The 56,776-nt window shown below is 61.2% G+C and carries 50 protein-coding genes (2 of these 50 only partly in view); 16 read left to right on the forward strand and 34 right to left on the reverse strand.

What is annotated here, in order from left to right; genetic code table 11:
• Window positions 1-614 carry the 5' portion of an oligogalacturonate-specific porin KdgM family protein gene (locus OCT39_RS04225; protein WP_263586450.1) on the reverse strand. Its footprint begins 136 nt before the window's first position, so the window shows 614 of its 750 coding nt (coding positions 1-614); the start codon lies at window positions 612-614; the stop codon falls past the left edge of the window.
• A 249-nt stretch (window positions 615-863) separates the two neighbouring features.
• Here OCT39_RS04225 and kdgR point away from each other — a divergent pair, with 249 nt between their 5' ends.
• Window positions 864-1,661, forward strand: coding sequence for a DNA-binding transcriptional regulator KdgR (gene kdgR, locus OCT39_RS04230; protein ID WP_263586451.1), 798 nt, complete (start codon window positions 864-866; stop codon window positions 1,659-1,661).
• 56 nt (window positions 1,662-1,717) lie between these two features.
• Here kdgR and kduD read toward each other — a convergent pair whose 3' ends face one another.
• From kduD to OCT39_RS04245, 3 genes are all read right to left on the reverse strand, one after another.
• The gene (gene kduD / locus OCT39_RS04235; protein ID WP_263586452.1) at window positions 1,718-2,479 is read right to left on the reverse strand and encodes a 2-dehydro-3-deoxy-D-gluconate 5-dehydrogenase KduD; all 762 of its coding nucleotides are present in this window, start codon (window positions 2,477-2,479) and stop codon (window positions 1,718-1,720) included.
• A gap of 14 nt (window positions 2,480-2,493) precedes the next feature.
• Window positions 2,494-3,330, reverse strand: coding sequence for a 5-dehydro-4-deoxy-D-glucuronate isomerase (gene kduI, locus OCT39_RS04240; protein WP_263586453.1), 837 nt, complete (start codon window positions 3,328-3,330; stop codon window positions 2,494-2,496).
• Between the two features lie 179 nt (window positions 3,331-3,509).
• Window positions 3,510-4,205: a response regulator transcription factor gene (locus OCT39_RS04245; protein WP_263586454.1), complete on the reverse strand. Its 696-nt coding sequence runs from the start codon at window positions 4,203-4,205 to the stop codon at window positions 3,510-3,512.
• Window positions 4,206-4,358: 153 nt separating this feature from the next.
• Here OCT39_RS04245 and OCT39_RS04250 point away from each other — a divergent pair, with 153 nt between their 5' ends.
• Window positions 4,359-4,859 (forward strand): molybdopterin-dependent oxidoreductase, encoded by a 501-nt coding sequence (locus tag OCT39_RS04250; protein WP_263586455.1) that lies wholly within the window; start codon window positions 4,359-4,361, stop codon window positions 4,857-4,859.
• Between the two features lie 23 nt (window positions 4,860-4,882).
• Window positions 4,883-7,135, forward strand: coding sequence for an ATP-binding protein (locus tag OCT39_RS04255; protein ID WP_263586456.1), 2,253 nt, complete (start codon window positions 4,883-4,885; stop codon window positions 7,133-7,135).
• On the opposite strand, the gene OCT39_RS04260 is transcribed toward OCT39_RS04255, so the two are convergent.
• The 6 genes from OCT39_RS04260 to OCT39_RS04285 all read right to left on the reverse strand — a co-directional run bounded on the left by OCT39_RS04260 (window position 7,096) and on the right by OCT39_RS04285 (window position 14,905).
• The gene (locus tag OCT39_RS04260) at window positions 7,096-8,289 is read right to left on the reverse strand and encodes an EAL domain-containing response regulator (RefSeq protein ID WP_263586457.1); all 1,194 of its coding nucleotides are present in this window, start codon (window positions 8,287-8,289) and stop codon (window positions 7,096-7,098) included. The genes OCT39_RS04255 and OCT39_RS04260 overlap by 40 nt on opposite strands.
• Window positions 8,290-8,413: 124 nt before the next feature.
• The gene (locus tag OCT39_RS04265; RefSeq protein ID WP_263586458.1) at window positions 8,414-10,081 is read right to left on the reverse strand and encodes a methyl-accepting chemotaxis protein; all 1,668 of its coding nucleotides are present in this window, start codon (window positions 10,079-10,081) and stop codon (window positions 8,414-8,416) included.
• A gap of 164 nt (window positions 10,082-10,245) precedes the next feature.
• Window positions 10,246-12,084: an ABC transporter ATP-binding protein gene (locus tag OCT39_RS04270; RefSeq protein WP_263586459.1), complete on the reverse strand. Its 1,839-nt coding sequence runs from the start codon at window positions 12,082-12,084 to the stop codon at window positions 10,246-10,248.
• A gap of 84 nt (window positions 12,085-12,168) precedes the next feature.
• The gene (locus OCT39_RS04275) at window positions 12,169-13,785 is read right to left on the reverse strand and encodes a gamma-glutamyltransferase family protein (protein ID WP_263586460.1); all 1,617 of its coding nucleotides are present in this window, start codon (window positions 13,783-13,785) and stop codon (window positions 12,169-12,171) included.
• 17 nt (window positions 13,786-13,802) lie between these two features.
• The gene (locus tag OCT39_RS04280; protein ID WP_263586461.1) at window positions 13,803-14,333 is read right to left on the reverse strand and encodes a chromate transporter; all 531 of its coding nucleotides are present in this window, start codon (window positions 14,331-14,333) and stop codon (window positions 13,803-13,805) included.
• Window positions 14,330-14,905 carry a chromate transporter gene (locus tag OCT39_RS04285; RefSeq protein ID WP_263586462.1) on the reverse strand — a complete coding sequence of 192 codons (576 nt, stop codon included), beginning with the start codon at window positions 14,903-14,905 and terminating at the stop codon, window positions 14,330-14,332. Before OCT39_RS04285 ends, OCT39_RS04280 begins: the two co-directional genes overlap by 4 nt.
• 191 nt (window positions 14,906-15,096) lie before the next feature.
• Between OCT39_RS04285 and OCT39_RS04290 the strand changes: the two genes are divergently transcribed.
• The gene (locus OCT39_RS04290) at window positions 15,097-15,765 is read left to right on the forward strand and encodes a GntR family transcriptional regulator (protein ID WP_263586463.1); all 669 of its coding nucleotides are present in this window, start codon (window positions 15,097-15,099) and stop codon (window positions 15,763-15,765) included.
• 54 nt (window positions 15,766-15,819) lie between these two features.
• Window positions 15,820-16,389, forward strand: a complete 570-nt coding sequence (locus OCT39_RS04295; RefSeq protein ID WP_263586464.1) for a DUF1415 domain-containing protein — start codon at window positions 15,820-15,822, stop codon at window positions 16,387-16,389.
• Here OCT39_RS04295 and OCT39_RS04300 read toward each other — a convergent pair.
• The 8 genes from OCT39_RS04300 to OCT39_RS04335 all read right to left on the reverse strand — a co-directional run bounded on the left by OCT39_RS04300 (window position 16,367) and on the right by OCT39_RS04335 (window position 25,530).
• Entirely contained in the window at window positions 16,367-18,031 is a 1,665-nt protein-coding gene (locus OCT39_RS04300) for a diguanylate cyclase domain-containing protein (protein WP_263586465.1), read from the reverse strand. The genes OCT39_RS04295 and OCT39_RS04300 overlap by 23 nt on opposite strands.
• Before the next feature lie 175 nt (window positions 18,032-18,206).
• Entirely contained in the window at window positions 18,207-18,701 is a 495-nt protein-coding gene (locus OCT39_RS04305; protein WP_263586466.1) for a GNAT family N-acetyltransferase, read from the reverse strand.
• Window positions 18,702-18,773: 72 nt separating this feature from the next.
• The gene (locus tag OCT39_RS04310) at window positions 18,774-19,766 is read right to left on the reverse strand and encodes an LLM class flavin-dependent oxidoreductase (RefSeq protein WP_263586467.1); all 993 of its coding nucleotides are present in this window, start codon (window positions 19,764-19,766) and stop codon (window positions 18,774-18,776) included.
• Between the two features lie 189 nt (window positions 19,767-19,955).
• Entirely contained in the window at window positions 19,956-20,642 is a 687-nt protein-coding gene (locus OCT39_RS04315; protein WP_263586468.1) for an SDR family oxidoreductase, read from the reverse strand.
• A gap of 82 nt (window positions 20,643-20,724) precedes the next feature.
• On the reverse strand, window positions 20,725-21,984 hold the full coding sequence (locus OCT39_RS04320) for a nitrate regulatory protein (protein ID WP_263586469.1): 1,260 nt from the start codon (window positions 21,982-21,984) through the stop codon (window positions 20,725-20,727).
• A gap of 54 nt (window positions 21,985-22,038) precedes the next feature.
• Window positions 22,039-23,391, reverse strand: a complete 1,353-nt coding sequence (locus OCT39_RS04325; protein ID WP_263586470.1) for an MFS transporter — start codon at window positions 23,389-23,391, stop codon at window positions 22,039-22,041.
• A gap of 267 nt (window positions 23,392-23,658) precedes the next feature.
• A complete protein-coding gene (locus OCT39_RS04330; protein WP_263586471.1) occupies window positions 23,659-24,678 on the reverse strand; it encodes a patatin-like phospholipase family protein in 1,020 nt (339 codons plus the stop codon).
• A 108-nt stretch (window positions 24,679-24,786) separates the two neighbouring features.
• Entirely contained in the window at window positions 24,787-25,530 is a 744-nt protein-coding gene (locus OCT39_RS04335; RefSeq protein ID WP_263586472.1) for a murein L,D-transpeptidase catalytic domain family protein, read from the reverse strand.
• A 242-nt stretch (window positions 25,531-25,772) separates the two neighbouring features.
• On the opposite strand from OCT39_RS04335, the gene OCT39_RS04340 reads away from it, so the two are divergent.
• Window positions 25,773-27,410 carry a L,D-transpeptidase family protein gene (locus OCT39_RS04340; RefSeq protein ID WP_263586473.1) on the forward strand — a complete coding sequence of 546 codons (1,638 nt, stop codon included), beginning with the start codon at window positions 25,773-25,775 and terminating at the stop codon, window positions 27,408-27,410.
• Between the two features lie 118 nt (window positions 27,411-27,528).
• On the opposite strand, the gene OCT39_RS04345 is transcribed toward OCT39_RS04340, so the two are convergent.
• The gene (locus OCT39_RS04345; RefSeq protein WP_263586474.1) at window positions 27,529-29,211 is read right to left on the reverse strand and encodes a peptidoglycan DD-metalloendopeptidase family protein; all 1,683 of its coding nucleotides are present in this window, start codon (window positions 29,209-29,211) and stop codon (window positions 27,529-27,531) included.
• A 738-nt stretch (window positions 29,212-29,949) separates the two neighbouring features.
• Here OCT39_RS04345 and OCT39_RS04350 point away from each other — a divergent pair.
• Window positions 29,950-30,870, forward strand: coding sequence for a LysR family transcriptional regulator (locus OCT39_RS04350; RefSeq protein WP_263586475.1), 921 nt, complete (start codon window positions 29,950-29,952; stop codon window positions 30,868-30,870).
• Between the two features lie 73 nt (window positions 30,871-30,943).
• Complete coding sequence (locus OCT39_RS04355; RefSeq protein ID WP_263586476.1) at window positions 30,944-31,936, forward strand: glutathione S-transferase family protein; 993 nt, start codon at window positions 30,944-30,946, stop codon at window positions 31,934-31,936.
• Window positions 31,937-32,033: 97 nt separating this feature from the next.
• Here the strand turns inward: OCT39_RS04355 and OCT39_RS04360 are convergent, their stop codons facing one another.
• Both OCT39_RS04360 and OCT39_RS04365 read right to left on the reverse strand, forming a co-directional pair.
• Window positions 32,034-32,534: a PRC-barrel domain-containing protein gene (locus tag OCT39_RS04360; protein WP_263586477.1), complete on the reverse strand. Its 501-nt coding sequence runs from the start codon at window positions 32,532-32,534 to the stop codon at window positions 32,034-32,036.
• A 170-nt stretch (window positions 32,535-32,704) separates the two neighbouring features.
• On the reverse strand, window positions 32,705-32,902 hold the full coding sequence (locus tag OCT39_RS04365) for a CsbD family protein (RefSeq protein WP_252106537.1): 198 nt from the start codon (window positions 32,900-32,902) through the stop codon (window positions 32,705-32,707).
• A gap of 475 nt (window positions 32,903-33,377) precedes the next feature.
• Here OCT39_RS04365 and OCT39_RS04370 point away from each other — a divergent pair, with 475 nt between their 5' ends.
• Together OCT39_RS04370 and nfi are read left to right on the forward strand one after the other, a co-directional pair.
• Window positions 33,378-35,096 carry a DEAD/DEAH box helicase gene (locus tag OCT39_RS04370; protein ID WP_263586478.1) on the forward strand — a complete coding sequence of 573 codons (1,719 nt, stop codon included), beginning with the start codon at window positions 33,378-33,380 and terminating at the stop codon, window positions 35,094-35,096.
• A 102-nt stretch (window positions 35,097-35,198) separates the two neighbouring features.
• On the forward strand, window positions 35,199-35,894 hold the full coding sequence (gene nfi, locus OCT39_RS04375) for a deoxyribonuclease V (RefSeq protein WP_263586479.1): 696 nt from the start codon (window positions 35,199-35,201) through the stop codon (window positions 35,892-35,894).
• 14 nt (window positions 35,895-35,908) lie between these two features.
• Here nfi and OCT39_RS04380 read toward each other — a convergent pair whose 3' ends face one another.
• A complete protein-coding gene (locus tag OCT39_RS04380; protein ID WP_263586480.1) occupies window positions 35,909-36,622 on the reverse strand; it encodes a glutamine amidotransferase in 714 nt (237 codons plus the stop codon).
• 109 nt (window positions 36,623-36,731) lie between these two features.
• Here OCT39_RS04380 and tpx point away from each other — a divergent pair, with 109 nt between their 5' ends.
• A complete protein-coding gene (tpx, locus tag OCT39_RS04385) occupies window positions 36,732-37,235 on the forward strand; it encodes a thiol peroxidase (protein ID WP_263586481.1) in 504 nt (167 codons plus the stop codon).
• Window positions 37,236-37,238: 3 nt separating this feature from the next.
• Here tpx and OCT39_RS04390 read toward each other — a convergent pair whose 3' ends face one another.
• Both OCT39_RS04390 and OCT39_RS04395 read right to left on the reverse strand, forming a co-directional pair.
• Complete coding sequence (locus OCT39_RS04390) at window positions 37,239-37,928, reverse strand: gamma-glutamyl-gamma-aminobutyrate hydrolase family protein (protein WP_263586482.1); 690 nt, start codon at window positions 37,926-37,928, stop codon at window positions 37,239-37,241.
• Window positions 37,929-37,953: 25 nt separating this feature from the next.
• A complete protein-coding gene (locus OCT39_RS04395) occupies window positions 37,954-38,961 on the reverse strand; it encodes an amidoligase family protein (RefSeq protein WP_263586483.1) in 1,008 nt (335 codons plus the stop codon).
• Window positions 38,962-39,108: 147 nt separating this feature from the next.
• Here OCT39_RS04395 and OCT39_RS04400 point away from each other — a divergent pair, with 147 nt between their 5' ends.
• A complete protein-coding gene (locus OCT39_RS04400; protein ID WP_263586484.1) occupies window positions 39,109-41,550 on the forward strand; it encodes a mechanosensitive ion channel family protein in 2,442 nt (813 codons plus the stop codon).
• Here OCT39_RS04400 and OCT39_RS04405 read toward each other — a convergent pair.
• Entirely contained in the window at window positions 41,467-41,898 is a 432-nt protein-coding gene (locus OCT39_RS04405) for a hypothetical protein (protein ID WP_263586485.1), read from the reverse strand. The genes OCT39_RS04400 and OCT39_RS04405 overlap by 84 nt on opposite strands.
• Before the next feature lie 62 nt (window positions 41,899-41,960).
• Complete coding sequence (locus OCT39_RS04410) at window positions 41,961-42,815, reverse strand: J domain-containing protein (RefSeq protein WP_263586486.1); 855 nt, start codon at window positions 42,813-42,815, stop codon at window positions 41,961-41,963.
• Between the two features lie 157 nt (window positions 42,816-42,972).
• Between OCT39_RS04410 and OCT39_RS04415 the strand changes: the two genes are divergently transcribed.
• On the forward strand, window positions 42,973-44,403 hold the full coding sequence (locus OCT39_RS04415) for a hypothetical protein (protein WP_263587289.1): 1,431 nt from the start codon (window positions 42,973-42,975) through the stop codon (window positions 44,401-44,403).
• 63 nt (window positions 44,404-44,466) lie between these two features.
• On the opposite strand, the gene OCT39_RS04420 is transcribed toward OCT39_RS04415, so the two are convergent.
• The 8 genes from OCT39_RS04420 to OCT39_RS04455 form a co-directional block, all read right to left on the reverse strand.
• Window positions 44,467-45,594, reverse strand: coding sequence for an aminotransferase class V-fold PLP-dependent enzyme (locus tag OCT39_RS04420; RefSeq protein WP_263586487.1), 1,128 nt, complete (start codon window positions 45,592-45,594; stop codon window positions 44,467-44,469).
• Between the two features lie 102 nt (window positions 45,595-45,696).
• Complete coding sequence (gene cdd, locus OCT39_RS04425; protein ID WP_263586488.1) at window positions 45,697-46,101, reverse strand: cytidine deaminase; 405 nt, start codon at window positions 46,099-46,101, stop codon at window positions 45,697-45,699.
• Window positions 46,098-46,835, reverse strand: a complete 738-nt coding sequence (gene deoD / locus OCT39_RS04430) for a purine-nucleoside phosphorylase (RefSeq protein WP_263586489.1) — start codon at window positions 46,833-46,835, stop codon at window positions 46,098-46,100. Before deoD ends, cdd begins: the two co-directional genes overlap by 4 nt.
• Before the next feature lie 28 nt (window positions 46,836-46,863).
• Window positions 46,864-48,102, reverse strand: a complete 1,239-nt coding sequence (locus OCT39_RS04435) for a phosphopentomutase (protein WP_263586490.1) — start codon at window positions 48,100-48,102, stop codon at window positions 46,864-46,866.
• Window positions 48,102-49,436: a thymidine phosphorylase gene (gene deoA / locus OCT39_RS04440; protein WP_263586491.1), complete on the reverse strand. Its 1,335-nt coding sequence runs from the start codon at window positions 49,434-49,436 to the stop codon at window positions 48,102-48,104. The genes OCT39_RS04435 and deoA overlap by 1 nt, the downstream gene beginning before the upstream one ends.
• Window positions 49,437-49,438: 2 nt before the next feature.
• Window positions 49,439-50,227, reverse strand: coding sequence for a deoxyribose-phosphate aldolase (deoC, locus tag OCT39_RS04445; RefSeq protein WP_263586492.1), 789 nt, complete (start codon window positions 50,225-50,227; stop codon window positions 49,439-49,441).
• 154 nt (window positions 50,228-50,381) lie between these two features.
• Window positions 50,382-51,665, reverse strand: a complete 1,284-nt coding sequence (locus tag OCT39_RS04450; RefSeq protein WP_252106554.1) for a NupC/NupG family nucleoside CNT transporter — start codon at window positions 51,663-51,665, stop codon at window positions 50,382-50,384.
• 36 nt (window positions 51,666-51,701) lie between these two features.
• Window positions 51,702-52,550, reverse strand: a complete 849-nt coding sequence (locus OCT39_RS04455) for an outer membrane protein OmpK (RefSeq protein ID WP_263586493.1) — start codon at window positions 52,548-52,550, stop codon at window positions 51,702-51,704.
• Between the two features lie 279 nt (window positions 52,551-52,829).
• Between OCT39_RS04455 and OCT39_RS04460 the strand changes: the two genes are divergently transcribed.
• The 3 genes from OCT39_RS04460 to cyoB form a co-directional block, all read left to right on the forward strand.
• On the forward strand, window positions 52,830-53,597 hold the full coding sequence (locus OCT39_RS04460; RefSeq protein ID WP_263586494.1) for a DeoR/GlpR family DNA-binding transcription regulator: 768 nt from the start codon (window positions 52,830-52,832) through the stop codon (window positions 53,595-53,597).
• Window positions 53,598-53,877: 280 nt separating this feature from the next.
• The gene (gene cyoA / locus OCT39_RS04465; protein WP_263586495.1) at window positions 53,878-54,867 is read left to right on the forward strand and encodes a ubiquinol oxidase subunit II; all 990 of its coding nucleotides are present in this window, start codon (window positions 53,878-53,880) and stop codon (window positions 54,865-54,867) included.
• Window positions 54,868-54,870: 3 nt separating this feature from the next.
• Window positions 54,871-56,776: the 5' portion of a cytochrome o ubiquinol oxidase subunit I gene (gene cyoB / locus OCT39_RS04470; RefSeq protein WP_263586496.1), read on the forward strand. Its footprint extends 71 nt past the window's final position; the window shows 1,906 of its 1,977 coding nt (coding positions 1-1,906); its start codon is at window positions 54,871-54,873; its stop codon lies beyond the right edge, outside the window.

Raw genomic sequence — 56,776 nt, forward strand, 5'->3', positions numbered from 1 at the left:
AGAAATTCCTGCTCGAAGTAATCACGATTCCCGGTGCCGAAATCAGGCGACCTATTTTCGTGTTTGAAGTGATAGTGGGGGTTGTACAGGAACATCCATTGGTCACTTATGTTATAAGTGGCATAAAGGTCGATGCGCCCGGCGCGACCTTCTTCTGCTGTTTCATGGGTAGTTTCATGCTCGTAGCGATAACGGCCGGCCAGCCCCCAGCCTTCGCCTTGGTAGCCCAGTCTTACCCCTGCTAAAGCACGTGTCACATTCGACCTGAACTTGGCTCCTGCTTGGGGCGTCAGTGACCACCGACTGTCGTTATCGAGCTGGAAACGAGGAAAGGAGTAATTAACGAACGCTTCGTCGTGCTTTGGCCAACCGCTTTCATGAATATCTTTCTGCCAAAACCAGGATTTCTCGAACATCAGTGAAGAAGTATCTTCAAAGATGCGAGTAATAGCGACCTTGGGTAAGGTGAGTGCGTGGTCATTGGTTGTATGTTCGAGCTTGGTGGTCAAAATATGCTCGGCAGACCATACAGGTAGGCTCTGTGTCAGCAACGCGCAGGCTGCTGTGAAACCAGCCACCCGAGAAAAACGGGCTGAGTGGCGAAATGCGCTCATGACGACTCCATTGTTGATTTTATTAGGTAATACAGCCCAGTAACAATCAATAATCCTAAGACTGAGACTGGGGTTCTGTGTAAATGTAACAACGTGCCTATAAAAATGAAACGTTGTTTCTTTTATACTTTAGTCGCTTTCTGGTAACTTTCTCTTTGTTCAGCTTCACCTTGGGAACTGGCAATTACCATATTTTTGCGTTAAATTCAGAACGATAGTCCAATTTTAATGAAACGAGGTTTGAAGGATATGGCCGCTTCCCAGAAGCCCGACAATGTGGCTGCGGTAATGAAGGTTTTTGCAATCCTGGAAGGGCTCGCCGCGCAGCCTAGTATTGGCCTTTCTGAGCTCTCGCAGCGTTCGCTTACCTCGAAAAGTACGGCCTATCGGTTTTTGCAGACCATGAAAGAGCTGGGCTATGTCTCGCAGGAGGAGGAGTCGGAGAAGTACGCGCTGACCTTCAAGCTTTTTGAATTAGGTGGGGCGGCTCTTGAGCATGTCGAGCTAATTCCATTGGCTAATGTTGAGATGCGCAAACTTTCAGAGCAGACCCACGAGGCGATCCACTTGGGAGCCCTGGACGAAGATAGCCAGCATATTGTCTACCTGCACAAATACGACTCGCAGTTCAATTTGTGCATGAATTCCAGGGTGGGGCGCCGAAGTCCGGTTTATTCAACATCGATGGGCAAGACACTGCTTGCATGGATGGATGACAATAGAGCGCAGGAGATACTTGCCAAAACGCATTTTATTGCAAGAACAAGGTACACATTGACCAGTGCACAGCAGGTCCTGGATGAGTTACCCGGCATCCGTCAAGAGGGCGTTGCTGAAGACAGGGAGGAAGCCGAACTGGGCGTTCGATGCTTGTCGGTTCCGGTGTTTGATCGGTTTGGGCAGGCAATTGCTGCCTTGAGCCTATCGTTTCCCGTAGTACGTTATGAAGAGCAAAAACGCGACGAGTATATGGCGCTGCTTTTTGACGCAGGGAAGCGAATTTCTTCAGGACTGGGGTTTTACGATTACCCATTCTCTCGTTCTTGAAAAAGAAAAAGCTCTAATAGAGGCGCCAAACGAGAAGGTTGGCGCCTCTTTCTCATTTAACGGGCTAGCCACCCTCCATCGACGGCAAGCGTGTGTCCTTGCACGTAATTCGAGGCATCCGATGCAAGAAAAACGGCCGCTCCTGCCAAGTCGTCTGGTGTACCCCATTGGCCTGCCGGAATACGGGCTAGAATTTCTTGACTTCGCTGCGGGTCTTTACGTAGCGCTTCGGTGTTGTTGGTGGCCATGTAGCCGGGCGCAATGGCATTGACATTGATACCCTCGGACGCCCATTCGTTTGCCAATAAGCGTGTCAGACCCAGCACGCCGCTTTTGGAAGCAGTATAAGAGGGCACGCGGATGCCACCCTGAAAGGAGAGCATTGATGCAATGTTTATGATTTTACCGCGCTGCTTTTTTGCAATGCAGGCTCGCGCGAAAGCCTGAGACAGAAAGAAAATACTCTTGAGATTGACATCGAGCACTTCATCCCAATCCTTTTCAGTGAATTCCAGCGCACTCTCCCGGCGAATGGTGCCCGCATTGTTGATCAGGATGTCGGTTTGGCCAAAGTGCTGCTCTGCCTTCTCTATAATAGAGGGGATGGGAGCGATGCTCCCAAGTTCTTCCTGAATGGATAAAAACTCTACTCCCAATGCTTCAACCCGCTGGCGGGTGTCGTCCGGCGAACGTCGGTTAACGCCCACAATGTGGCAACCTGCGCGAGCCAAACCAAGCGCCATGCCTTGCCCCAATCCTGTATTACAACCAGTGATGATGGCAACCTTGCCACTTAAATCAAAAAGAGTATTGCTCATGCGGGCTCCCGGTTTTAGCGAAGTTCATCCATGGGGATATGATCCATATCGGAGAACGTTTGGTTCTCGCCGGCCATGGCCCAGATAAAGGTATAGCGACCGGTGCCGACGCCAGAATGAATCGACCAGCTGGGCGAAAGCGCAACCTGACGATTACGGACCACGAGATGACGCGTTTCCTGAGGTTTGCCCATCATATGAAATACGACGCTGTCATCTGCCATGTCGAAATAGAAATAGGCTTCCATCCTGCGCTCATGAGTATGGCAGGGCATGGTATTCCATAGGCTACCTTCTTCCAAGCGGGTCATGCCCATCAATAGCTGGCAGGTAGGTAGCACATCCGGTACGAAATACTTGTAAATGGTGCGTTCGTTGCTGTTGGCGGCGTTGCCTAGCGTTTGAGGTGAGGCATCTTCAAGAGTTACTTTCCGGGTAGGGTATTGCTGATGGGCAGGCGTACAGCACATATAAAAAGCGGCCGGGTTATTAGCATCATCGCTCTCAAACTGGACATCACGACTCTCTTTGCCGATATAGACCCCTTCATGGGTCGCAACCTCGTAGCGTGTTCCATCCACGGTAATGCTGCCAGGCCCACCAATATTGATGGTGCCTAGTTCACGCCGCTCGAGGAAGTAGTCGGTGCCCGTGTGTTGACACATGGATGTCGATATGGCGATCGGACTATCGACCGGCAGCGCACCGCCTACTATCAATCTATCCAGGTGGCTGTATACGACCGTAAGTTCGCCCTCTTGAAATAATTTTTCAATAAGAAACTGGTTGCGAAGGCTTTCAGTATCCAGCTGTTTTGCATGCTCGCTATGAATAGCTTCACGAAATTCCATACATTCTCCGAAATGTTGTTCTTAAAAAAAAGAAACGACGGTTCATGATAGCATCGAGTATGCTTTTTTCAACTTGGCTAACGCCTATTCTTATATACGCCAACTCGCTTTCGCTCTTACAACAAAAAAAGCAGCGCCCCTTTTGATTGGGCGCTGCTTTTTTATTGATTGATGCCGATTTAATCGCTTGGTGAGCAGCTCTCCAGCCGATACCCCGACTGATACACGCTTTTCAGCCGCAGCCCGTGGCGGCCGTCGAGCTCCAGTTTGCGCCGCAGGCGGCTGACGTGGGTGTCGACGGTGCGAGTCGGCAGGTCCCCCTTCAACCCCCACACCAGCTCCAACAGGTGCGGCCGAGTGAGCGTGGCGCCGAGCTTGCTGAACAGTAGCGCGGCCAAACGGTACTCGCGCTCCGTCAGGTCCGCAGGTTCGGCGTTAAGATAAATCTGGCGCTGGTCGCTATCCATCGAGTAGGCATCGCCAATACTTGCGGCGGCCGGCGCCGGCGACTGCCAGGTGCGCCGGCCGAGCGCGTTGATTCGCGCCAACAGCTCTCTAGGGCGTAGCGGTTTGGCGAGAAAGTCATCGGCGCCTTGTTCCAGCGCCTGCACCACGTCGTCTTCATGCTGGCTTGCCGTAATGAAGAGAATCGGTCCCTTCCAGCCATCGTGGCGGCGTAGATGCCCCACTACATCCATACCGCAGCCGTCGGGCAGCCGCCAGTCGATGATCAGAAAATCGAAAAGCTGCTGATCCATGTGCCGACGAAGCTCGCTTGCGCGACCAAACAGCGACACCCGGTGCTGTTCGACCGCCAGGCACTGCTCGATGTACGCCTGCTGATCCGGGTCGTCTTCCAATACACCAATATGCATGGGTGAGTCCTCGCTGTCTGGCTTCGCTCTCGGCCAAAAGACGTATCTGTCATCGCGCCGAGCATATCGACACAAAGGTTCACAGTTAGGCGTTGAGCGGCCGATCTATAATCAAGGCTTGGAGATCCGCGTCTTACCAGGAGTCTTGACACCATGCGCTACCCGGTCGCCCTTGCCCCCGCGTTACTGTTACTCTCTTTATCGGCCGCTGGCGAAAATCTTGAGCCGCCCAAGGGGCCCGTGCTGCTCGTCGTGTCGGGCAATCTCGACAACACCAACGTCGGTGACGAGGCGCATTTTGATCGCGCGATGCTGGAGGCGCTCGAGCAGCACGACACCCTCACGCATACGCCCTGGCACGACGGCGCGGTCAATTTTTCCGGCCCTTTGGGCCGCGCGCTACTCGAAGCCGTGGGCAGCGACAGCGACCAGGTGCGGGTCACGGCGCTCAATGACTACGCGGCGACGATACCGGTCAGCGATTTCTATCAGTACGATGTGATCTTTGCGATGCGCGCCGACGGCGAGCCGCTTCGCGTACGCGACCAGGGGCCGCTGTTCGTGATCTATCCCTTCGACGATGACCCGAATCTTTTGAACGAACTCACGCTCACCCGCTCGGTGTGGCAGGTCAACCGACTCGACATCGAGTAAGCCCATACGGGAAGACTGCCCCGATGAAGATACTCCAGCGCTACTTTTCCAATGGGGCCAGAATCGCCACGTTTTCGGCGATTCTTTTCTTTTTCTCGGCGCTGGCCACCGGTGGCATGATCTATTACCGCCAGTACGCGTTGGAAAATCGCCTGCTCGAAAATCTGCTCTGGTCCGCCTACCAGTTCGACCGCGAGGCGCGGGAGTTTCGGCTGGAGCTTTTACAGGCGGCCCCCGAGAGCGCCTCGGCCGAGGCGCTTTTGACCCGCTTCGAAATTCTCTATAGCCGGCAGATGCTGCTTCAACGTGGAGACATGGGCAAGGAGATCGACCAGGTCGATAGCCTGCGCACGCGGGTAGAGAATTCCCTGGTCGAGATCACGGCGCTGGATACGCTGCTGGAAGATCTGTGGGATAACCCGGAAGGCCTCTCGCCGGCGCTGCTTGAATCGCTGCGTGCTCGGGCAACGAGCCTGCAAGCGCTGACCGCGGAAGTACTGGTCGAAACCAACGCAAGCGTCGTGCAGGCACGCACCCAGGAGCGGGAGAGCTTGAACCGGCTCTATGGGCTTGCGCTGATACTGATTACGCTGTTGATGCTTTCCGGTGCCCTGCTGGTGCGGGCGCTGGTGCTCGAGGGGCGATCGAATCTGGCCAAGGCGCGGGCGCTGGAAAAGCAGAGTCTGGAGCTCAACGCGACCGCGCAAAAGGCGGAAACCGCCAGCCGCGCCAAGTCGGAGTTCATGGCGATCGTCAGCCATGAAATACGCACGCCGCTCAACGGCATCGTCGGCATGGCCGATTTGCTCACGGATGAGGTAAAAACGCCGGCGGCCAACGACTATCTGTTGGCCATCAAGCGAAGCGCCGAGAGCCTTCGCTGCGCGATCAACGATATTCTGGACTACACCAAGATCGAGTCGGGCTATCTGGATCTCAACGCCCAGCCCTTCGATCTGCATCAGTGCATCGACGAGCTCTGCTCCGGTTACGCGCTGCAGGCGCAGGCCCGCGCCGTGGCGTTCGATGCTACCCAAGCCGACGATCTGCCGCGCTTTGTTATAGGCGACCGCGCACGCATCCGCCAAATTTTGATGAACCTGATCAACAACGCGCTGAAATTCACCGAGGAAGGGTTCGTCAAGTGCGCGGTGACCGCCTCGGCGCCGGGCATGGTCTGCTTCGAGATTCGCGATACCGGCTGCGGCATCAGCGAGCAGAATCAGGCCCTGCTGTTTTCAGCGTTCTCCCAGGTCGATACGTCGATGTCTCGCCGCCACGAAGGCACGGGGCTGGGGCTTGCAATCTGCAAGCGGCTGGTCGAGTCGATGGGAGGCGAGATCGGTGTCATCAGCGTGGAAAACGTAGGCAGTCGCTTCTGGTTCACGTTGGCGCTGCCTACCTGTGAGGCGCCGGAGGTTTACGCTCCGCAAAGCGAGCAATCCTGCACTATTCAAAACCGACACATTCTGGTGGTCGAGGATAATCCGCTCAACCAGACCGTCGCGTGCCAAATGCTCGAGCGGCTGGGCCAGCGCGCAAGCATTGCTGAAAACGGTGAGTCGGCGCTTGCCCTGCTGGCCAAACGGCGCGACGACATCGATCTGGTGCTCATGGATATGCAGATGCCAGTGCTGGATGGGCTGCAAACCACCGAGCAGTGGCGCGCTCGGGAACGCGAACACGGGCTTTCACCTCTGCCGATCGTCGCCATGACCGCCAACGTCATGCCGGAGCACCGCGCACGCTGTATGCAAAGTGGTATGGACGACATGATTCATAAGCCCTTTACCCGCGACGAGCTGTACCAGATGCTCTGTCGCCACCTGTCGCCATCGCCTTTGTGTGAAGCGTCGAACGCGCGAACCGAAGAGGCGGCAAGGGCGAAAGAGAGGGCTTCTGCCGTGAGCTGCGTTGCCCAGCCGGATACCCGTGTGCTCGACCCGGATACCTGCACGGAACTCAAGGAGACGTTCGATGCCGCAGCGCTGAACACGCTTTTGACAACCTTTCTAAATCGATTGGACGAGCGCCGGGAAAAACTTTCGAGCCACTTGGCCGGCAAGCGACGCGAGGCGTTTCAACAGGAGGCACACTCGCTCAAGGGGGCGGCGTCATCGCTTGGCTGTTCGGCCATCGCCGAGTGGGCAAGCCAGATGGAGCGCCGGGCGCTCGAGGCGCCCCTGAAGGAGTTGAACGACGGGGTGGCGCGTCTGCCCGCCTTGAAAACGTTGACTCAGCAGGTGCTCGAGAAGGAGGGGGTACTGGCGGGTTGAGCCGACTCGTGTGAGCGACGCTCCCCCAGCCACTGCTCAAAAGCCGCCGCGCTTTGCGGTCGGGCGAGGTAATACCCTTGCCCCATACTGCACCCCGCCTCGGTTAGCAGATCGAGCTGCACCTGGGTCTCGATGCCCTCGGCGACGACTTCGAGCCCCATGCGTTTGCCCAGATCGATCACGGAAAGCGAAATCGCGCGCGCGGCGTCGTCCTGCTCCATCAATGAGACGAAGCTGCGATCCACCTTGAGCTCGTCAAAGGGAAGTCGGTAGAGCTGTCTTAGCGAGGAGTAGCCGGTGCCGAAATCATCGAGTGACAAACGACAGCCCAGATCGCGCAGCGCCTCCAGTACGTGGCGCGCATAGTTCAAACACTCTATTCCCACCGACTCCGTTAGTTCCAGCGTCAGGCGCGCCGGCCCCGTGACGTAATGGCTTTTGAGTCGCTTGAACGACTCGATGACGCCTTCCTCCTTGACGAAATCCGCCGGGACGTTGACGGCGACGTTCAAAGCCCAGCCCTTGGCCTGCCAGCGGACCTGCTGGGCCAGCGCAAGTTCGAGCACCTGCCAGGTCAGCGCGCCTATCAGACCATGCTTTTCTGCCATCGGGATGAAGCTATCTGGAAACAGCAGCCCAAGCGTCGGATGTTGCCACCGCACCAACGCTTCGACGCCTTTGATAGCGCCCCGCTGCAAATCCTGCTGGGGCTGATAGACCAAAAACAGCTCGCCGCCCTCGAGGGCCTGGGTGAGGTCCTCGGCCGTTGGCATCCCGGCCTTCGCCTCGAGCGGTGAAAGAAACGCCGGCAGGCCGGTCAGGAAGCCGGACTTGGGCAAAAAGCCCAGCATTTGCAGCCCCTTCGCTCGGCCGGCGTCGATGGCGCGGGTCACGTTCTCGGAGGCGCTGGCGCTAATCAGTAAAATCGCCGCGTTCAGGCGCAGGTCGTAGAGGTAATCGAGAATATCGAGACCGGTAAACTCGCCAAGCTCCAGATCGAGGAGAATAAGCGTCGCCTCGAGCAGCGAGGGTTGACGAACCAGTTCACCTAAACTGCCCACCGTTTCGACCGCGAAACCATGCTGCTCCAGCAGCAGTTTGCTCAGTAGCTGGACGTCCCTGTCGTCATCGATTACAAGCGCCGTAGCGGCCATACCCTGTCCTTTGAACGTTGTTCGTTATTGAATCCAATCGGCTGATGTTTGAATAAATTCAGTGCCCGAGATAAATGAGCGTTTGAAAAGGCAAACGTCACTCCCTGCTCCAGCGAGGCGGGCATCAAAAGGCGGTCCACTCGGGTTGAGCCGGCGCCGGCGAGAGGCGGCGCTCCAAAGGCCTGGAAACAGGCGGGGCGCTGGCAGGCGTACGTGGCGTGGAAGCTTGTGACGGTGTCTCGCTGAGTTTGAATGCGCCCACCAACTCACCAAGCCGCGCGGCCTGAGCGCTAAGCTCTGCCGCCGCCGCGCTCGACTCTTCGACCATCGAGGCGTTGTGCTGCGTCATGCCGTCGAGCTCGCTCACCGCATCGTTGACCTGACCGATGCCCACGCTCTGCTCTCGGGCACCGGCGCTGATTTCTGCGATAACGTCAGAGACGCGCTCGATGCTTTTCACCATCTCTGCCATCAGCCGCCCGGTATGCTTGACCTGGCCAACGCCCACCTCGGTTCGGCTCATGGAGCTAGCGATCAGCGCGGCGATGTTGCTGGACGCTTCGCTCGAGCGGCTGGCAAGCATGCGCACCTCCTGAGCGACCACTGCAAAGCCGCGACCGTGCTCACCGGCCCGCGCCGCTTCCACCGAGGCGTTGAGCGCCAGAATGTTGGTTTGAAACGCGATGCCCTCGATCAGCGTCACGATGCTGCTGATTTCCGACGACGACGTGCTGATGTCGTCCATGGTCTGCTCGACGCTCGCCATGGAGTGCTGGCCTTGCTGCGCGAGCTCGCGCGTGGAAAGCGCCAACTGATCGGCCTGTTGCGCCGAATCCGAGGCGGCCTTGACGACCGCGGCGATCTCCTCCATCGAGGCCGAGGTTTGCTGCAGGTTGGCGGCGGCCTGCTCGGTACGCGCGGAGAGTTCCTGACTGCCGGTCGCGATTTCCGTCGAGGCGTGAGTGAGGCTTGCGGTACTGGCGCTGACGCTCTGCAGCGTCTTGTCGATGTGGCGAATGAAACCATCAAAAGCGTGCGCCAGCTCGCCGATCTCGTCGCGGCGCTGGCTATCGATACGCGCGGTCAAATCGCCATCGCCGTTACTGATGTCATCGATACGCCGGCTGATCTGACGCAGCGCCCTGGACATCATCCGAGGACCCATCACGGCAATCAGTGACGCGATGACGAACACCGCCAGGGCAAAGAGGAACGTCGCCATCTGCTGCGAGTGAATACGTTGAACGACCGCCGCCTGGGCTTCGTAAATGGCGGTTTCGATGCTCGCGCCCGCGATGTCATAAACGGCGCGCAGCTCGTTGAAGTGCTCGAGCGATTCACCGTTCATCAGCGCCAGTGCCTCGGTCAACTGGCCGCGTTGGTGCAGATCGAATACCTGCGACGCGCTCGAAAGCCAGGCACTGTAAAGCGCCTCGAAACCGTCGGTTTGCGATGTCAGCGCTGGATAGTCCTGCATCCGTTCGAGATAGAGCGCCATGCGCTCCTGGGCCTGCTGCGCGTTGTCGCGAAACTCGTCGAAAAGCTCGGCGGCGCGTGTCGAGCCGGCCGGCGTAAGCAGCGTCGTTACCTCGGCAAGACGTGCCTGGTAGAGGTCACGGTCGCCGTTGAGCGTGGCCGTCGAGGCAGGAATGTAGTGGTCGATAAACGTATCCAGACGATGTTTGACCGTGTTGACCAGCTGCGTGTCAGCCAGCACGACCAGAAGAAGCGACAGGGCGACGGCGATGAACACCAGCGCATACTTCACTTTTATAAGACGGAAACGGTTCATGAGAAATACTCATTAAGTAGGATATAATGAGTAGAAGGTAGTCTTAAAGTGTGAGTTATAGCGAGTGTTATACATCACTGTTCACACTTGTTTACCTTTTTGCGAGATTGAGTTGACAGGTGCGATATGACACCCCTCTTTCCCCCTCTTTCCCCCTCTTGATTCTATTGATAACCCTTTGCCTGCAAACGGAAAAGCTGCGCGTAGCGGCCATTTTCTGCCAGCAGCGCGTCGTGGGTGCCGCGCTCGATGATATGACCCTGGTCCATGACCAGGATCAGATCCGCGCTTCGCACGGTGGAGAAGCGGTGCGAGATCAAAATCGTCATCTTGTCGCGGCTGTGGGCGCGAAAGCGGGCGAAGACGTCGGCCTCGGCGGCGGCGTCCATGGCGGCGGTGGGCTCGTCGAGTACTAAAATATCCGCCTCCTTGCGCATGTAGGCGCGCGAAAGCGCTACTTTCTGCCACTGGCCGCCGGAAAGCTCCTGACCATTTTTGAACCAGCGGCCAAGCTGGGTCTGGTAGCCGGCGGGCATCTGTTCGATGAAACCATCGGCCAGCCCAAAGTGCGCCGCCTGCTGCCAACGGCTCTGGTCATCGAAGGCGTCGATGTCGCCCACGCCCAGGTTTTCGCCCACCGGTAGCTGATAGCGCACGAAGTCCTGGAAGATCACGCCGACGCGTTTTCTTAACGTCTGCGCCTCCCAATCGCGCAGGTCGCTGCCATCGAGCAGAATGCGACCTTCAACGGGCGAGTAGAGCCGCGTCAACAGCTTGATCAGCGTCGTCTTCCCCGAGCCATTTTCGCCCACCAGCGCCAGGCTCTGGCCCGGTGCCAGGTGCAGCGAAATATCGCGAAGTACGACGCGCCCGTTTGGGTAGGCGAACGTGACGCTCTCGAAGCGCAGCCCGTCGCCGGGCACCTTGCCTTGAGTCAGCGTGCCGCCTTCTGCCTCGGTGGGGTGTTCCAGGTAGTCGTAAAGGTTGGACAGGTAGAGGTTATCCTCGTACATGCCGCTGATCGCGGTGAGAATGGCCGACAGCGCCGACTGGCCCTGCTTGAATACCATCAGGTACATCGTCATCTGTCCAAGCGTGATCGCGCCGATCACGGTTTCGAGCACCACCCAGCCGTAGGCGATATAAAACGTGGCGGTGCCCAAAAGCCCCAGCAGAAATCCCCAGCCTTCGCGCTTGAGGGTCAAAAGCCGATCCTCGGCGAACAGTCGATCGAAGATGGCCCGGTAGCGACTCAGAAACAGCGGCTCCAGGCCGAAGAGCTTGACCTCCTTGATACTGTCCTCGCGCGCCAGCACGGTTTCCAGGTAGCTCTGCATGCGCGTTTCCGGCGAGCGCCGGCGAAAAAGGCGAAAGGCATCGCCGGAGAACTTCGCTTCAGAAACGAACACCGGCACGGCGCCGGCAGCCAGAATCAACAGCGCCCAGGGCGAAAACTGCACCAGCAGCACGCTGAAGCTACAAAGCGATATCGCGTTTTGCAGAAAGCCGAAGGTTTTGGTCACCAGCGCCAGCGGCCGCGTCGAGGCCTCGCGCCGGGCGCGGGTCAGCTTGTCGTAGAGTTCGGAGTCCTCGAACTGGGAAAGCGATAGCGTGCCCGCTTTTTCCAGAATCAGCACGTTCACCTTCTGGCCCAGCAGCGCGCGCAAAAGCGACTGCTGAGCGGCGAGCCCGCGCTGAGCCAGCGCCATCACCGCGATGATCAGCGCCTCGAGGGCCACCAGCCACAGCACCGGCGCCAGAATGATCCAAAGCACCGGGTCCTCGGCGGCTTCAAACGTCTGCATGGCGCCGACCACGCCGTCGACGATCAACTGGCCCACCCAGGCCGCCACCGCCGGCAGCACCCCGGCCACCAGCGTGCACAGCGCAAGCCCTAGCGTCATCCAGCGCGAGGTGTCCCACACCAGCGAAAGCGCCCGCCGGCTGTAGCGAAACACGCTGAAAAAGCCGGCAATCGACGATGTAGAGCTCAACAGGGCCATGCGAGGCGACCACCTATAACCGGAGAAAAGCGCCATGATGCATCGCTTTGCCCCGGACCACCAGGTGATCCTGCGCTTATGGGCTCAAAGCGGCAGCACCGCGCCGTCGGTGCGCGGCTCGGTTCCGCCCTGGAGCACGCCGGACTCGGCATTGCGCAAAATGATCTGGCCACGGCCGAAACTGATCGAATCGGCGACCTTGACGATTTTATGCCCGCGCCGGGCAAGTGCCAGCGCCAGGTGATTGGGGAAGTCGGCCTCGACCTCGATGGTTTTACCTTCGACCCACTTCCAGCGCGGCATGTCCAGCGCCGCCTGGGCGTTGAGCCCATCGTTCAAAAGCCCGGTGACGACCTGCACGTGGCCCTGGGGCTGCATGTAGCCGCCCATGACGCCGAAGGGGCCCACCGCCTGATCGCCTTTGGTAATAAAGCCTGGGATGATGGTGTGGTAGGTGCGCTTGTGGGGGGCGAGCGCGTTGGCGTGGTCCGGGTCGAGCGAGAAGGAGCTACCGCGGTTTTGCAGGCTGATGCCGGTTTTCGGGACGACCATGCCCGAGCCAAAGCCGTGAAAATTGCTCTGAATGAACGACACCATGTTGCCTTCCTCATCGGCGGTGGCGAGATACACCGTGCCGCCCTGAAACGGGTTGCCGTGGGTCGGGTCGACAGCCTGCTCACCAATCAGCGCGGCGCGCGATTTCAGGTACTCGTCGCTCAAGAGCTGCTCGGTGGTGTGCGCCATGGCGCCGCGCTCGGTCAAGTGCTTGAAGCCGTCCATGTAGGCGAGCTTGGTCGCCTCGATGCGCCGGTGCAGGGTCTCGACCGTATCGCTGCTCTCTTCGAGTTGGTCGAGCATACCCAGCGCCTGCAGTACGATCAGCCCGCTGCCGTTGGGCGGAATCTCCCAGATATCATGGCCCTGGTAGCGCACGCCGATCGGGTCGACCCACTCCGGCGCGTAACCGGCCAGGTCTTCCTTACGCAGCAAGCCACCGTGTTCGCGAGAAAACGCATCGATACGCTCGGCGAGCTCGCCGGTGTAAAACGTCTGGGCGCGGGTCTCGGCAATCGCCCTGAGGCTTTCGGCGTGGCCGGGGGAGGCCCATATCTGGCCGGGCTGCGGCGCGCGGCCGTTGGGCGCGAAGGTGTCGAACCAGGCCGTAAAAGCGGGGTCATCATAAGCGGCGTAGGTATGAACCGCCTCGGCCCACATCTGATGAATCACCGGGGTGACTGCAAAACCCTCTTCAGCAAGCGCGATGGCCGGTGCCAACAGCTCGGCAAAGGGGAGCCTGCCAAAGCGCTCGGACAGCGCCGCCCAGGCGGCCGGGGCGCCGGGAATGGTGACCGGCAACATGCCGTGACTCGGTATCCGGTCATGGCCCAGCGCTTTCATCGCCTCGATGGTGGCGGCCTTCGGCGCTTGGCCGCTGGCGTTCAGCCCGTGCAGCTTCCCGTTCACCCAGACGATCGCGAAGGCGTCGCTGCCGATGCCGTTGGAGGTAGGTTCCACCACGGTCAGCGCAGCGGCGGTGGCGATCGCCGCATCCACGGCGTTGCCGCCTTGCTGCAGGATAGTGATTCCCACCTGAGCGGCCAGCGGCTGGGAGGTGGCGACCATGCCGCGTTTGCCAAAGGTGGTCATGCGCCGTGATGCGCTGGGATAGTAGAGAGCGTCATGATGAACGTCGTGTTGCATATCGAAATCCTTGTGAATCAGCCCAGCAGAAGGGCGCCGTAGAGCAGCGCGCCGAGCACCACAAACGCCGGATGGACGTTTAGCCACACCAGCGCCGCAGCGGCCACGGCGCCGATGATCAGCGTATGAACGAGCCCGGCGCTCTCCATGCCTTCCAGAAAGAAGCCCAGGGTGAGCCAGGCCATCATGACGGCGATGACCGGGCGCACCCACTGGCTCATGCGTTTGACGCGCGGCGATTCGCGGTGGCGGTAAAGAAGGCCGAGCGCCCCGAGCATGAGCAGAAGCGACGGCACCACGGTGGCCAGCACCGCCACCAGCGCCCCCAGGGCACCGGCGACCTCATAACCGATGTAGCCGGCCATCTTGGTGGCGATAGGGCTTGGCAGCGCGTTGCCCAGTGCCAGGGTTTCGGCGAAGCCCTGGGAGGTCATCCAGCCGTAGCGGCCGACGACCTCGGCCTCGATCAACGGGATGATGGCCGGGCCGCCGCCATAGCCAATGATGTTGGGAATGAAAAACGCCAGAAAAAGCTCCCAGTAGATCATGCGGACTCCTCCGGAGGCTTTTGTCGAGCGGCGTTTGGCTTGCGCTTGGGCGAAAGGAGCGCCGAGGCGAGCAGGGCGCCGATGATGAGTCCCGGGTGGACCCCGAGCCCATAGATCAGCCCGCCGGCCACCAGGGCGATGGCAATGCTTATAAGCCAGCCAAGCGAAGCTTTGGATTTTTCCAGAAAGTCCCAGGTCAACTGACCCATCATGATCATGACCACCGGAATCACCGCTTGGCCCATGCCGCGAATCCAGCCGACATCGCGGTAGCGGCTGAACACGCCGAGCATCACGATCATGGCGACGATCATCGGGCCGATCACGGCCAGCACCGACATGAGACATCCTGCCGTGCCGCCTACCCGGTAGCCTATATAGCCCGGTATCTTGGTCGCGATCGGGCCGGGCAAGGTGTTGCCGATCGCCAGAACGTCGGCAAACTCTTCGTCGGTGAGCCACGCGTGACGCTTGACCACCTCGGCGTGGATCAGCGGAATCATCGACGGTCCGCCGCCGAAACCGAAAATGCCCACGCGAAAAAAGGCCCAAAACAGTGCCAGTAGTGTCATCGAAGTGATCGCTCTTGTACGTCGTCGTGTTGTCGAAGGCTTTTGAGAAAAGCGGTGCGCCCTCGTTAAAGGCGTTTTATCATACTATTTATAGAAAAATCGATTATTTTAAAAGCGGATTATCCCGACGATTTTTATCATCGCGTATGTTGTGTCATCACGTATTTGTATTAATGGCGGGAGAGATCACCATGAAAAACGATGCGCTGCCATCTAGCGGCACGGCTTCGAGCCGCATTTTTGAGACGCTGCGTCAGGATCTGGTGCGCGGGCGCTTCGCCGCGGGGGAGAAACTGGCGATCAACGCGCTGAGAGAGCGCTATCAGGTGGGGCTTAGCCCGCTGCGCGAGGCGCTGAACAAACTCGCCGCGTTTGGGCTGCTGGTGCAGGAGAACCAGCGTGGTTTTCGGGTGCCCGGGCTTAGCGAAGCCGAGCTCGAGGATATCACGCGGCTTCGCCTCGAGCTCGAGGGCATGGCGTTCGAGCGCGCCATCGCCCAGGGCGACGCCCAGTGGGAGGCGGACCTGCTGGGCGCGGCTCACCGGCTCAAGCGCGCGGATAAAACCCAGGACATGGGCGAGGCCTGGGAGGCGCTACACACCCGGTTTCACCGCACGCTGGTCGCCCCCTGTGGCTCGGCATGGCTGATTCGCTTCATCGAGCAGCTCCACGACCAGTTCGACCGCTACCGCCGGCTGGGCGCCAACCCACCGGTGATCCGTCAGCCGCTGGACGATCAGCACCAAAAACTGGTGGAACTGGCGCTTGCCCGCGACGTCCAGGCCGGCCGGGAGTTGATGGACGATCATATTCGCCAATCTTTTGAGGTTGCGCTGGCGCACTACCGCCAGCACACGTAGGCTGGCGGCTATAACGGGCAGTGACGACAGAAAGTGATAATGGAAGAGGGCGCCATGGCGGTAACGGATGAGGTAGTAATCGAGCAAACGCTTTGTTGGGTACGAACGTTTATCGTCGCGCACGATATTTGCCCCTTCGCCAAGCGCGAGCTCGACGCGGATCGCGTGCGGGTGCAGGTGGTACGCTCCAAAAAGATCGAAGTGGCGCTCGAGGAGCTGGCTGCGGAGCTCGACTGGCTCACCCATCACGACGAGGTCGAAACCACGCTTCTGGTACTGCCGACGCTGTTCAAGAGCTTCGATCACTACCTGGATTTTCTCGAGCTCGCCGAACATCTGGTCGAGGAGCTCGGCTTCGAAGGTATCTTTCAGCTGGCGAGCTTTCACCCGGATTACTGCTTCGCCGATGCCGACCCGGAAGACGCCGCCAACTACACCAACCGCTCGCCCTACGCCATGGTGCACATCCTGCGCGAGGCGAGCGTCGAGAAAGCGATCGCGTTCTATGGCGATACCGACGCGATCCCCGAGCGCAACATCGAGAAGCTCTCGGCCATGGGCAGCGATGCCGCCCAGAGTGCGCTCGAGCGGTGTCGTGGCGCTAGCGGCCGGGGCGATGAATGACCAGCCGGTGCTTGCCCTGGCTTTTCGCCGCGTAGAGCGCGTTATCGGCAAGCTTTAGCACCGTCTCGATGTGCTCGCCGTGGTGCGGCCACCAGGCCGCGCCGAGGCTACAGCCGACGGTGGCCGTTTGCCCCTCGGCGAGCTGAATGGGGCGCTCGATGGCATTGAGCAGCCGCCTTCCCACTTCATGGGTGAGCGGTTCGAGATACTCCGGCTGCGTCTTGAGCACCATGACGAACTCGTCGCCGCCCAGGCGTGCTACCACATCGCCGCTTCGCAGCGCGTTTTTCAGCCGGTTGGTGATCTCGATGAGCAGCAGGTCGCCAGCGTGGTGGCCAAGCTCATCGTTGACCCGCTTGAAGCCATCCAGGTCGATGTACATCACCACCATGTTCTGTAAATGGCGCTGCGCTTCGGGCACGGCGTGCTGCAGGTACTGCATCAAGAAGGCGCGGTTGGGTAGGCCGGTCAGCGGGTCACTATTGGCCAAATCCTCCAGCCGGCTGATGGTCTGGCGCTGATCCGACAGCCGCCCCACCATCTCGCGCAACGAAACGGAAAGGCGCTTGAATTCGCTGGCGCCGCGCTCCAGCGGGATGATGCCCGCCTGATCCCCCTCTCCGATACGGTCGGCGGCTTGAGCCAGGCGCTTGATCGGCGCCACGATGAAGGAGGCCCCGCACCATCCGACCGCCGCGAACACGACCGCCAGCAATAGCCCGATGCTCATGATCGCCGCTTGAAGCCGCTTGGCAGGGGCGAAGGCGTCGCTCACGGGCTGGCGACTGATCGCCACCCAGCCAAGCCCTTCGAAATCCTCGAAGCCGCCGCTTCTGGCGTAGCCGGTCACGTAGCGCTGGCCGTCGGGCCAGGTTTCGACCGCCCAGCTAGGCGTGGTGTTACCCGGTCGAGGAACGTATTTGAGCGAATTCAGCGAGCGGCCCAGCAGCTCGTGTGGGCCCAAAAGCACCGTGGCGTCGCTCGAGAGCAGCAGCAGGTCGGCGTCCTGCTGCTTTTCGGCGGGCGCGAGTAGGGTGCGCTCGATGTACTCCGCCCACTCCCAGCTTAAATGAACGGCGAGCACGCCGCTGAACTCTCCTCTTCGGTCGTGCACGGGGGTGGCGATATCGACGAACTTGAGCGCTTCGCCGGTGGGGCTGGGAAGCAGGCTTGCCAGCATGACCGCTTCGTGCACATCGCCCACCCAGGGCCGGTGCTGACCTTCGACGAACACCGGGCGGTGGGCGATGGAGAGGCCCTCGAGAATGCCGTCGGTGGCCACGCGCACCGTGCCCTGGGTGTCGGTCAGCCCGATCCACGAAACGATATTGAAGCTATCCTGCAGGCGTTCGAGCTGGCGTCTGAGCACGTGTGGCTGCGTATCGCGGCCAAGCGTTTGTATGGCTAACAGCAGGTTCACCTGTTTGATGCGCGCGTCCATGCTGCGATCGAGCATGTTCACCATCTGGTAGGCGGCGCGGGAAGAGGCCGAGCCGATATGCGCTTCGAGTTGCTGAGCCGACTCCCTTGAGGCGACCCAGCCCAGCATGAGCGTCGTCGCGAACACCAGCGCGGCGATCAGGGCGATAAAGCGCGTGCGCAGTGAAAAGCGCGAGGACCACTCTGCGAAAAAATGCCCCATGGGAGAACGTTGGCCAGCCGGTTGATAAGAGCAGGCCACATTTGGCCGCCGGATATGCCTGTGAAGCTACCCTAAAAGCGCGCCGTTTGCATGTAACCGATTGCAACCATGGGTAAAATTATTGGAGCGTCGCGCCAGGCTTTCACCCCCAAAGGCTTAAGGCGAGCAGTCGAGGCTACAAAAACTTGTGCATCACGTAGGTATCGACCGGCCCAAGCGTTGGGTGGCGAAAGGCACCGGGCACCGTCCCCACGATCGCAAAGCCGAGCCGCTGCCACAGCGCCACCGCTATTTCGTTACTGGCCACCACGGCGTTGAACTGCATGGCACTGAACCCAAGCTCCTTACCCAGCGTTTGAGAATGCTCGCACAGCGTGCGGGCAACGCCTTGGCCGCGAGCGGCGGGGGAGACCATGTAGCCGCAGTTGCACACATGGTTGCCCGGCCCCGCCGCATTGGCCTTCAGGTAGTAGGCGCCCAGCAGCGTGCCTTCAGCGTCCTTGATGACCCGGCTGGCCAGCGGCGCTTCACACCAGAGCGCATAGGCCGCCTCGAAGTCGATTGCCGGGTCGATGGCGTAGGTTTGCTCCGCCCTGACGATGTCGTGGAAAACCGGCCAGAAAGCGATGAAGTCCTCCCGGGTCATGGGGGCGATGGTGTGATCAGACATGGCGCTATCCGCTGACGTTAAAGTATTCAGGCAGCGATGCCTGGCACCGCTGCCGCTAAAGGAAAGATGAGGCTAGCGCGCGACCTCCATGACGATTTCGTAGCTTCTTAGCCGGTCCTGCTGGTCGAAGAAGTCGCTGTTGATCATCAGTTCATCGGCGCCAGTGCGCGCCTGAAACGCTTCGAGTTCCGCCTTGACGGTATCCGGGCCGCCGATGATGGCTGCGCCCAAGAACTGGCTGACCTGGGCCTGCTCCATCGGCGTCCAATCGAGCTGCTCGACCGGCGGCTGTGAGGTGGTAGGCCGTCCGCGAATCAGGTTGAGAAACTTCTGCTGGGCGGTGGTGGCCAGGTAGTGCGCCATCTGGTCGGTGTCGGCGGCGATCACCGGCATGCCGACCATGGCGTGGGGTTTGTCGAGCACGTCAGAGGGGCGGAAGTTGTCCCGATAAAGGCGCAGCGCCTCGAACAGGTAGCCCGGCGCGAACTGGGCGGCAAAGGCGAACGGTAGCCCCAAACGCGCGGCGAGTTGGGCGCTGTAGCCGCTCGAGCCCAGCAGCCAGATGGGCACATGGGTACTTTGGCCGGGCACCGCTTTGACCTGCTGATGCGGGGCGGCGTCGCCCAGGTAGCGCGTCAGTTCGTCGAGCTGGGCGGGGAAGTCGTCCACACCGGCTTGGGCGCTTCGGCGCATGGCGCGCATGGTGGCACCGTCCGAGCCCGGCGCCCGGCCAAGGCCCAGGTCGATGCGCCCGGGGTAGAGCGTTTCCAGCGTGCCGAACTGCTCGGCGATGACCAGCGGCGCGTGATTGGGCAGCATGATACCGCCGCTTCCGACGCGAATCGTCGAGGTCTGGCCCGCGACGTGGCCGATCAGTACCGAGGTGGCGGCGCTGGCGATGCCGGCGATGTTATGATGCTCCGCCAGCCAGTAGCGCGTGTAGCCCAGTCCCTCGGCGCGCTTTGCAAGCTCGACGCTGTTGGCAAAGGTCTCGGCGGCGCTTCCGCCTTCGCGAATGGGCGCCAGATCCAGTACCGATAGGGCGGTCTCGGCGAGTTGGCTCATGATTCACCTGCACGTTGAGTGAAAAGCGGCTGACGATGGTCGTTTTCATGAAATTCATGTTTTCAGAAAACTCATTAGCCCGCTTGTTAATACCCTGTTATGCGGGCGAGCCAAGCCTAAAACAAGGGAGCGGTATCGACAGCGCGCTGTTGACGCTGTCGATACCGCCGAGCGCAAAGGCGGGGATGGCTATTCGCGCAGCGGCGTGGGCCGGATGAGAATTTCGTTGACGTCCACGTGGGCCGGCTGGTTCAGCGCGTAGATGACGGCGTTGGCGATATCCTTGTCCTCGAGCGCCTGCTCCGGGGGCTCGTCGAAAAACGGGGTATCGACCATGCCGGGTTCGATCAGCGTGACGCGAATGCCGGTGCCGCGAAGCTCTTCGCGAAGATTATAGCCAATGCCCGTGACCGCCCACTTGGTGGCGCTGTACATCGAGCCGGGAATGGTGGTGCGCCCGGCGGCGGAGCCGGTGAGCAGTACGTGGCCCGCGGAGCGCTTGAGCGCCGGCAGGCAGGCCTGAAGCGTTAATCCCACGCCGTAGACATTGGTGAGAATCATCTCCTTCCACTGCGCGTGGTCGGCTTCACTGAAGCCGCCGGTCGAGCCGCCTTGTCCGGCGTTGGCGAACACCGCGTCAATGCGCCCAAAGGTTTCCAGCGCCAGTTCGACCATGGCGCGCTGCTGCTCCATATCGGTAACGTCGAGCTCGACGGTCAATAGATTTTCCCGTCCCAGTTCCTGAGCAAGGGCTTCGAGCTTGTCCGTCGAGCGCGCGGCGAGTATCAGCTTGTAGCCTTCACGCGCGGCCGCGCGCGCCGTCGCGGCGCCGATACCGCTCGAGGCGCCGGTGATGAGAATGACACGATCCTGCATGGGTAGCGCTCCTTGCCAATGTTTCAACGGGGCCTTTTAGCATGGTCAATGGGCCTGGATGTTGCAAACCCGCCGCGCCCGGTCAAGGCGTTGGGCGCGATAGCATGCTCGAAAGATCCAGAATCGACTGCGCCATGCTCGCCATGCTTTTGCTCTGATCCATCGAGGTCTTGCGTAAAAAGTGGTACGCCTGCTCTTCGCTCATCGACTGGTGCGCCATGATCAACCCCTTGGCCCGCTCGATCAGCTTGCGCTCGCGAAGCGCCTTACGGGTGTTTTCTAGCTCGTCGCTAAGCCCTTGAAGGCGGCTGGACTGGGCGTGGGTGAGCTCGATCAGCGAGCGGCTAAGCGGCGAGGCGAGCGCGCTGATCGTGAGATCACCGAGCGCGCGATCCTCGCCCAGCGCCAGAAGCTGCTCGCACGGCGCAGGCTGTGCCCGCACGCGGGGCGTGTGCGCCTCATCAAAAGCCCGCTGCGCCGCTTCGATTTTTACGTGGCATAGCGCGGCCAGTTCAAGAATCGCGGTGTCCTCCACTTGCTTCAGGCCATCGATGCGCTGCGTGGCGAGCGCGTACCAGGTTTCGCTCATGCGCGCGTCGCTATCAGAGCGGGCACGTTCGCCGCGGTGGGCGCTTGCGCGCAGCGTCTCGATGTAAGTAAGCGTTTGCTTACAAAGCGATTGGTGCCAGCTCTCCCGGGCGTCGGCGCCAGCGAATTCCAGAAAGGTGTCGAAGCAGCGGTTTTGATCCTGGGTCAGCCGTTCGAACAGCGTCCGGTGCGGCTCGTCAAAGCGCCCGTAGGTAAAGCCGAAGGCGCCGCAGGCGCGCTCCTGGCCGGCAAGCTCCTTACCCTGCATCAGATGAAAGATGGCGACCAGCGCTCGGGTGATGTCCGGGTCGGCGGCGGTGTCCGCGGCTTCGAACACGATCGCCAAAAGCCCGCCGATCACGTCGTTGAAGGCCCGGGTGGCGCCGTCCGGCGTTAGCTCGCGCGCGTCGATCGCCTCGCGCAGCCGGGGCAGGTCGTCGAGCGCCATCCAGACGGTGGCGATGCGGCGCAAAAGCCGTGCCCCGGCCTCGGGGCGCGGCTTTTCGCAAAGCGCTTCCAACCGCGTGCGCATCAGCGCTTCGGCCTGCTGGCTGCATGCCATGAACTCGGTGCGCCGGGTCGCGAACTGCTTGCCCTTCGAAGCAAGATAAATGGTAGAAGCGCCGCGCTCACGCTGAAGCACGTGAATGAAACGACTGATATCGCCCACCATGTCGCACGCGGTTGCCAGGTGGCGCAGGTTGTCGATATCAAAGCGCAGTGCCGTAAGTAACAGTGTGCGACCAGAAGCCATGAAGCGCTCCTTGTGTGCCCGGCCCCTTGATGTCGCAAGGCCGGGAGTGAGTGTCTAGCGCAGCGACAGCGCCCCTGCGCCGGTTTGCTCGCCGAGCGCGTCCTGATAGGCCCTGGCCTCCTCGGCTTCCGTGGCATCGCTAAAGCGCACCACCAGCACGCTACCCGCCAGCATCAGCACGCACAGGCCCAGATAGAAAAGCCCCTGCTGATAGGTCAGGCTTTCGCTTCGAAACAGAAACGCCGCCAGTACCGCGCCGACGTTGCCGCCGGCGCCGACGATACCCGCCACCGCGCCCAGCGCCTTTTTATTGATGAACGGCACCACGCCGAACGTGGCGCCTTCGGCCATCTGCACGAACAGGCTAAAGACCAGCATGATGCCGATCGCCAGGCTCAATACGTGCATCTGGGAGAAGGCGATCAGCGCGATGCCCTCGCACACCAGCGCTATAAACAGCCAGCGCACCCGGCCTTTCAGCCCGCCGTGTTTGGCGAACAGATCCGAAAACACCCCACCCAGGGTGCGCGCGAAAATGTTCATCAGGCCAAACAGCCCCGCGATAAGGCCCGCAGTGGCCAGCGTCAGCTCGAAGTGGTCGAAAAAGTAGATCGCGGCGATGTTGTTGATGGTGAGCTCGACCCCAAAGCAGAGCCCGTACACCACGAACAGCGCCCACACGCGGATATCCTTCGCCGCGGACAAAAAGCTGCTCATTGCGCCGTACTCGCCGGAGGCTTCTGGTAGTTCGCCGCGGGCTCTCAGCTCGGCGAAGCTGCCGTTCGGCGCATCCTGAGTGAAGAACCAGTAGCCGATACCGGTAAAGAAGAGCACCACGCCGGGCACCACCATGGCCAGGCGCCAGCCGAGCGTCTCGCTGACACCCAGCATCAAAAGCCCCGAGAAGATCAGCGGCATCAGAATCTGCGTCGTGCCGCCGCCCAGGTTACCCCAGCCAGCGCTGGTGGCGTTGGCCGTGCCGACCACGTTGGGGGCGAACATCATGGTGGTGTGGTACTGGGTAATGACGAACGAGGCACCGATCGCGCCGATCGCCAGCCGGGCCAGCAAAAAGGTTTCGAAACTGTCGGCCAGGCCAATACCCATGACCGGCAGCGAGCCCACCAGCAGCAGCCCGGTGTAGGTCTTGCGCGGCCCCAGCCGGTCGCACAGCACACCGATCAAGAGCCGTACGATAACGGTGATCGCCACCGAGGCGATGATGGTGTTGCCGATTTGGGTTTGCGTGAGCGACAGATCGTCGCGCACCACCGCCATGAGCGGGGCGATGCCGAACCAGCCAAAAAAACAGATGTGAAAGGCAAACCAGGAGAAGTGAAAAGCGCGCATCTGCGGCGTCGAAAAGCTGAACAGGCGAATCCGATTAGCCTTGTTGCGAATATCCATGGGAACCTCACCAAGCGCGAACGAGTTTTGAGACCGCCGCGCTTTCGCGCCGGCGGCGTACGAGAAGACGCCTTCGCCCTTGAAGGCCTACTCGACGCACTCGTACCCGTTGGGCCTGGTCCACGCCTGTCGTTATCGATAAATACAAAGCAATTATGTCGCCAGGCGGCGATTTTTATCGAAATGACAGCGTATTAGCGTTTGGGAGGGGAGAGCGGGCGCGCCGTGATGCAGGGTCGCTGCATCAAAATGGGGCGCCCGGGGCGGCTATTCGTTCATGTAGACGGTATCGATATCGAGCGTGGAGCGCTCGCCGAGGGCGTCGAAGTTCTCATCGAGCCAGCGGTCGGCGGCGGCGCGACCCAGCTCGAATAGGTGACACAAGAACGGCCACTCGGCGTTCATCTTGCTCGACACCGACAGATCCTCGAGCGCCTGCTCGCCGCTGATGCGGTGAAACAGCGCCTGCTGGTAGCAGTTTTCGATGCCTTGCTCGTCGAGAGCGTGCTTGAGCAGGGCGATCATGCGGATCTCCTTGATCAGCGCGGCATTGAAGGTGATCTCGTTCAGGCGGTTCATGATCGCCGAGGCGGTGGTCGGCAGAGTGTCACGGCTGATCGGGTTGATCTGCACCAGCATGATGTCGCGAGCGCCGCACTCTTCCATCAGCGGAAACAGCGCGGGGTTTCCCATGTAGCCGCCGTCCCAGTAAGCCTCGCCGTCGATTTCCACGGCCTGGAACACAAAGGGCAAACAGGCCGAGGCCATGACCGCGTCCAGCGTCATCTCCTCGCGGCGAAAGACGCGCTGCTTGCCGGTACGCACGTTGGTAGCGGCCACAAACAGCTTGAGCTGGTCGCAGCGTCGCACCCGATCGAAATCGATATGCTCGTCAACGATCGTGCGCAGCGGATTGAGGTTCAGCGGATTGAGCTGGTAGGGCGAGACGAGCCGGCTCATCAAATCCATGGCGACATAGCCTGGCGACTGATCGAGACTCCAGTTGCCGGTGAGGATATCCAGCGGCGAGCGGCGGATTGGGCTTGCCATGCCGGCGCGGCTGACCGCCTGCCAAAAATCGCGCAGCGCCTGGCGGGCGGTCTCCTTGTTGCCTCTCGTCAGCGCATCGGCCATGACCACACCGTTCATGGCGCCGGCGCTGGTACCGCTAATGCCTTCGATCTCGATGCGGTCGTCTTCCAGCAGGCGGTCGATCACCCCCCAGGTGTAGCCGCCGTGAGCACCGCCGCCCTGTAGCGCCAGATCCAGCGTTTTCGCGTTCGCCATGCCGCCTCCTCGCCTGGTTGCTTCGAAAGTCTAAGCCTGGCAGAAAAAAACCATCGCGAAAGTGGGCGCTTCAACGGCACCGCGCGGCGGCGGTCTTGATTGGCCAAGCTAGTGCGTCGAGGCGGCGAGCTGGTAAATGCCGGCCCCGCCGTTGGGGCAGCGCAGAAACGCGGAATTCTCTATCCACTGCGCGTCCGGGTAGTAGGCGAAGACGTACTGGTTTTCCTTCAGGCTATCGATCAGCGGGTAGGTGACCTCTTCGCGCACCGCCGGGCAGCCGTGACTTCGGCCCAGCCGCCCGGTCTGGGTGATGAAGTCGTCGCTGACATAGCTTGCACCGTGAATGACGATGGCGCGATCGAAGGCCTGGTCGTTGACATTGGCCTCGAGCCCGTCCAGGCGCAGCGAGTAGCCGTTGCGCCCGTAGTAGCTGTTCATGGTGCGAAAGAGCCCGATGCTGGACTGGTGGCTCTCCGGGACGTTGGAGAACACCTCGGCATTAGCGTCACCCGAGCCGCGCCCGTGGGAAACCAGTTCCTTGAACAGCAGCCGATTGTGCGCCAGATCGAAAACCCACAGGCGTTTTTCGGTCGAGGGCAGCGAATAGTCGATGACGGCCAGGCGCTCGGCGCCGGGGTCGGCACAGGAGAGCGCCTGGGCGGCGAGCTCGAGCGCTCTGGGGGTGGCCTCCGGGGCGAGCAGCTGAAGCTGATGGTTGAGCGAAGAGACGCCGGCGGGTTTTACCGCGTCCATTTGAGCGTAGAAAGGGGAGGAGTCCGCGTGAGCCGCGGTGCTTGCAAGCGGAATGGAAAGAATGAGTAAACGTGAAAAAATGCCTAATCCGAGCCGCATAGTGTCAGACCTACTATCATTAGGGGTACGCCGAGCGATAAAGCCATTGTTGGTCGCGCCAGTGCCCGTCCAGCCCGTTTGCAAAAGGCTTTTTTCACTAGCCTGCGTTTACAGGCCCGTGGCAGGGCAATAGCGCCGGGTTCGAGGGTGAAACCGGTGTTGGCAAAACCAAACGTCAGTTGCGCATGTTGTATCTTTATTGGGTTGGCATGCGACGCTGCATAGTAACCCATGGAGGGGTTATGAACGAGAATGCATCGATCCACCACTGGGCGATGCGCGCCGTCATGGTCGCCGCGCTGTTGCCGCTGCCGCACGCCATCCATCATGCCTACGCCGACACATCGGCTCAACCGGCGCTTGCCCAGCAGTTAAACGCTTACGCCAACGATCAGCCGCTCCAGCAGTTCTATCAGGGCCGGGAGAATCAGCGGGTGTGGCAGGATGCCGCGCGGGTGGAGTCTCTCGCGGCGGCGATAGCACGACTCGACGAAGACGGCCTGACCCCCAGCGACTACCGCGGTGCGGAGCTCGTCGACGATTTCAAGCTGAGCCAGCAAATGGGGGCCGCCGCTCAGGCGCGCTTCGATATCAAGGCCACACAAGCGTTGCTGCTGGCGCTCGATCATCTTTCGCGCGGCAAGGTGGACCCGCAGACGCTGGGATCGCAGTGGAGCGGCGAGCGTCCGGTGCGTACTTACAGCATGGGCCAGGTGCGCATGGCGCTGGCCCAGGGCGATGTGGAGGCGGCGTTCGAAGCGGCGCGACCGCAGTCGAGTGCCTACCGTAAGCTTCGCCAGACCCTGAGTGAGTATCGCGCGCTCGAGCGCCGCGGCGAGGCGAGCGCGCCTTATCTAGGCGGCCGCGAAGCCGCGCTCAGACTTGGCGACACCGACGATGACGTGGTGACGCTGCGCGAGCGGCTCGCCCTCTGGGGTGAAAATGGTCTGGTCACCGCCGATGACGACGCCTACCCGATGATCGATGCCCGAGTGCGCGACGACAACCAGCGCCGTTTCGACGCCACGGTGGAAAGCGCGGTCAAGCGCTTTCAGCGCCGGCACCTGCTCGAGGCGGACGGGGTGGTCGGCGAGCGCACGCGACACGCGCTCAATACGCCGTTATCGGCGCGTATCGATCAGCTGCGCATCAATCTCGAGCGGGCGCGCTGGCTGGCGCATTTGGATGGCGACGCACGCGTATGGGTCGATGTGGCCGGTTACCAGCTCCACTATCAGCGGCCCAACGGCCAGCAGTGGAATGCTCGAGTCGTGGTGGGCTCGCCCCAGCGCGCGACTCCCATGATCCACTCCTCGATCAGTCACCTCACCATCAATCCGACCTGGACGATTCCGCCGACCATCATGCGCGAGGACGTGCTGCCACGAGTCCGTAGCAATACGGACTATCTTTCTGCGCGTAACATTCAGGTGTTGAGCCCCGACGGTGAGCGCCTAAACCCGTCATCGGTCAACTGGCAAAGCCCGGGCGGAGTCATGCTGCGCCAGGTGGCGGGCAGCAGCAATCCGCTGGGGCGCCTGGTCGTGCGCTTTCCCAACGACGACATGATCTATCTGCACGATACGCCTTCGAAAGCGGCGTTTGGGCGCGCCGACCGTGCGCTGAGCTCCGGCTGCATTCGGGTCGAGGGTATCAGCGAGCTGGCGCAGCTGCTGCTTCGCGACAGCGGCAGCCAGCATCAGGTCAATTCACTGATCCAGCGTGGGCGCAGCGACCAGAACGTGAGTTTGCCCCAGCGTATTCCGGTACAGCTTCACTACCTGACGGCCTGGCCCAACGCCGAAGGGGAAATCGAGTTTCGCGACGACATCTACCGCCACGACGATGCGGTTCTCGCAGCGCTCAGCCGCCCGGTATGACCGCCCCGCAAACGTCGAAGCGAAGCCCGCGTAGAACGTGAATTGGCGTGGAACCTGACCCCGCGTGAAACGAAAAAAGCCGCCTCGAAAGGCGGCTTTTTCGTGCGCGGTGAGGGAGTTATTCGCCGCGCTGGTAGTTGGCGACGCTAACGGTACCGGTTTCGCCGCTTTCAAGCGCGGCCAGCATGGGCTCGGCCTGATTCTGGAAAGCGATCAGCGTATCGCCGGACAGACCCGACGATTCCGGCAGGTCCACGGTCATGGCATTGACCGGCGAGTTGTTCACGATGACTTCGTAATGAAGGTGCGGACCGGTACTACGACCGGTGTTGCCGGAAAGCGCGATGCGCTCGCCCATGGTGACGCGCTCGCCGACGCTGACCAGGGGCTTTGAGAGGTGCAGGTAGCGCGTGCGGTAGCCGTTGTCGTGGCGAATGACTACGTAGCGGCCCGCGGCGGCGTGGTTGGCGACCCGCTCGACGCGACCATCCGCCGGCGCGACGACCGAGGTGCCGATGGGCATGGCAAAGTCGGTCCCGTTGTGCGGGCTGATCCGGCCAGTCACCGGGTGACGACGCTGCGGGTTGAAGTTGGAGGAGAGCCGGTAGCTGCCATCGAAGGGGTAGCGCGCGAAGCCAGGCTCCAATCCACTCCCGTCCGGCGTGTAGAACTTGTCGTCGCCGGCGTTGCGAACCATGGTCAGATCCATGCGCTCGCCGTCGTACTGAACCGCCAGCACGCGTGAGTCCAGCGTTTCGCCGTCGATCATGTCGGACTCGACTAGCACACTGAAGCGGTCGCCGCGGCGGCTGTCACGACGAAAATCGAGCTTCTGCTCGAGCAGGTGGGTCAGTTCGGTCACCGAGCCGCTCGAAAGGCCGGTTGCCTGAGCGGAGCGTGCGAAGCTTCCGCTAACGCTGCCGGCGAACAGGCGCTGTACCGGCTCGCCCTGACGCTCGATCACGGTCGAGGCGAAGGCGTTGTCGTCACGCTCGAGCAGCACGCCGTCGCGGATATCCTTCATCATGCGAAGCGAAAGCAGGCGGCCATCTTCGTCGACCTTGTAGTCGAAACTGTTACCCGCGCGCCAGTTGGTCAAAATCTGCGGGTCCGGCATGTCGTCCAGGAGCGCGGCGACTTCGCTGTAGCCCAGCCCCAGCTCGTTTTGCGCCACCACCGCGAAGGTTTCCCCGGACTCGACGATGTGGGTTTGCCACTCGGGAACGTAAGGCTCTTCGGCGGCGAGTTCGAGGTCGAGAAACGAGATGTCGTCGAACAGCTCGATACCGTAGTCCTCGTAAGAGGTAGCATCATCGACGATGTCGGCGGAAGAGGCATCGGCAATCTCGACCGGGCCGTAGGCGCTCGGGTCGTCGATATTGAGCATGCCACTGGTCAGCGTGCCGAACACGACCGCCATGTGAATGGCGCCATCGTCAAGCTGGGGTCGGGCGTCGATTTCGCTGGCCATGGAGGCTTCCGCGGTCGCAATGACGTCGAGATCCACGATTTCACGAGGCGCGAGGTCCTTGAGCGGAATTTGTTCGCGAGTGGCGTCGATGGCGCGAGAGGCGCGGTCGATCGCTTCGGCAACCGGGCGCCGCTCCTGGTGCAGGGAGGGGACCGTTGCAACGGCGTCGCTTGAAAGCGGAACCAGCACGCTTTCAAGCGAAGTACGTGGGGAATTCAGGTCTTGATACGTTGTTAGCAGCTTCTGTGTGCCCAGCACTGTGACCATCGTGGCCACGGGTAAAAGTAATAACTTATGCGTGCGAGGCAGCGAATGGAGGATTCGCAACATGGGTAAATTGACCGCCGAGTTCGAAGTTAAAATGAACGTAAAAATGAACAAGCTCGGGAACAATACCCCATGGGGTAGGGGGTGAATAGACTGTATTTGCATACAGAAAGCGAACTTTCGCGTTAGCGCGAAAGCCCGTGAGACGGGGCGTTCAAAGGAAACAGTGTTTGCTAATTCTGCTTCAATAGTTTGCCCGTTGCCGGTACCCCTGAAAACAGCTTGTACAGGGGTGACGACTTGTATCGTTTCTCGTTTAAAATATAGACAGGAGTGTCGGGGTGTAAAGCGCAACGTACAAGATTCGTCAAGCAAACGCTGACGGGCTGCCCCTTTGGCTCGGGTAAAGACGAAGAATCATCACGCATTTGGCCTGCAGGGAGTACGAGTTGTGTCGCGCTTTTTTGTACAAGAGTGCCCGCGGGATGTTCGCTATTGAACACCGTCAATTGGCGGTACGGTTTGCTTGTTAGGCCGCTAATTAAATGCGCACTAACGATTAAGTGCGTGACTTCCGGTATTTTGTTTTTTTTTGTAACGTTCAAGCCATATTGACCGAGAAACGGCCGAGCCTGCGATATCGGGCGATGTTATACATGTTTTAAGAAAAGTTCCCTTGTTTTTTTGATTTTTTAACCCGTAAAGGAAGGGTACCGTGTCTATTCGCCGTCACTGCCATTCTGGTATGGTTTTTTCGAAGACCAAGCGCACAAATACGCTTCAAGCGTCGAGGAAATCGAAATGTCTCGGGTAACCCTTGCACAGTGGCACATGCTCGCTGCGGTTGTGGATCATGGCGGTTTTGCACGCGCCGCTGAAGCCATTCATAAAAGTCCTTCCACGCTCAATCACGCGGTGCATAAACTCGAAGAGCAGCTGGGCGTACAGGTGCTGGAACCGGTCGGGCGGCAGGTGCGTCTGACCGAGGCCGGCGAGCTTCTGCTGCGCCGGGCGCGCCAGCTGATCGAAAGCGCCGCCTCCATCGAGGACATAGCCCTGCGCCTGGCCGAAGGGCTCGAGACCGAAGTGGCCGTCGCCATCGATCAAGTATTTCCGGCAGACGCCCAGGCCAAGGCGCTGGAGCGCTTTTCCGAAGCTTATCCGCAGGTGCGGGTTCAGCTTTTTGAGAGCGTGCTCAATGGCGGTGTTGAGATGCTGTTCGACGGCAGTGCCGATTTAGTGATTTCCGGGATGGAGGTGCCAGGCTTTCTGGGCGAGCCGCTGGTCAACGTGCGCTTTATCGCAGTGGCGCACCCGTCGCACCCGCTTCACGGACTGGAGCGCTCGCTCGACCTGCGTGATTTGGCACAGTACCGCCAACTTGTAGTGCGCGACTCGGCGACACGAGAGTCCGTCGATGCCGGCTGGCTCAAGGCCGAGCAGCGCTGGACGGTGAGCCATCTCAATACGTCGCTCGACATGATCAAGCGTGGGCTCGGTTTCGCGTGGATGCCGATCACCCGTATCGCCGCCGAGCTCGAGCGCGGCGAGCTCAAGGCCTTACCGCTTTCCGCCGGCGGCACGCGCGAAGCGCCGTTTCAGCTGATCTTCAAGGATCGGGACCGGGCGGGCCCTGCCACTCACGCCATGGCGCAGGTGCTGAAAGAGGCGGTCGGCGAGCGTTGCCCGCGAGATTCTATTTTCTCGAACGGTAAAGGGTAAAACATCCGCTTGAGCCGTTTTGATGGCGCGCTATGCTCTAGAGCATCAACGCAATGCAGCAAGGAGCCGCGCAATGGGACTATTGGTGGAAGGTGAGTGGGTCGACCAGTGGTACGATACTAAAAAACACGGCGGCGAGTTCGTCCGGGAATCGGCCAAGCTGCGCGATTGGGTTGGCAAAACCGACGACGCGGATCGCGCGAGCTTCCCCGCTGAGCAGGATCGTTACCACCTGTATGTATCGCTGGCCTGCCCCTGGGCGCATCGCGCACTGATCATGCGCAAGCTCAAGGGCCTGGAGGGGCTGGTTGGCGTCTCCTATACGAGCCCCTTGATGCTCGATCACGGCTGGACCTACAACGAGGCCGAAGGCTCGAGCGGCGATCGAGTCAACGGCGTAGCCTATCATTATGAGCTCTACACCATGACCGAGGCCGACTACACCGGGCGCGTGACGGTGCCGGTGCTGTGGGACAAAAAGCGCAGTGCCATCGTCAATAACGAGTCGGCGGAGCTTGTACGCATGTTCAACGGTGCCTTCGATACGTTGACCGGCAATGATCTGGATTTCTATCCGAGCGATCTGCGTGACGTCATCGACGAGGTCAACGAGGACGTCTACGACAACGTCAACAACGGCGTCTACAAGGCCGGATTCGCGACCGAGCAGTCGGTGTACGAAAAGCACGTCAAGGCGCTGTTCGATTCGCTCGACCGACTCGAAGCACGCCTCGAGCGTCAGCGTTATTTGGCCGGGGAGTGGCTGACGGAAGCGGATATTCGTCTTTTTACGACGCTGATACGCTTTGATGCGGTTTACCACGGCCACTTCAAGTGCAACGTTCGACGCATCGAGGATTACCCGAACCTCTCGAACTACCTGCGCGAGTTGTACCAGTGGCCGGGCGTGGCTGAAACGGTCGATCTGGATCATATCAAGCGCCACTACTACTACAGCCACGAATCGATCAATCCCACACGTATCGTGCCCGTGGGGCCCGCGCTCGATCTTGAGCGCGCCCACGACCGCGAGCGCCTGAGCGGACAGGGCATTCGTCGCCGCTGATGGTCTTGTTCCCCCGCCACAACTGTTCCCGGACTAAAAAGGCCGCCCAGAAGGGCGGCCTTTGAGTGAGATGTCTTGAAAGGACATCGTCAATGGTTTACTGCTGGGGTTGCGGCTCGTCATCGTTGTCGAACGCTTCACGCGTGGACTGCCACGCGCTTTGGGCGCCGTCGCGAGTGGTCTGCCACGCATCGCGCGCGTTGGCCTGGGTTTGTTCCCACCAGTCGCGGTCATACGCCGGGAATTCTTCGACTTCTTTCGGCGTCGCATTCAGCATGATGCGATGCTCGGTTTCACCATCGCCTTCGGTGCTGGTTTCGAGCGTGAAATAGTCGGTGTCGACCACGATTTCGCGACCGCCAAGGCCGAGTACCGCGCCACTCTCTATTACCAATGCAGTGATGCGCATATCATCGTCGAACAGAATGTCGTCAACATCGCCAATCTCTTCACCGGAACCGTTAGCGAAGTAGACGTCGGCATCCAGAATGTCGTCTGCGGAGTAAACGCCCTGAGGCTCTTGAGACGCCTGAACGCTCAGCGTGGTGCCAGCCAGTAAGGCTGCACTCATGGCAGTCAATAGCAGTGATTTCTTCATCGCGTTACTCCTTTAACCCGAGGGGGTTTAACTCATTTAACCCGAAGGGGTTTAACTCAAACTGGCTTTTCGTTGACCGAGCCCGCCCGAATAAAGTGACGGAGGCGGGTACTGAAAAGCGGGTGTCGCTCGTTACTGCGACTGATTGACGAACGTTCGATAGGGGGCGCTTAAAGCGAATCGGCCCAATCGTCGGCACGTCTTTCGGCCTCTTCACGCTCCAGGCCGTACTTTTGTTGCAGTTTACCTACCAGCTGATCCTTCTTGCCGGCGACCTGATCCAGCTCATCATCAGTGAGTTCGCCCCAGCTGGAGCGCGCCTTACCTTTGACTTCGGTCCATTTACCTTCGATCTGATCCCAGTTCATGGTCTCTCTCCTTGATCATATAACGCGGTATTGCCACTAAAACTCTAGACCATATGTCGACAAGCGCAAGCGCGCCTGTCCAGGTTGGGTAAAGTAAAAAGACTGGTCAGAGGCATTCATGGGTGTTAGTATTCGCGCTCCTCGCATGTGTTGACCCCTCCATCATGACGCTAAGCGTTTGACTGCCACGACGCAGTGCGCTTGCAGGAACATCCCGACGCGATGTTCGATGCTGTGAAGATGGCGCGTTTTCAGTATTTCACCAACCGGGTGAAATCGACGCAGAAGGTCGCCACAGCGGTTGGCGCGTTTCATTGTTTTGCCAACCGAATGCCAGGTGCGACCGGCGTCTTTGACTCCTTTAGCCATTCAGCCGCCCGGCGGCGTTTGCCTACAGCGCGACTGCGCTTTTCAACGTGTCGAAGACGCTTTAGATGTTTTTTGCCGGCCATGCCGGCCTACCAAGGTGTGATTAATGACCTCGACTTCTGTCGCCTCGCCGAGCTTCGGCGATCTGGCCTTGTTGCCTGCCGTTCTCTCTGCTGTTGAAGCACAGGGTTACCAAACCCCCTCGCCGATCCAGGCGCAAACCATTCCTGCGCTGCTGGAAGGCCGTGACATGTTGGGCCAGGCCCAAACCGGTACCGGTAAAACCGCGGCGTTTGCACTACCGCTTTTGTCACGTATCGATCTTGACCGCCGCGCGCCTCAGGTGCTGGTCATGGCGCCGACCCGCGAGCTCGCTCAGCAGGTCGCGGTCTCGTTCACCAAGTATGGTCAAAACCTCAAGGGCCTGGAAGTCGCCACGCTGTGCGGCGGTCAGGAGTACCGCGAGCAGCTGGGCGCGCTCAAGCGCGGCGCTCAGGTCGTGGTCGGCACACCGGGTCGTATCATCGACCACCTGGACCGTGCCAGCCTGAAGCTTGACGGCCTGTCGGCACTGGTGCTCGACGAAGCTGACGAAATGCTGCGCATGGGCTTTATCGACGACGTCAAACGCGTGGTCGCCGATACCCCGCAAAACGCGCAGCGCGTGTTCTTCTCCGCGACCCTGCCGACAGAAATCGAGCGCATCGTTAACCGCTACCTGGTCGATCCGGTCAAGGTCGCCATCGAGTCCAGGACCACCACCGGCGAAAACATCGAGCAGCGCATCGTGCGCGTCGATGGCGGCGCCAAGCTCGAGGCGCTGTCACGTATTCTCGAGGTTGAGCCCGTCGATGCGGCGATCGTGTTCGTACGTACCCGTGCGGCGTGTACCACGCTGGTCGAGCAGCTCACCGCGCGCGGCATCAACGCCGCTGGCCTCTCCGGTGATCTGGACCAGAGCCTGCGCGAGCGTACCATCACGCGCTTGAAGCGTGGCAAGGTCGACGTGCTGATCGCCACCGACGTGGCGGCGCGCGGCCTCGACGTTCCGCGCATCACCCACGTGGTCAACTACGATCTGCCCCAGGACGCGGAAGCCTACACCCACCGTATCGGTCGTACCGGCCGTGCCGGTCGTAGCGGTATCGCGATCACGTTCGCCGGTTTCCGCGAAGGCCGTAAGGTCGGCTGGATGGAGCAGGCCACCGGTCAGAAAATGACCGAGATGCCGCTGCCCGACGAAAGCGCCATTCGCGCGCACCGCGACGAAGTGTTCCATCAGCGCGTCGTCGCTGCCCTGACCGCCGGCGCCGAAGAGCAGCGCACGCTGGTCGAGCGTCTGGTCAGCGAAGGGCACGACCCGATCGAGCTTGCCTGCGCCTTTGCCGCCATGGCCCGCGCCGACGAAGCGCCGATCGGTCGCCTGCAGGCACCGCGCAAGGAGCGCGAGCGTCCGGCTCGTGAAGGCGGCCGTGACGGTGCCAAGCCGCGCCGCGAGCGCTCCAGCACGCCGAGTGAAGGCATGACCCGCTACCGTGTCTCCGTCGGCCACAAGGACGGTGTCAAGCCGGGTCAACTGGTCGGTGCGTTGGCGAACGAAGGCGGTATCGAAGGTGCGCGTATCGGTCGTATCGATATTCGCAACGCCTTCTCGGTGGTCGAGCTTCCGAGCAACCTGCCCTCCACGATTCTGGCCAAGATGGCCCGCGCTCGCGTCGCCGGTCGTCCGCTGGAAATCAGCGAAGACAGCGCGCCGGAACGCGCACCGCGCCGTCGTCGTGACGAAGGCGGCGATGCGCCGGTTCGTCGCCGCGAACGCGCCTGATCAAATAGCGCTTTTTCGCGCGATCCAAAACCCCGCTTTCGAGCGGGGTTTTTTATTGCCCGCTAGACTGCTGCATCAACGTCGCTACAGGAGTAAAGAGCCATGCAGGCACCGCTACACGACTGGAATCTCGAGCCCCGGGCCGCCGTTGCGCTGCAAGGCGAGCTTGCCAAACGGCTGGAATCCAGCGATCGTATCGACGACGTCGACCTCATTGCTGGCGTCGATATCGGCTTCGAGGACCAGGGCGCTACCACCCGAGCCGCGGTGGTGCTGCTGAAGTGGGACGCCGGCAAGGCGCCGGCGTTGGAGGTGGTCGAGCAGGTCGTTCATCGCGAGCCGACCCGCATGCCCTACGTGCCCGGGCTTTTGTCGTTTCGTGAAATTCCCGCCGCCCTGGGTGCTTTTGCCAGGCTTTCGCAATTCCCGCAGCTGGTCATGGTCGACGGGCAGGGCATCGCCCATCCCAGAAGGCTGGGTGTGGCCGCCCACCTGGGGCTCTGGCTCGACCTGCCCACCATCGGCGTCGCCAAGTCGCGCCTTTACGGGCGCTTTGAAGAGGTGGGCAGCGAGCGCGGCGACTACAGCCCGCTGACGGCCAAAGGCGAAACACTGGGGGTCGTGCTTCGCTCGCGACAAAACGTCAAGCCGATTTTCGTATCCCCTGGCCACCGCGTGTCGGTCGACACCGCCCTTGGCTGGGTACTGCGCTGTTTGGGTCGCACCAAGCTGCCTGAGCCTACCCGGCTTGCCGACCGGCTCGCTTCCAGGCGCGACGAGAAGCGCCGCTTGCGCTGAGTGTTCTGGTGCGGCTACAGCAGCCGGCTGAAGCGTTCGAGCAGGCTGGACGCCTCGGGCGTTTCGCGGATGCGGTTGATCAGCTCGCTGACGTCGTCGCCCTGGTCGATCAGCGCGTCTTTCACGCGCTCGAGGTAGGCGCGCAGGATGTCGGCGTTGAATTCCGGATGAAACTGAACGCTCCACAGGCGGGTACCATAGCGAATCGCCTGGTGATGGTCGTGGTCGTTATAGGCCAGCACGACGCCGTCTTCCGGTGCTTTAAGCACCGTTTGGCCATGGGTCAGGTGCGCCATGAAGCGGGTAGGGAGCTGACTAAAGAGCGGATCGGCGTTGGAGGCTTCGTTACGCTCGATCTCGAAGGTGCCCGCTTCGCGACCATTCGGATGATCGCCGCCCTCGCCGCCGAACGCCTCGGCCATGAGCTGGTGGCCATAGCAGACGCCGAGCATGGCGATATCGCGCGCTCGCGCCGCTCGCAGCCAGGGTTTGAGCGCTTCGCTCCAGGGCTCGGCGTCACTGATCATGCTGTTGGAGCCGGTAATCACGATGGCGTCGAGGCCGTCGAGTTCCGGCGCGTCGGGCTCGACGCGTGGGTCCCACACCTTGACGGTGAGGGCGGGGTTGCCGCGCGTGAGCGGCCGCTCAAAGAGCGCACCGAAATCACCGTGCTGTTCGACGACTTCGGGAAAAGCGTCGCCGGTTTTTACGATCAATACTAGGGGCATGGCATACTCGCGGTGCGCGGTCGAATGGCAAGAGAGGGCGGACCATACTGGCCGTGATGTTTTGCACGACCTTCATCAATGAACACCTATAACACGGGACGACTCAACCATGCAGCAAATCACACGAGGCGGCGCGCCGATGGACGTGGCCGGCGAACTCCCCCCAGCCGGCGCCAAAGCGCCCTCAATGACGTTGACCAACCGCGATCTCGAGGACGTGACGCTTGAAAGCTTCGCTGGCAAGCGCAAGGTGCTCAACATCATTCCGAGCATCGACACGCCCACCTGTGCGACCTCGACGCGCCACTTCAACGAGCTGGCCTCGAGCCTGCCGGACACGGTCGTGCTGGTGGTCTCCGCCGACCTGCCCTTTGCCGCGGTGCGCTTTTGCGGGGCCGAGGGGCTCGACAACGTCGAGACGCTGTCGACCTTTCGTCATCCGGCGTTTCTCGAGCGCTGGGGCGTGGCGCTGACCAACAGCCCGATGCAGGGGCTCTGCGCCCGGGCCGTCGTGGTACTCGACCAGCACGATACCGTACTGCACAGCGAGCTGGTCAGCGAACTCAAGCATGAGCCGGACTACGACGCTGCCATTGCCGCACTCAAGGCTTAAGACTCAGGAATTACTATTCAAGACCTGGCGGCGCTTTTTCGCCGCCTTCACCAGCGCGCTGATCAGCCGCTGCTGAGGGCGGTTGAAAATCAGCCACTCCGGGTGCCACTGTACGCCGATCAAAAAGTCGTGGTTGTCGGATTCGATGCCCTGCACCAGCCCGTCGCGGTCGCGGGCAACGATGTTGATGCCGCGCCCAGCCGCGTTCACCGCCTGGTGGTGAAGGCTATTGACCCGGCACCAGCTCACGTTCAAAAGCCCGTGTAGTTTGCTGCCGGTGACGATATCCACCGTTTTTCTGGGCAGTACCGTGCGCCGTCGCTTGAGTCCCTCGTGAGTGGTGTAGATGTCCGGGTCCAGAGTGCCGCCCTGGTGGACGTTGATCAGCTGCGCGCCACGGCAGATTCCCAGCACCGGGGTGTGGCTTGGAATGAAGCGCGCCAGCAGCGCAAGCTCGAGCTCGTCGCGGGCCGGGTCCAGGCGGACGTTGAGCTGCACTTCGCCGCCGTAGAGGTGCGCCTGGATATCGTCGCCGCCGCCGATGATCAGGCCATCCAGCGCCTCGGGCCGCGGGCGCGACGGTGAAAGCCGTACAGGCTTTCCGCCATGGCGCCAAACGGCGAACCAGTCGAACCACCAGGCCAGGTGGCTTTTTTGATCGGAAGTCGTGATGCCAATGAGCGGGCGCGTCATAAAAACCGTATCTCGTCTACTGATATCAGCGGCGCTTGAACAAGCGCCGCAGAGTGTTTTTCAGGCGCGTGGTCAAGGACTGAGCATTGCGCGCGATATACTCGTCGCAGCGAGCGTCGAGCGCTTGCCGGTCGGCGGCGAGCTTTTCGACCTCGGCCCACCGGTTCCACTCCACTGCCGAGCCCCAGCCAGGCTTTGAAAGCTCGGCGTTGGGCAGCCGGTAGTGAAAGGTCGGGCGCGGTTTGGTCAGTTGATTGTGTAACAGCGCGTGAGAATGCTCCGGGCGCAGGTGGGCAAACAGCGGCAAAAGATCCAGTTCGCGATTACGTGTCGGATTGAAGTGCAGGTAGTCATCGATGAAGCCGTCAAGGTCTGGCGCGTAGTTGCGATCGAGTACCTTGAGCGCATACTCCTTCGGGAACGGGTTGGCGTGGGGCAGCACTTCACGGGTGATGTCCACCTTTATCTCGTCGCGCAGCCACTGTGCCAGCAGCAGATAGGCGCGCAGCATCGAGAGCAGGTAGTCGACATCGAGCGCGGCGGCTTCCGGGTTCAAATGCAGGCCGAAGCCGTAAAGCAGGCTGGCGTCGGTCCCCTTGGCGCCTTTTTCGCGCAGCGCCTTGAACAGCTTATCGAGCGCTTCGAGCTCGTCCCAGGGCACCGGCGGGCAGACGATTTCGGTGGGCACGAGCCCCGTGACCATATCGCCAATCAGCTCGCGGGTTTTGCGATGAAACTCGACGCGTCTAAGATGTTGTTGGCGCGCCCATTCGCTATCGTCGGCGTGCGCGTCCTCGACTAGCGCCTGGTCGGGATGGGCGTACTGGGTATCGAGTTCGATGCCGAAGGTACCCCAACGCGTGTCGCGCACCAGTAGCCTGTGCGGGCTGACCACGTTAAGCTCGCCCCCGAACAGCGTCTGGACGAGCTGAGCGGTCTCTTGCGGAGGCAGCCCCGCAAATTCGATTTCCACGCCGACCCGGCGCGTTTGGCCGCGGCGGGTCGAGCGGTGGGGGGGCGCCTGGAGCGTCATCTCTATATCCTTGAGGTGAACGTTTGTTCCGTCAGCCTATCATAGTCAGGCGACAGACTAAGCGGTATTCGTCCTGGCCGGTGAATACAGCGCGCCCCAACGCCGACTACCCATACCGGCTCGCAGCCATTACGCCCGGAGGAGCATGTGCGAAAGCCCTGGTTGATCACGTTCGTTTTAGGTATCGCGCTGTGGGCGCTTTTGGGGTTGGGCTCGGCCCAGGCGCAAGGCGTGAGCCTGCCTGGCCTTACCGGCAGCGAAAGCAGCAGCGAAGAGCCGGCCTCGGTCAGCAGCGACGAGTTTCAGGACTCGCTGTCCGATGTCATCAGGCTTTTGGAGAACGAGGACCAGCGCCAGGCGCTTTTGCAATCACTTCGCGAGCTGCAAACCACCTCCGAGGCCACCGAGCAGCAGAGCTCCGACCGCCAGGGCCTTTTGGGGGCGCTGGCGGACACGCTGAGCGATATCGGTGACCAGGCGCAGTCTGGCCACTCCCCGGTAGACGAGTGGTCGCGCCAGCTTTTGCAGGGCGCGCAGGATTTGCGCGCTCTTAACGACGGTACCAACCAGGGTGAGGCGATTCGTGAGATCGTCGACGCGGCCATTCTGGCCGCCATCTGGGTATCGCTTTTGGTCGCCATGATCGCCTTTGGGCGGCTGATTGCGACCCGCCGCGACTGGCCGCTGGATCTGCCGCGCGATCCGAAGGCGCGGCTGTTGGTCGCGCACTTTTTCCGCCGCATGCTGCCCTGGGCGCTCTCCTTTGCGATCGTGCTCGGCATTGGCCAGCTACTATCCGCGAGCTCCGGACGTACGCTGGTGCTGGTCGTGGCCTATATATGCCTGTGCGGGCGGGCGCTGTCGGTGGTGTTCGAAACGGTGATCGCGTTTTTCAGTCGTGGCCACCGCTTTACCGCGGTACAGCAGCTGCAAAACCAGGCGCTTCGCGGACTCTTTTTGATCGGCGCGTTGATTGCGCTGGGTGACGCGGTCAACTCGGTTCGCCTGGTCGACCTGCTTGGCGTCGAGCTCGCAGGCCTGGTGTCCGTGCTCACCAACATGCTGGCGGCGCTTTTAGCGGCTCGCTTCATCATCAAGTTCAAGCGCCCGATTCGCCACTTGATCTGCAACCGCCCCTACAAGCAGCGCCGCGACGCCAGCGCCGCGGTTGAAATGGTCCGCACCCTGGGCGGGCTTTGGCACATTCCGGCGCTTTTGATGGTAGGCGGCTCGCTGTTGGCGATCTTCATCACCGTAGGCGACGTGGCCACGGCCCTGGCCCGCTCGATCGTCTCGGCGAGTCTTCTGGTCGTCACGTTGGTCGTGACCGGGCTTTTACGCCGCCAGGCCGAGCGGCTGACCAAGCGCCGCCATCGCCGCCGCCATAGCCAGTACCGCAAGCGCCTGGAGCGCTTTGGTTTCGTGCTGGCGCACCTGTGCGCGTGGATGGTGTTCGCCGAGCTCTCGATGCAAGTGTGGGGCGGCTCGCTGTTCGGCCTCGGTCAGCAGGCGGTGGCCAGCGCTCGCATTGGCCAGGCACTGGTGAGTCTGGGCGCGACCGTGTTGATCGCCTGGCTTGTCTGGATTTTCGCCGATACCGCCATTTCGCGGGCGCTGACCTCGTCGGCGCGCTCGCGGGGTCGGCGGGTCAATCAGGCCCGCGCCCAGACGATCACGCCGATGATTCGCAACGTCATCTTCGTCACCATTTTGATCATTGCGGTGATCGTGGGGCTGGCCAATATCGGCGTCAACGTCACGCCGCTACTCGCCGGTGCCGGTGTCATCGGTCTGGCGATCGGTTTTGGCGCTCAGACCCTGGTGCAGGATTTGATCACCGGCATCTTCATTTTGATCGAGGATTCGCTGGCGGTGGATGACTTCGTCCAGATCAACAGCCACATGGGCACCGTCGAAGGCCTGACGTTAAGAACCGTGAAGCTGCGCGATCTCGACGGCGTGGTGCATATCATCACGTTCAGCCGGATCGAGTCGATCCACAACATGTCGCGCCAGTTCGGTATCGCCCTGATGCGCATTCGTATCCCGTATGACATGCGCATCGACGACGCCATCACGCTGATGCAGGAGACCGCCCAGGAGCTTCGAAAGGACCCGATGATGCGCCATTACATCTGGTCGCCGCTGGAGATGCAGGGCGTGCAGGGCTTCGAGGATGGCTGCCCGATTCTGCGCATGCGCTTTCGCACCGCCCCGGAGATGCAGTGGGACGTATCCCGGGCGTTCAACCTGATGCTCAAGCAGCGGATGGAAGCGCAGAACATCGATCTTGGCGTGCCGCGGCTCAGTCTCAGCATGGAGCCTCGCTCGCAGGAAGAGATCGAGGAGAGTGCCGGCACCGATTTCTTCATGGATGCCAGCGGGGAAGAGCCGCAAGGCCCGCGCCAGCGCCCCGCGCGGCCCAAGCCAGCCCCGCGCCCCACCCAGGCGGAAAAGCGCAAGGATGAGCGCACAGCACAGCAGGCTACATCGCAGCAGACCAAGTCACAAAAAACCAAGCCACGCGAGCAGGGGCAGCCCCAAAGCGAGGCCTACGCCAGCCCCCATGGCGAACACGGTGACGAGTAGCCAAACCCCTTGAGCGCTGCACCAGCGATCGAAAAACGACACCGCGGCGGCGACGCGACGATCCAGCGTCTCGACGCGCGGCGGGGCGGTGTCCGCCGGCATCGAGAAGTCGTTGGCCGCCTCAATTTGCCAGTGCGGGGCGTGGGTGAGCCCAAGCCCGGCGCGTAGCCGGCCAATGTCGCCAAGCGTGCGGTGCACCTCGTCGTAGCGCGCGCGGTGGCTGGCAATGCCCAACGCCGCTTCGGCGTCGCGGCGAAGGGCGCTGTTGGGACAGCGGCTCAGTGCCGAATCGAGCGTAGGCTGGTCGGCCACCGGCGAAACGGCGAGGCGTTGATAAAGGTCGCGCATGGCAGGACTCTCGGTTGTTGGGTTTGGTGGCGTGTCTTGCTCAGTCGTATCGTGCGGTGTCGTCAGGTGCTCGCCTTGATCAGATAATCATAGGCGTTTTTGATCCGTTGAAAACGCTGCGAGGCGAGCGCCACGTGGTGCTCGCTTTTGGCATAGGCACGGTCCGGGTGATGGAGCTGCGCCAGGCGTCGATAAGCGCGACGGATCTCCTCACGCGTAGCGCCGGGGGAAAGGCCCAGCACCGCCAGCGCCCGGCGGCTTTTGTAGGCGCCGGAAGGGTCATGGGCACTGTTGGAGGCGCGCTCGGAGCGGTCGCGCTCGCGGCGCGCCTGCTCGTTGGCCTGCTCGGCTCTTTCCCGCGCCTTTTCCCTTTCGCGGGCGCGCTGCTGCTCGGCCTGCTGTTCGGCCCGGGCGCGCTCGGCCTGGGCCTGCCGAAAGGCGGCGTCCTCGCGCAGCCAATAGTCGCTTCGGCTGATGTCTTCGGCCGGTGTGAGCGCGTGACCGGTCAGCTCGCCAAAAAGCGTGGCGAGCGCGGCGGGCTCGAAGGCCAACACGTCGGCTAAAAAGCGCAGCACGTAGTGGTTGGAAGGCGATAGCGTGCCGTCGTCGGTGGCAAGCCCGATGGCTTGCTGCAGGATGGTGAGTCGCCGCGCCGGGGTCGACTCGCTCTGTACGACCTCGGCGGCCAGCTGCAGCGCGCTCACGTCCTGCTCGCCGGCGATTTCGAGCAGCTGTTTGAGCCCGGTGGCGTAGCGAAACTGCGCGCCGGCTCGGGCCAAACGCTGAAGTCGCTGGGTCGGCGAGAGCTCCGGGCGCTTGCACAGCACCCAGGCCAGCAATAGCAGCGCCGCCGACTCCACCCGGCTACGGCTTTCGATCAGCACACGCTCGAAACGAGAGAAGCGGGCGGCGGGCATTCGGGCTCCCTGCGGTGGTGAAGAGTCAACGAGCAATACTCGCTTGCCCCTTGATCGATGGCAAGCCCCATTCTGGTCTATGCTAAGAGATCATTAACCAGGTCAATGCCTTAAAGAGCCGCTGATGCGCTCTTGCCGCGAGGGAGTCCGCGCCCAGGTGATCAACGTCGAGCGTAAAAACAGCTTTCAGCTTAGCCTGACCCGGCGGCTGAAAGAGGAGACGTCGCATACGCTGGATGTTTATCTGTTCGTTCCCGGCGAGCTTGGGCTGAGCACCCAGCTGGTGAGCGAAGACGCCTTTTTCCACAGCGCCCTTCATGTCTCGCGCACCTATTACAGCGACCAGTATCACCTGCCGCTGGTGCACAGCCGTTTGGCGAGCCGCAACCGGCTGGGTAGCGAATCCTATCGACTGAGTTTGAGCCTGTACGCCTACCAGTACGTGCTCGCCCTGGAGCAGGCAGTACAGAAGGTGTTGGCGGATACCCGCTCACTGCGCCTCGACAAGAAGGAGCCGCTGACGGATTCCGAGCGCGAAGAGCGTCAGGCGCTGATGGACAAGGTCGACGAGGTCAACGAACTCAGCGAAGGCATTCTCAAGCGGCTGCGGCGCAACGAGCCCAGCGACGAAACGCTCTACAAGTACTTCGCCAACATCGATAACTACCTCTCCTGGTTCACCGAGCAACAGCGTTTGGCTCTGGTGGCGCACCTGCCGCGGGGTGGGGTTTTCAACCCGGTGCGCGCCCAGCTGATCGCGCTTTGCGAAGTCGAAAACGCCCACCGGCGCGAGCGTCAGTACAACGCCGAGCGGGTCATGGCCGACCCTACCCGCATATCCAATAAGATGCGCCTGCTGCGCCGGCTGATCGAGTACCCGATCACCCTGAAACAGGAGTCTTTAGAGCTTGGGCAGAACGAGCAGCGCGTGGTCAAGGCGCTGGCAACGGCGGTCGTCATGGCGTTCGTGACGCTGGGAATCCTGCGCGTACGCGACGTGGTGGGCGATATCACCGCGCTGTTCGTGCTTGCCATGGCGCTTTTGTACGCCATGCGTGAGGTGTTCAAGGACGATCTGCGCAACACCCTATGGCGACTTCTGCGCAAGGGCCGGCCCAAGTGGCGCCGTCAGTACAAGGACGCCACGCGCGACGTGGTCGTCGGCCGCCAGCTCGAGTGGTTCAATTACAAGCGCTTCAAATCACTCGACGAGGAGATCAAGAACCTGCGCCACCGGAGCGTCACCCAGCGCGAGGAGCAGGTGCTGCACTATCGGTCGCAGTCACGTATGTCGCCCACGCGCTTTTTGAGTGGCTACGAACACACCCGCGAAACCCTGACGCTGGACATTTCGCTGCTCACCCGGCTGATGAGTAAGGGCAAGCACCATATCTACCGGTTGAAGGAGGGCCAGGCGGTGCGGGAAAGCGTCGAGCGTCGCCATTTGTTCAACCTGGTGATTCGCGAAACCGGCAGCGAAGATGCCCCGCACCTGGCGCGCTGGAAAGTAGTGGTCAGCCGCTCGGGAATCGTCGACGTCGAGCGGGTCGACGAGGCCATCGCCCCTGCCAACGAAAAGCGCCCCTGAGGGCGCTTCGCGACTTACGCTTCACTACTTACCGTTCGATACTTACCGTTCACGACTTTCCGCTCAGGACTTTACCTGTTCGATCGCGCGCTCGAGCTTGTCGACGCTGCGCTCGGTGTGGTGCAGCTTGTCCAGGCCGAAAAGCCCGATGCGAAAGGTCTGGAAGTCGTCGCCTTCGTCGCACATCAGCGGCACGCCGCCGGCGACCTGCACGCCGGCCCCGGCAAGCTTGCCGACGATGCCGGCATCGTCTGTGTAGCTGACCACCACGCCCGGCGCCTGAAAGCCCTCGGCGGCCACGCTATCAAAGCCCTGGCGGGCCAGCATGGCGCGTACCTCCAGCCCCAGGTCGATCTGCTCCTGCTTCACCTTGTCGAAGCCGTACTCGCGGGTCTCCTGCATGATGTCGCGCAGTGTCGTGAGCGCGTCGGTGGGCATGGTGGCGTGGTAGGCGTGGCCGCCGTTCTCGTAAGCCTGCATGATGGCGTGCCACTTGCCCAGATCGCAGGCAAAACTGTTGCTTTGGGTGTTCTCCAGGCGCTCGACGGCGCGGCTTCCCAGCATGACCATGGCGCAGCAGGGCTGGCCGCTCCAGCCTTTCTGCGGGGCGCTGACCACCACGTCGACGTTCAGATCCTGCATGTCGACCCAGAGCGTCCCGGCGGCGATGGCGTCGAGCACGAACAAGGCGCCCACTTCACGGGCGGCACTGGCTACCTCGCGGATATAGTCATCCGGCAGCAGCACGCCCGCCGAGGTTTCCACCTGAGGGGCGAACACCACCGCGGGTTTCTCCGCGCGAATGCGCTCGGCGACCTCGGCGGCCGGCACCGGCGCGAAGGGCGAGCGGGCGTTTGCCGGGTCGAGGCGGCGCGCCTTGAGCGCGGTGTGGTCATCGGTCAGCCGGCCCATCTCGATGATCTGGGTCCAGCGGTAGCTGAACCAGCCGTTGCGCAGGATCAGCACTTTCTCGTTCTGGGCAAACTGGCGGGCCACCGCTTCCATGCCGAAGGTGCCGCTGCCGGGCACGATGATACTGGCATCGGCGTTGTACACCTCCTTGAGCGTGGCGGAGATATCACGCATCACGTCCTGAAAGCGCTGGGACATGTGGTTCAGCGAGCGGTCGGTGTAGACCACGGAGTATTCGAGCAGACCGTTGGGGTCGACGTTGGGCAACAGAGCCGCCATGGCGTTTCTCCTGAGACAGGCGAGAAGGAAAGGGGCCTCAGCATACGAGGATTCGAAAATCGGCGCCAGCCGGGGTCGGCCGGCGCCTGATACGAGCACGCGTTAGCGCGGCGGCAATTGCTCGGGGCCGAAGGCATCCGGCAGCAGCGACTCCATGGTGTAGGTCTTGAGCACCTCTCCGTCGCGGGAGACGACGTGGATTTCGGTCTCGGGCGTGGCGAACTCGCGGATGCGCTGACGGCAGTCACCGCAGGGCGTACACAGGTGCTCGCCCGGGCCCATTACAAACACGCGGGCAAGCGTTCGCTTTCCGCCGGTCACCATGGCGGAAAGCGCCGACCCTTCGGCGCAGATGCCTTTATAGTGCGCTACCTCGACGTTGCAGCCGACGAAACGCTCGCCGTCCGGCGTCTCCATTACGGCGGCCACCGGGTGGTCGGAGTAGGGTACGTAGGCGCGCCCGAGCGCCTGGGTGAGCGACTCGAGCAGAGTGGTTTCTACCTTCATGCTTTCTCCGTGGCGTGCACGCCCTTGTCGCGCAGTACGGCCTCGAGCGCGACGGTCATCATGTCGTTGAAGGTGTTCTGGCGATCGGCACTCGAGAGCGAGTCGCCCTTGAGGATGTGATCCGAAACGGTACAGATCGTCAGCGCCCGGGCACCAAACTCGGCGGCGACGCCGTAAAGCCCCGCGGCTTCCATCTCCACGCCGACGATGTTGAAGCGCTTCATCAGCTCGGCCATGTGCTCCTGCGGGTTGTAGAAAAGATCCGCGGAAAAGATGTTGCCCACCTTGACCGGCACGTTCTGCGCCTTGGCGGCGGCGACGGCGTGGCTCGCCCACTCGAAATCGCCAAGGGCGGCGAAGTCGTGGTCGTTGAAACGCATACGGTTGACCTTGGAGTCGGTGCTGGCACCGAGGCCGATCACCACGTCGCGCACGTTGACGTCGTCGCGTACCGCCCCACACGAGCCTACGCGAATGATCGATTTCACCCCGTAATCGGTGATCAGCTCCTTGGCGTAGATCGAGACCGACGGAATGCCCATGCCGTGGCCCATCACCGAGACGTCCACGCCCTGGTAGGTGCCGGTGAAGCCGAGCATGCCGCGCACGTCGTTCACCTGACGCACGTTCTCCAGATAAGTCTCGGCGATGTACTTCGCCCGCAGCGGGTCGCCGGGCATGAGCACGGTATCGGCGAAATCGCCGGGTTCTGCGTTGATGTGCGGCGTTGCCATGAAAACTCCTTGAGTAACCGGTTGAAGATCACGCGACGCGGGGCAAAAAGCTCTCGCCGTCGTCGAGGGCGCGCAGTACGAAGTAGTCAGCCAGGGTCTGGCCGATATCGGCGAAGGTATCGCGCTTGCCAAGCGGGCCCGGCGTAAAGGTGGCGCCATGCACCAGAATCGGCACGTATTCGCGGGTGTGCTCGGTGCCTTTCCAGCTCGGGTCGCAGCCGTGATCCGCGGTCAGCACCAGCAGATCGTCCTCGTCGAGCGCGTCCAGAAGCTCCGGCAGGCGGGCGTCGAAGTGCTCGAGTGCGCTCGCGTAGCCTTTGATATCGCGGCGGTGGCCGTAGAGCGAGTCGAAATCGACGAAGTTGGCCATGATGAAGGTTGGCTTGTCGCGGCTATCGGTACGTGCGATCTCGCCAAGCGTTGCCTCCATCAGCGCGTCGTGGCCGCTCGCCTTCACCTTGTGGGTGATGCCGCAGTGGGCGTAGATATCGGCGATCTTGCCGATCGACACCACCTCGCCGCCGGACTCCTGGAGCTTTTGCAGCACCGTTGGCGTCGGCGGCTCGATGCTGTAGTCGCGGCGATTACCGGTGCGCTCGAAGCTATCGGCGCTCTCACCCACGAACGGGCGGGCGATGACCCGACCGATGTTGTAGGGCTCGAGCAGCTCGCGCACGGTTTCGCACAGCGCGTAAAGGCGCTCAAGGCCAAAGTGCTCCTCGTGGGCGGCGATTTGAAACACCGAGTCCGCCGAGGTGTAGACGATCGGCTTGCCGGACTGGACGTGCTCTTCGCCCAGGCGCGCGATGATCTCGGTGCCCGAGGCGTGGCAGTTACCGAGCGTGCCGGGAAGCTCGGCTTGGTCCTTGATTTTTTCCAGAAGCTCCGGCGGGAAGCTCTGCTCTTTATCGAGGAAGTAGCCCCAGTCGAAGCGCACCGGGACGCCGGCGATCTCCCAGTGCCCGGAAGGCGTGTCCTTGCCGCTGGAGATCTCCTGGGCGTGGGCGTAAGCGCCGGTCAGCTCCTCGGGAAGCTCGACGCCTTCGGCCACGGCGCCGGTGGCGTCACGGTGGGCGTGGAAAAGCCCGAGCTTGCCCATGTTGGGCAGCTTCAGGGGGCCGCATCGGTCATCGGTATCCGCCTCGCCACGCGCGCAGGCGGCGGCGATATGGCCCAGGGTGTCGGCGCCTTCATCGCCGAACGCCGCGGCGTCCGGCGCCGAGCCGATGCCGAAGGAGTCGAGTACCACTACAATCGCGCGTCGCATTAGGCTTCTCCTCTAAAGGTGTCCTGAATCAGCGTGTCGGCGTCGACGGCACTCTGGCCCAAAATGATCGCGGCCTTGAGCTGCTCGGCGGCGCGGTTGGCGGCCTCTTCGCTCGCCGCGTGCACCATTGCCAGCGGCCGATCAGCGTCGACGCGAGCACCGATTTCGGCAATCGCGCTAAAGCCAACGCTGTGATCCACCCTGGCGTCGTTACGCAGGCGCCCGCCGCCGAGCTCGACCACGCTCATGCCCACCGCGCGGGTGTCGATGCGGTTCACGATGCCGGCCTCATCGGCGTAGACCGGCTTCACGACGTTCGCTTTGGGCAGGTAGTGCTCCGAGCGCTCCATGAAGTCGTTCGGGCCGCCGAGCTCGGACACCATGCGCGCAAAAATTTCGGCAGCGGCGCCGGAGTTCAGCGCTTTTTCGAGCATCGAGAGGGCTTCATCGCGGCTGGCGGCGAGCTTGCCGGCCATCAGCATCTCGACGGCGAGTTCGCGGGTGACCTCCATCACGCGGCTATTGGCGCGCTCGCCGCGCAGAAGCGCCAGTGTCTCGACGATTTCCACCGCGTTGCCGGCACACGGCGCCAGCGGCTGGCTCATGTCGGTCAGAAGCGCGGTGGTCGGCGTGCCGGCCTGGGTGGCCACGTTGGCGATGCTCTCGGCAAGCTCGCGGGATTTTTCCGGCGTCGGCATGAAGGCACCGCTGCCGACTTTCACGTCCATCACCAGCGCGTCGAGGCCCGAGGCGAGCTTCTTGCCGAGGATCGAGGCGGTGATCAAGGGAATCGACTCCACCGTGCCGGTCACATCGCGTACGCCGTAAATGCGCTTGTCCGCCGGCGCCAGGTTGCCGGTCTGGCCGATGATGGCGACCCCGGTGGATTTCACTACCTGGCCGAAGCGCTCGGGAGCAGGGTAGGGGTCGTAGCCGGGAATCGATTCGAGCTTGTCGAGTGTGCCGCCGGTGTGGCCGAGCCCGCGCCCGGAAATCATCGGCACGAACGCGCCGCAGGCAGCGACCCAGGGGCCGAGCACCAGGGACACCAGATCACCGACGCCGCCGGTGGAGTGCTTGTCGACCACCGGTCCTGGCAGGTTCAGTGAATCCCACTGCATGACGTGGCCGGAGTCACGGGTGGCGGTGGTCAGCGCGACCACTTCCTCACGGCTCATGCCGTTGAGGAAGACCGCCATGGTGAAGGCGCCGATCTGGGCATCGCTGATGCGATCGTCCGCCACGCCCTGAACGAAGTGCTTGATCTCATCAAAAGGCAACGCCTGGGCATCGCGCTTAAGGCGGATGAATTCCTGGGGGAGCAGGTGTGCCATGATTAGTAGCCTCCTTCTTGTGTCGCGGCATCGGCGTCAGGGTTCAGGGTCATCAGCACGTCACCCAACAGGCTCGAGGCACCGAAGCGAAAGTGCTGCGGGGTAATCCAGTGCGGACCCATGATGTCGGCGGCGAGTTTCAGGTATTCAGCGGCCTCTTCGACGGTGCGCACACCGCCGGCGGCCTTGAAGCCGACATCCTGGCCGCTCTCCTTGATCGCGCCGAGCATGATCTCGGTGGCTTCAAGCGTTGCGTTAGTAGCGACCTTGCCGGTGGAGGTCTTGATGAAGTCGGCGCCGCCTTCGATGGCGAGTTCGCTGGCGCGCTTGATCAGTTCGGGCGTTTTCAGCTCGCCGGTCTCCAGAATGACCTTTAAAAGCGCCTGACCGCCGCAGGCTGCCTTGCACATTTCGACCAGCTCGCGGCCGGTCTCTTCGTCGCCGGCCATCAGCGCGCGGTAGGGGAAGACCACATCGACTTCGTCGGCGCCGGAGGCCACGGCTTCGCGGGTTTCCCGCGCCGCGCCCATGATGTCATCGCCGCCGGCGGGGAAGTTGGTGACCGAGGCGATCTTCACCTGATCTTTCAGGTTGTGCGCGGTGAGCGCGCGGGCCGCGGTTACGATGAACTGTGGGTAGACGCAAATGGCGGCTGGGGTCCCGACCGGGGTTTTGACCATCTGGCAAAGCGACTCGATGCGCGCATCGGTGTCGTCGTCGTTGAGGCTGGTGACGTCCATCAGGGCGAGCGCTTGTTTAGCGGCTTGAAGCAGGTCGGAAGAGGCAGTCATGGCGTTCTCACGTTGGTGTTGAAAAAATGGGGTATTAAGAAAATTGGTGTCAAGAGAAACAGTGTAAAAGCATGCGCACGAAAAGCAGGCCGGTAAAAAACGAACGGGCACTGCGCTTGGCCGTGCCCGTTCAGTTTAGCGCCTGAGGCAGGGCTTATGCCGCGACATTACCCAGGGCGATGAAAAAGCCCGCGATCGACGCCGACATGAGATTCGAAAGCGTCCCCGCGAGTACGGCTTTGACACCGTAACGGGCAATCTCGTTGCGCCTTGTCGGCGCGATACTGCCAAGCCCGCCCAGCAAAATGGCGATCGAGGACAGGTTGGCGAAGCCGCACAGCGCAAAGGACAAAACGGCCTGCGTATGTGGCGTCATCATCTGACCTGTCGCGGCCACCACCTGTTCCCCATCAATGTAGGGCGCCAGGTTAATGAACGCGACGAACTCGTTGACCACGATTTTCTGGCCGATGAAGGAGCCGGCAAGCGTGGCCTCGGACCAGGGAACGCCGAGCAAAAACGCCAGCGGGGCGAAGAGCCAGCCAAGAATCAGCTCCAGACTCAGCGACTCGAAACCGAACCAGCCACCGACTCCGCCCAGAATACCGTTGACCAGCGCGATCAGGCCGATGAATGCCAGCAGCATCGCGCCCACGTTGGCGGCCAGCATCAGCCCGGAGCTTGCCCCGGAGGCTGCGGCGTCGAGCACGTTGACCGGCTTGTCCTCCTGCTCTTTGAGCTCCTCGTCCACTTTGGTGATGCTATCGGCATCCTGGTTGTCCCGGGTTTCCGGCATGATCAGCTTGGCGAACAACAGCCCGCCAGGGGCGGCCATGAACGAGGCGGCGACCAGGTACTCCATGGGAATGCCGAGCTGGGCGTAGCCGGCGAGCACCGATCCGGCGACCGAGGCAAGCCCGCCGCACATCACGGCAAAGAGCTGCGACGGCGTCATGCGCGCGATGAACGGGCGCACCACCAGCGGCGCCTCGGTCTGGCCGACGAAGATATTGGCCGTGGCCGAGAGCGACTCGGTGCGTGAGGTGCCGAGTGCTTTCTGCAGTGCACCGCCCAGAATCCGGATGATCCACTGCATGATCCCCAAGTAGTAGAGCACGGCAATTAATGAGGAGAAGAAGATGATGACCGGCAGAACGCGCACGGCAAAGACGAAACCGATGCTTTCGACGTCCGCCAGACCCCCGAACAGAAAGTCGATACCGTCGTTGGCGAAGACCAGCACCTGGCTCACCCCGGCGGAGATCGTCTCCAGAAAGACCTGGCCGAAGGGGATGTAAAGCACGAACGCCCCGATCCCCGCCTGAATGGCAAAGGCGCCGAGCACCGTGCGCAGGCGTATGGATTTGCGGTCATAGGAGAAAATCAGGGCGATGATCACCAGGGTGGCCATACCGACCAGGCTCATGAGGAGTGTCATAAGGAGATCCCTTGAGTTCGCGAGGCACGCCTCGGGTTACAGGAAGTTGAGCTTGACCGTATAGATCATCGCATTTTGATACACGTTCGGCGCGCCCAACTTGTTGTCCGAATAGCGATACTGAATGCCGGTGGTGATCAGATCCGCCGGATGCCACCAAAGACCTACCGCGCCGTTGGTGCCGGTGCTGCCCGCGGTGCCGTTCACGTAGTTCTGCTCGAGGTAGTCGCTGTCACGATCGAAGGTTTGCTCGTGCCAGTTGGTGATGCCAAAGCCCTGACCGAACGCGGTGAAGTCGTAACCCGCGACCCAGCCGGCCATGTAGCCGTTCATGCCCGTGTAGCCGTCGCTTTGCACCCGCGCCGGGCCGATGAAGGGCTTGAACCAGAAGCCGTTATCGAAAGTGGCGCGATAGCCGAAGCCGAGGATCTGATCCTGCTCGCGGCTATTGAAACCGTAGTCGCGGAAATCGTAGATGTGGGCGTAGACCGAGAAGGGCGTGTCACCCAGGTAGATATGCGAGGTGACCTTGCCCGCGGTGCGAAAGTTATCCTGACCGTTGCTCGATTCGTCGAACTGATCGTTGGTCGGGTTCTCGAAATCGAAAAAGCCGTAGAATTCACCCCAGCTAAAGCCCACGCCGCCTTCGAGCTCTACATAGGTGAAATCGCTTTTGGCGGCGTTGCTCGCCGTGCGACGCTCGGTGCCGTTGGACCAGTCCAGGTAGTTGACCGAGACGTTGCCAAACGACCAGAGCCGGTCGAGGGTTTGCGGCTCGGGCTCATCGGCCAGTGTGGGAGAGGCGATCAGGGCGCCGGCGAGTAGCGTCAGGGCACCACGGGTTACCGTGCGCTGTGAATCAAGGGTAAAGCGTTGAGCAGTCATAAGGCCTCAAATGGTCGAAATAGCGCCGCCGCGCTCTGTTTTTATAGAGTACGAAATCGATATGCGCTGAGAGTGTGATCATCGGTGCGGGCTGGCGGATGTTATAATTATAACATTCAGTGTTATTCCTTTAACACCGATTTGCAACCGGCGTTTGCAGGCGTTGCTTGTTAGGCACGATTGCAGGCATCTTTTGAACGCCGTACCTACAAACAGTATTGATAAAAAGTATGTACAAACCGTGTTTGCGATCATGGTTCGAGCGAGGTCAGAAACAGCATGAGCGATCGTCGTGAGGAGCGACTCACTCTTTTAAGAGAAGCGCTGGTCAACGAGAGGACGCTGCATCTGCGCGATGCGGCGACGCTCTGTGGCGTGAGCGAAATGACCATCCGGCGCGACCTGCATACCTGCTCGCAGTCGATCAGTCTGATTGGCGGGCGGCTGATCAAAGTGTCTCCCCAGGCGAGCGCCTATGATCTCATCGAACAGCAGGCGCTGGGGTATCCGGCCAAGTACCGGCTTTGCCAGCGTGCGCTTTCGTTCATCGACGAGGGCGATACGCTATTCATCGACTGCGGCTCGACGCTTTTACCGCTGCTGGGTTTTCTGGCGCGTTTCAAGGCGCTCACCGTCGTCACCTACGCGCTCAACGTGGCCACGAGCGTGGCCAAACTTCCCAGCGTGCGGCTCATCGTTTTGGGAGGGCTCTACTACCCCGCGTCTCAGTCCTTTGGGGGAGAGCGACTGGCAGAGAAAATCCGTGGTCTTGGCATCAACAAGGCGCTGATAACGGCGGCCGGAATCGACGATGACCAGGGCGTAAGCTGCTTTCATTTTCACGAAGTCGCGCCCAAAAAGGCGGCCATCGCGACCGCTGAAAAGCGAATTTTACTCGCCGATACGCGCAAAATGGGTGTTGTTCGACCGGCCTATTTTGCTACCCTTGGCGACTTCGATGTATTGGTGACAGATGATGAGCAGGTTTCAAAGCGATTTGAGGCCGGCTTGGCCTCTATGCCGGACATCGCAATCACCTGGCCTTGAGCGCGATCACTAACGGTTTTAAACGAGCAGGGTGCGGCAATGCGTCGCTTTCTGCGCGCACGTAATCGGTAGAAAATGTTCGTGCTTGTGTTTGTGCGTGAAACGCACGCCAGGTTCGCTACCAACCCCATGCGGTAGCGCATATTTTTCCCGGTGTTATCAGGCGTTGCTCTAGTGCCCTGGGAAAAATATGGGGTGCTAGTTGGTCTGCTATATGGCATATCGTTTGGCTTGCTGTCTGGCGACTAGTTTTGAAACGCAACTCTGACGAGATCGCACCATGCAACAACCCTCCCAATGGCGCAGGCGTGGCACTTTCTTCGTGCTCCTCGCGCTGTGCTTGCTCCTTGCAGGCTGTAGCTCGGCCCTGATGGACCCCAAGGGCGATATTGGTGAAGCGCAGCGTTCGCTGATCTTGAGCTCCTTTGGCTTGATGATGATCGTGGTCATTCCGGTCATCGTGCTGACGGTCGCTTTCGGCTGGCACTACCGCCGTAGCAACACCGTGGCACAGTACCTGCCGGATTGGGCGCACTCAAACTTGATCGAGGCCATCGTGTGGCTGGTGCCCGTGGTCATCGTTGCCATTCTGGCGGTGATTACCTGGCGCTCTTCTCACGAGCTCGACCCGCACCGTCCGCTGGAAAGTGATGAGCCGACCCTCGAAATCCAGGCGATCTCGCTGGATTGGAAATGGCTGTTCATCTACCCCGAGCAGGGCATCGCCACGGTCAACGAAGTCGCTCTGCCGGTCAATCGCCCGGTACGCTTTCGTGTGAGCTCAGGCTCGGTGATGAACTCGCTGTTCATTCCGCGCTTGGGAACTCAGATCTACGCGATGGCGGGTATGGATAACGACGTTCACCTCGTTGGTAACGAAATCGGCACCTACTGGGGTCGTTCGACCAATTACAGCGGCGCAGGTTTCGCTGGCATGGTCTTCGATGCGCTGGTGACCTCCGATGAAGACTTCGAGACGTGGGTAGACCAGGTGCGCGCCGAGGGTGAGCCGTTGACGTATCCCGAAGGCTACTCCGAGCTTGCCGAACGCTCCTCGTTCGTCGATGTCCGGTACTTCTCGGATGTGACGCCGGAGTTCTACGAGCGGCTAGTAAGCAGTTTCCATACGGGAACCGACCCTGAGACGGACACGCAGGACGCAGACCGTGCACCGGCCGTTGATACCAATGAAGCCTATCAATCGACCGACAACCAAGAGGGTGAGCGATCAGATGACGATGAGCTCATCAGCAACGAGGCGGGAGGGTAAGCCGTGTTCGGTAAATTAAGCTTAGAAGCAATCCCCTTACACGATCCTATTATTGTGGTCGTGGGTTTGGGAATGATTGTGGGAGCCATCGCGCTGTTAGGCGCACTGACTTACTTTCGTAAGTGGGGCTGGCTCTGGAATGAGTGGTTCACTTCGGTAGACCACAAAAAACTCGGTATCATGTACTTCATCGTGGCCCTGGTCATGCTGCTGCGCGGCTTCGCCGACGCCATCATGATGCGTAGTCAGCAGGCGCTGGCCGCTGGCGGCTCGATGGGCTTTTTGCCGCCGGATCACTACGACCAGATCTTCACCGCCCACGGCGTGATCATGATCTTCTTCGTGGCGATGCCGATGGTCATCGGTTTGATCAACCTGGTCGTACCGCTACAGATTGGCGCGCGCGACGTTGCCTTCCCGTTCTTGAACAACCTGAGCTTCTGGCTGTTCGCCGTGTCGGCGGTTTTGATCAACGTTTCACTGGTACTGGGCGAGTTCGCCAAGACCGGTTGGTTGGCCTACGCGCCACTATCGGGAATAGAGTACAGTCCCGGGGTCGGCGTGGATTACTGGATATGGGCACTACAGATATCCGGTATCGGTACGACGCTGACCGGTATCAACTTCTTCGTCACCATCCTGAAGATGCGTACCAAAGGCATGACGCTGTTCCGCATGCCGATCTTCACTTGGACTGCCCTGTGCGCCAACGTGTTGATCATCGCTTCGTTCCCGATTCTGACCGCGACCATCGCGCTACTAACGCTCGACCGCTACTTTGGTATGAACTTCTTTACCAACGAGCTTGGCGGCAACGTGATGATGTACGTCAACTTGATCTGGGCGTGGGGTCACCCGGAAGTTTACATCCTGATTCTGCCGGCGTTCGGTGTCTTTTCTGAAGTCATCGCGACCTTTGCGCGTAAGCGTCTGTTTGGCTACCACACCATGGTTTGGGCAACGGTTGCGATCACCGTGCTGTCGTTCATCGTTTGGTTGCACCACTTCTTCACCATGGGGGCAGGGGCCAACGTTAACGCCTTCTTCGGCATCATGACGATGATCATCGCCATTCCGACCGGGGTTAAGGTCTTCAACTGGATCTTCACCATCTTCCGCGGTCGTCTGGAGCTGACTTCGCCGGTGCTGTGGACGCTGGGCTTCATCATCACCTTCACTCTGGGTGGTATGACCGGTGTCATGCTGGCGCTGCCGGCGGCGAACTTCGTGCTGCACAACAGCCTGTTCGTTATCGCGCACTTCCATAACGTGATCATCGGCGGCGTTGTATTCGGCATGCTGGCGGGTCTGACCTACTGGTTCCCGAAAGCCTTCGGCTTCACGCTGAGCGAGAAGTGGGGCAAACGCTCCTTCTGGTTCTGGATCACCGGTTTCTACACCGCGTTCATGCCGCTTTACGTGCTGAGCTTCTACGGTGCGGCGCGCCGCATGCAGTCCTACCCGAACGCCGAATGGCAGCCCTGGATGATCGTGGCTTGGGTCGGTTCGGTGCTGATCGCCTGTGGTATCGCGTGTACCATCATTCAGTTCTACGTCAGTATTCGTGACCGCAAGCAGAACCAGGATGTGACCGGCGACCCGTGGGATGGCCGTACGCTCGAGTGGTCCACCTCTTCACCGCCCCCGTTCTACAACTTCGCGCACGAGCCAGTGGTCGGTGATATCGACAGCTTCTGGACGCAAAAGCAGCGTGGCATCGAGCAGGCTGAAGAGAAGGACTACCAGGACATCCACATGCCGAAGAACACCTGGGCTGGCCCGATCATCAGTGTCTTCGCCATGATCTTTGGTTTTGCGATGATCTGGCACATCTGGTGGCTGGCGATCGTCGGCGCCGTGGGTACGCTGGTGAGCTTCCTCGCGCGCGTGTTCAACGACGACATTGACT

The organism is Halomonas sp. GD1P12 (assembly GCF_025725645.1).
Taxonomy (GTDB): Bacteria; Pseudomonadota; Gammaproteobacteria; order Pseudomonadales; family Halomonadaceae; genus Vreelandella.

Bases quoted from the DNA above. Each gene is read 5' to 3' on its own strand.
- kdgR (WP_263586451.1), top strand. From the start codon at position 864: ATGGCCGCTTCCCAGAAGCCCGACAATGTGGCTGCGGTAATGAAGGTT.
- kduD (WP_263586452.1), bottom strand. From the start codon at position 2,479: ATGAGCAATACTCTTTTTGATTTAAGTGGCAAGGTTGCCATCATCACT.
- kduI (WP_263586453.1), bottom strand. From the start codon at position 3,330: ATGGAATTTCGTGAAGCTATTCATAGCGAGCATGCAAAACAGCTGGAT.
- OCT39_RS04245 (WP_263586454.1), bottom strand. From the start codon at position 4,205: ATGCATATTGGTGTATTGGAAGACGACCCGGATCAGCAGGCGTACATC.
- OCT39_RS04250 (WP_263586455.1), top strand. From the start codon at position 4,359: ATGCGCTACCCGGTCGCCCTTGCCCCCGCGTTACTGTTACTCTCTTTA.
- OCT39_RS04255 (WP_263586456.1), top strand. From the start codon at position 4,883: ATGAAGATACTCCAGCGCTACTTTTCCAATGGGGCCAGAATCGCCACG.
- OCT39_RS04260 (WP_263586457.1), bottom strand. From the start codon at position 8,289: ATGGCCGCTACGGCGCTTGTAATCGATGACGACAGGGACGTCCAGCTA.
- OCT39_RS04265 (WP_263586458.1), bottom strand. From the start codon at position 10,081: ATGAACCGTTTCCGTCTTATAAAAGTGAAGTATGCGCTGGTGTTCATC.
- OCT39_RS04270 (WP_263586459.1), bottom strand. From the start codon at position 12,084: ATGGCCCTGTTGAGCTCTACATCGTCGATTGCCGGCTTTTTCAGCGTG.
- OCT39_RS04275 (WP_263586460.1), bottom strand. From the start codon at position 13,785: ATGCAACACGACGTTCATCATGACGCTCTCTACTATCCCAGCGCATCA.
- OCT39_RS04280 (WP_263586461.1), bottom strand. From the start codon at position 14,333: ATGATCTACTGGGAGCTTTTTCTGGCGTTTTTCATTCCCAACATCATT.
- OCT39_RS04285 (WP_263586462.1), bottom strand. From the start codon at position 14,905: ATGACACTACTGGCACTGTTTTGGGCCTTTTTTCGCGTGGGCATTTTC.
- OCT39_RS04290 (WP_263586463.1), top strand. From the start codon at position 15,097: ATGAAAAACGATGCGCTGCCATCTAGCGGCACGGCTTCGAGCCGCATT.
- OCT39_RS04295 (WP_263586464.1), top strand. From the start codon at position 15,820: ATGGCGGTAACGGATGAGGTAGTAATCGAGCAAACGCTTTGTTGGGTA.
- OCT39_RS04300 (WP_263586465.1), bottom strand. From the start codon at position 18,031: ATGGGGCATTTTTTCGCAGAGTGGTCCTCGCGCTTTTCACTGCGCACG.
- OCT39_RS04305 (WP_263586466.1), bottom strand. From the start codon at position 18,701: ATGTCTGATCACACCATCGCCCCCATGACCCGGGAGGACTTCATCGCT.
- OCT39_RS04310 (WP_263586467.1), bottom strand. From the start codon at position 19,766: ATGAGCCAACTCGCCGAGACCGCCCTATCGGTACTGGATCTGGCGCCC.
- OCT39_RS04315 (WP_263586468.1), bottom strand. From the start codon at position 20,642: ATGCAGGATCGTGTCATTCTCATCACCGGCGCCTCGAGCGGTATCGGC.
- OCT39_RS04320 (WP_263586469.1), bottom strand. From the start codon at position 21,984: ATGGCTTCTGGTCGCACACTGTTACTTACGGCACTGCGCTTTGATATC.
- OCT39_RS04325 (WP_263586470.1), bottom strand. From the start codon at position 23,391: ATGGATATTCGCAACAAGGCTAATCGGATTCGCCTGTTCAGCTTTTCG.
- OCT39_RS04330 (WP_263586471.1), bottom strand. From the start codon at position 24,678: ATGGCGAACGCGAAAACGCTGGATCTGGCGCTACAGGGCGGCGGTGCT.
- OCT39_RS04335 (WP_263586472.1), bottom strand. From the start codon at position 25,530: ATGCGGCTCGGATTAGGCATTTTTTCACGTTTACTCATTCTTTCCATT.
- OCT39_RS04340 (WP_263586473.1), top strand. From the start codon at position 25,773: ATGAACGAGAATGCATCGATCCACCACTGGGCGATGCGCGCCGTCATG.
- OCT39_RS04345 (WP_263586474.1), bottom strand. From the start codon at position 29,211: ATGTTGCGAATCCTCCATTCGCTGCCTCGCACGCATAAGTTATTACTT.
- OCT39_RS04350 (WP_263586475.1), top strand. From the start codon at position 29,950: ATGTCTCGGGTAACCCTTGCACAGTGGCACATGCTCGCTGCGGTTGTG.
- OCT39_RS04355 (WP_263586476.1), top strand. From the start codon at position 30,944: ATGGGACTATTGGTGGAAGGTGAGTGGGTCGACCAGTGGTACGATACT.
- OCT39_RS04360 (WP_263586477.1), bottom strand. From the start codon at position 32,534: ATGAAGAAATCACTGCTATTGACTGCCATGAGTGCAGCCTTACTGGCT.
- OCT39_RS04365 (WP_252106537.1), bottom strand. From the start codon at position 32,902: ATGAACTGGGATCAGATCGAAGGTAAATGGACCGAAGTCAAAGGTAAG.
- OCT39_RS04370 (WP_263586478.1), top strand. From the start codon at position 33,378: ATGACCTCGACTTCTGTCGCCTCGCCGAGCTTCGGCGATCTGGCCTTG.
- nfi (WP_263586479.1), top strand. From the start codon at position 35,199: ATGCAGGCACCGCTACACGACTGGAATCTCGAGCCCCGGGCCGCCGTT.
- OCT39_RS04380 (WP_263586480.1), bottom strand. From the start codon at position 36,622: ATGCCCCTAGTATTGATCGTAAAAACCGGCGACGCTTTTCCCGAAGTC.
- tpx (WP_263586481.1), top strand. From the start codon at position 36,732: ATGCAGCAAATCACACGAGGCGGCGCGCCGATGGACGTGGCCGGCGAA.
- OCT39_RS04390 (WP_263586482.1), bottom strand. From the start codon at position 37,928: ATGACGCGCCCGCTCATTGGCATCACGACTTCCGATCAAAAAAGCCAC.
- OCT39_RS04395 (WP_263586483.1), bottom strand. From the start codon at position 38,961: ATGACGCTCCAGGCGCCCCCCCACCGCTCGACCCGCCGCGGCCAAACG.
- OCT39_RS04405 (WP_263586485.1), bottom strand. From the start codon at position 41,898: ATGCGCGACCTTTATCAACGCCTCGCCGTTTCGCCGGTGGCCGACCAG.
- OCT39_RS04410 (WP_263586486.1), bottom strand. From the start codon at position 42,815: ATGCCCGCCGCCCGCTTCTCTCGTTTCGAGCGTGTGCTGATCGAAAGC.
- OCT39_RS04420 (WP_263586487.1), bottom strand. From the start codon at position 45,594: ATGGCGGCTCTGTTGCCCAACGTCGACCCCAACGGTCTGCTCGAATAC.
- cdd (WP_263586488.1), bottom strand. From the start codon at position 46,101: ATGAAGGTAGAAACCACTCTGCTCGAGTCGCTCACCCAGGCGCTCGGG.
- deoD (WP_263586489.1), bottom strand. From the start codon at position 46,835: ATGGCAACGCCGCACATCAACGCAGAACCCGGCGATTTCGCCGATACC.
- OCT39_RS04435 (WP_263586490.1), bottom strand. From the start codon at position 48,102: ATGCGACGCGCGATTGTAGTGGTACTCGACTCCTTCGGCATCGGCTCG.
- deoA (WP_263586491.1), bottom strand. From the start codon at position 49,436: ATGGCACACCTGCTCCCCCAGGAATTCATCCGCCTTAAGCGCGATGCC.
- deoC (WP_263586492.1), bottom strand. From the start codon at position 50,227: ATGACTGCCTCTTCCGACCTGCTTCAAGCCGCTAAACAAGCGCTCGCC.
- OCT39_RS04450 (WP_252106554.1), bottom strand. From the start codon at position 51,665: ATGACACTCCTCATGAGCCTGGTCGGTATGGCCACCCTGGTGATCATC.
- OCT39_RS04455 (WP_263586493.1), bottom strand. From the start codon at position 52,550: ATGACTGCTCAACGCTTTACCCTTGATTCACAGCGCACGGTAACCCGT.
- OCT39_RS04460 (WP_263586494.1), top strand. From the start codon at position 52,830: ATGAGCGATCGTCGTGAGGAGCGACTCACTCTTTTAAGAGAAGCGCTG.
- cyoA (WP_263586495.1), top strand. From the start codon at position 53,878: ATGCAACAACCCTCCCAATGGCGCAGGCGTGGCACTTTCTTCGTGCTC.